The sequence below is a fragment of the Streptomyces sp. NPDC058086 genome, assembly GCF_042885015.1.
Classification (GTDB): Bacteria; Actinomycetota; Actinomycetes; order Streptomycetales; family Streptomycetaceae; genus Streptomyces.
In genome coordinates this window covers 1-57,671 of sequence record NZ_JBHVST010000063.1, presented here as the reverse complement: position 1 = coordinate 57,671, position 57,671 = coordinate 1, and the positions used below count along the sequence as shown (strand labels likewise).

Annotated in this window: 45 protein-coding genes and 1 riboswitch; of the genes, 31 read left to right on the top strand and 14 right to left on the bottom strand. The window is 70.1% G+C overall.

Going from position 1 to position 57,671, the window contains the following annotated elements; genetic code table 11:
- The first annotated feature begins 225 nt into the window (after positions 1 to 225).
- Together nrdR and ACFVWD_RS36730 are read left to right on the top strand one after the other, a co-directional pair.
- Positions 226 to 810, top strand: a complete 585-nt coding sequence (gene nrdR, locus ACFVWD_RS36735) for a transcriptional regulator NrdR (protein ID WP_101401065.1) — start codon at positions 226 to 228, stop codon at positions 808 to 810.
- 151 nt (positions 811 to 961) lie between these two features.
- A complete protein-coding gene (locus tag ACFVWD_RS36730) occupies positions 962 to 3,865 on the top strand; it encodes a vitamin B12-dependent ribonucleotide reductase (protein WP_389602382.1) in 2,904 nt (967 codons plus the stop codon).
- A 134-nt stretch (positions 3,866 to 3,999) separates the two neighbouring features.
- On the opposite strand, the gene ACFVWD_RS36725 is transcribed toward ACFVWD_RS36730, so the two are convergent.
- On the bottom strand, positions 4,000 to 4,533 hold the full coding sequence (locus tag ACFVWD_RS36725; RefSeq protein ID WP_168496400.1) for a TerD family protein: 534 nt from the start codon (positions 4,531 to 4,533) through the stop codon (positions 4,000 to 4,002).
- A 155-nt stretch (positions 4,534 to 4,688) separates the two neighbouring features.
- Between ACFVWD_RS36725 and ACFVWD_RS36720 the strand changes: the two genes are divergently transcribed.
- From ACFVWD_RS36720 to ACFVWD_RS36710, 3 genes are all read left to right on the top strand, one after another.
- Positions 4,689 to 5,294: a YdbC family protein gene (locus ACFVWD_RS36720; RefSeq protein ID WP_389602381.1), complete on the top strand. Its 606-nt coding sequence runs from the start codon at positions 4,689 to 4,691 to the stop codon at positions 5,292 to 5,294.
- Between the two features lie 106 nt (positions 5,295 to 5,400).
- Complete coding sequence (locus tag ACFVWD_RS36715) at positions 5,401 to 6,084, top strand: histidine phosphatase family protein (RefSeq protein WP_389602380.1); 684 nt, start codon at positions 5,401 to 5,403, stop codon at positions 6,082 to 6,084.
- Entirely contained in the window at positions 6,074 to 6,979 is a 906-nt protein-coding gene (locus ACFVWD_RS36710) for an ADP-ribosylglycohydrolase family protein (protein WP_389602379.1), read from the top strand. Before ACFVWD_RS36715 ends, ACFVWD_RS36710 begins: the two co-directional genes overlap by 11 nt.
- Before the next feature lie 387 nt (positions 6,980 to 7,366).
- Here the strand turns inward: ACFVWD_RS36710 and ACFVWD_RS36705 are convergent, their stop codons facing one another.
- A complete protein-coding gene (locus ACFVWD_RS36705) occupies positions 7,367 to 8,899 on the bottom strand; it encodes an MFS transporter (RefSeq protein ID WP_389602378.1) in 1,533 nt (510 codons plus the stop codon).
- A 196-nt stretch (positions 8,900 to 9,095) separates the two neighbouring features.
- On the opposite strand from ACFVWD_RS36705, the gene ACFVWD_RS36700 reads away from it, so the two are divergent.
- The 3 genes from ACFVWD_RS36700 (at position 9,096) to ACFVWD_RS36690 (ending at position 11,243) form a co-directional block, all read left to right on the top strand.
- Positions 9,096 to 9,740, top strand: coding sequence for a TetR/AcrR family transcriptional regulator (locus tag ACFVWD_RS36700; protein WP_389602377.1), 645 nt, complete (start codon positions 9,096 to 9,098; stop codon positions 9,738 to 9,740).
- 106 nt (positions 9,741 to 9,846) lie between these two features.
- Positions 9,847 to 10,548 carry a ribonuclease HII gene (locus ACFVWD_RS36695; RefSeq protein ID WP_351755138.1) on the top strand — a complete coding sequence of 234 codons (702 nt, stop codon included), beginning with the start codon at positions 9,847 to 9,849 and terminating at the stop codon, positions 10,546 to 10,548.
- Positions 10,549 to 10,616: 68 nt separating this feature from the next.
- Complete coding sequence (locus ACFVWD_RS36690) at positions 10,617 to 11,243, top strand: hypothetical protein (RefSeq protein ID WP_095852216.1); 627 nt, start codon at positions 10,617 to 10,619, stop codon at positions 11,241 to 11,243.
- 487 nt (positions 11,244 to 11,730) lie between these two features.
- Here the strand turns inward: ACFVWD_RS36690 and ACFVWD_RS36685 are convergent, their stop codons facing one another.
- Positions 11,731 to 12,366, bottom strand: coding sequence for a hypothetical protein (locus ACFVWD_RS36685; RefSeq protein WP_054229887.1), 636 nt, complete (start codon positions 12,364 to 12,366; stop codon positions 11,731 to 11,733).
- 223 nt (positions 12,367 to 12,589) lie between these two features.
- Positions 12,590 to 14,788 (bottom strand): RecQ family ATP-dependent DNA helicase, encoded by a 2,199-nt coding sequence (locus ACFVWD_RS36680; RefSeq protein WP_389602376.1) that lies wholly within the window; start codon positions 14,786 to 14,788, stop codon positions 12,590 to 12,592.
- Positions 14,789 to 14,921: 133 nt separating this feature from the next.
- Here ACFVWD_RS36680 and ACFVWD_RS36675 point away from each other — a divergent pair, with 133 nt between their 5' ends.
- The 7 genes from ACFVWD_RS36675 (at position 14,922) to ACFVWD_RS36645 (ending at position 25,895) form a co-directional block, all read left to right on the top strand.
- The gene (locus ACFVWD_RS36675) at positions 14,922 to 16,442 is read left to right on the top strand and encodes a DUF4192 domain-containing protein (protein ID WP_389602375.1); all 1,521 of its coding nucleotides are present in this window, start codon (positions 14,922 to 14,924) and stop codon (positions 16,440 to 16,442) included.
- Positions 16,443 to 16,819: 377 nt separating this feature from the next.
- Positions 16,820 to 18,955, top strand: a complete 2,136-nt coding sequence (locus ACFVWD_RS36670) for a glycogen debranching N-terminal domain-containing protein (protein ID WP_389602374.1) — start codon at positions 16,820 to 16,822, stop codon at positions 18,953 to 18,955.
- Between the two features lie 131 nt (positions 18,956 to 19,086).
- Positions 19,087 to 19,845, top strand: coding sequence for an NUDIX domain-containing protein (locus tag ACFVWD_RS36665; RefSeq protein ID WP_054229890.1), 759 nt, complete (start codon positions 19,087 to 19,089; stop codon positions 19,843 to 19,845).
- A gap of 112 nt (positions 19,846 to 19,957) precedes the next feature.
- Complete coding sequence (locus ACFVWD_RS36660; protein WP_389602373.1) at positions 19,958 to 21,904, top strand: ATP-binding cassette domain-containing protein; 1,947 nt, start codon at positions 19,958 to 19,960, stop codon at positions 21,902 to 21,904.
- 162 nt (positions 21,905 to 22,066) lie between these two features.
- Positions 22,067 to 22,954, top strand: coding sequence for a FadR/GntR family transcriptional regulator (locus tag ACFVWD_RS36655; RefSeq protein ID WP_388203672.1), 888 nt, complete (start codon positions 22,067 to 22,069; stop codon positions 22,952 to 22,954).
- Between the two features lie 453 nt (positions 22,955 to 23,407).
- Positions 23,408 to 24,943, top strand: coding sequence for an RNA polymerase sigma factor (locus ACFVWD_RS36650; protein ID WP_101403801.1), 1,536 nt, complete (start codon positions 23,408 to 23,410; stop codon positions 24,941 to 24,943).
- Between the two features lie 133 nt (positions 24,944 to 25,076).
- The gene (locus ACFVWD_RS36645) at positions 25,077 to 25,895 is read left to right on the top strand and encodes a S1 family serine peptidase (protein ID WP_389602372.1); all 819 of its coding nucleotides are present in this window, start codon (positions 25,077 to 25,079) and stop codon (positions 25,893 to 25,895) included.
- 370 nt (positions 25,896 to 26,265) lie between these two features.
- On the opposite strand, the gene ACFVWD_RS36640 is transcribed toward ACFVWD_RS36645, so the two are convergent.
- Positions 26,266 to 26,496, bottom strand: coding sequence for a hypothetical protein (locus tag ACFVWD_RS36640; RefSeq protein ID WP_075030622.1), 231 nt, complete (start codon positions 26,494 to 26,496; stop codon positions 26,266 to 26,268).
- Between the two features lie 440 nt (positions 26,497 to 26,936).
- On the opposite strand from ACFVWD_RS36640, the gene ACFVWD_RS36635 reads away from it, so the two are divergent.
- The 6 genes from ACFVWD_RS36635 (at position 26,937) to ACFVWD_RS36610 (ending at position 34,164) form a co-directional block, all read left to right on the top strand.
- A complete protein-coding gene (locus tag ACFVWD_RS36635) occupies positions 26,937 to 29,060 on the top strand; it encodes a type IIA DNA topoisomerase subunit B (RefSeq protein WP_389602371.1) in 2,124 nt (707 codons plus the stop codon).
- Positions 29,061 to 29,628: 568 nt separating this feature from the next.
- The gene (locus ACFVWD_RS36630) at positions 29,629 to 30,153 is read left to right on the top strand and encodes a DUF1453 domain-containing protein (RefSeq protein ID WP_389602370.1); all 525 of its coding nucleotides are present in this window, start codon (positions 29,629 to 29,631) and stop codon (positions 30,151 to 30,153) included.
- Positions 30,150 to 31,301, top strand: coding sequence for a sensor histidine kinase (locus ACFVWD_RS36625; protein WP_389602369.1), 1,152 nt, complete (start codon positions 30,150 to 30,152; stop codon positions 31,299 to 31,301). Before ACFVWD_RS36630 ends, ACFVWD_RS36625 begins: the two co-directional genes overlap by 4 nt.
- Positions 31,298 to 31,981, top strand: a complete 684-nt coding sequence (locus tag ACFVWD_RS36620) for a response regulator (protein WP_389602368.1) — start codon at positions 31,298 to 31,300, stop codon at positions 31,979 to 31,981. Before ACFVWD_RS36625 ends, ACFVWD_RS36620 begins: the two co-directional genes overlap by 4 nt.
- A 105-nt stretch (positions 31,982 to 32,086) precedes the next feature.
- On the top strand, positions 32,087 to 32,575 hold the full coding sequence (locus ACFVWD_RS36615) for a DUF485 domain-containing protein (RefSeq protein WP_389602367.1): 489 nt from the start codon (positions 32,087 to 32,089) through the stop codon (positions 32,573 to 32,575).
- A complete protein-coding gene (locus ACFVWD_RS36610; RefSeq protein WP_389602366.1) occupies positions 32,572 to 34,164 on the top strand; it encodes a cation acetate symporter in 1,593 nt (530 codons plus the stop codon). Before ACFVWD_RS36615 ends, ACFVWD_RS36610 begins: the two co-directional genes overlap by 4 nt.
- Positions 34,165 to 34,288: 124 nt before the next feature.
- Here ACFVWD_RS36610 and ACFVWD_RS36605 read toward each other — a convergent pair whose 3' ends face one another.
- Complete coding sequence (locus tag ACFVWD_RS36605) at positions 34,289 to 34,981, bottom strand: response regulator (RefSeq protein ID WP_054229901.1); 693 nt, start codon at positions 34,979 to 34,981, stop codon at positions 34,289 to 34,291.
- 161 nt (positions 34,982 to 35,142) lie between these two features.
- On the opposite strand from ACFVWD_RS36605, the gene ACFVWD_RS36600 reads away from it, so the two are divergent.
- The 3 genes from ACFVWD_RS36600 to ACFVWD_RS36590 all read left to right on the top strand — a co-directional run bounded on the left by ACFVWD_RS36600 (position 35,143) and on the right by ACFVWD_RS36590 (position 38,046).
- Positions 35,143 to 35,958, top strand: a complete 816-nt coding sequence (locus ACFVWD_RS36600) for an ABC transporter ATP-binding protein (protein ID WP_054229902.1) — start codon at positions 35,143 to 35,145, stop codon at positions 35,956 to 35,958.
- Complete coding sequence (locus ACFVWD_RS36595; protein ID WP_389602365.1) at positions 35,948 to 36,823, top strand: ABC transporter permease; 876 nt, start codon at positions 35,948 to 35,950, stop codon at positions 36,821 to 36,823. Before ACFVWD_RS36600 ends, ACFVWD_RS36595 begins: the two co-directional genes overlap by 11 nt.
- A gap of 158 nt (positions 36,824 to 36,981) precedes the next feature.
- Positions 36,982 to 38,046 (top strand): ABC transporter substrate-binding protein, encoded by a 1,065-nt coding sequence (locus ACFVWD_RS36590; RefSeq protein ID WP_389602364.1) that lies wholly within the window; start codon positions 36,982 to 36,984, stop codon positions 38,044 to 38,046.
- Between the two features lie 126 nt (positions 38,047 to 38,172).
- On the opposite strand, the gene ACFVWD_RS36585 is transcribed toward ACFVWD_RS36590, so the two are convergent.
- From ACFVWD_RS36585 to ACFVWD_RS36570, 4 genes are all read right to left on the bottom strand, one after another.
- A complete protein-coding gene (locus ACFVWD_RS36585; RefSeq protein WP_389602363.1) occupies positions 38,173 to 38,853 on the bottom strand; it encodes a response regulator in 681 nt (226 codons plus the stop codon).
- Entirely contained in the window at positions 38,850 to 40,601 is a 1,752-nt protein-coding gene (locus ACFVWD_RS36580) for an ATP-binding protein (RefSeq protein ID WP_389602362.1), read from the bottom strand. The genes ACFVWD_RS36585 and ACFVWD_RS36580 overlap by 4 nt, the downstream gene beginning before the upstream one ends.
- A gap of 118 nt (positions 40,602 to 40,719) precedes the next feature.
- Entirely contained in the window at positions 40,720 to 41,664 is a 945-nt protein-coding gene (locus tag ACFVWD_RS36575; RefSeq protein WP_389602361.1) for a sucrase ferredoxin, read from the bottom strand.
- A gap of 99 nt (positions 41,665 to 41,763) precedes the next feature.
- Positions 41,764 to 43,050: a citrate synthase gene (locus tag ACFVWD_RS36570; RefSeq protein ID WP_389602360.1), complete on the bottom strand. Its 1,287-nt coding sequence runs from the start codon at positions 43,048 to 43,050 to the stop codon at positions 41,764 to 41,766.
- A 98-nt stretch (positions 43,051 to 43,148) separates the two neighbouring features.
- On the opposite strand from ACFVWD_RS36570, the gene ACFVWD_RS36565 reads away from it, so the two are divergent.
- Positions 43,149 to 44,345, top strand: a complete 1,197-nt coding sequence (locus ACFVWD_RS36565) for a citrate synthase/methylcitrate synthase (protein WP_389602359.1) — start codon at positions 43,149 to 43,151, stop codon at positions 44,343 to 44,345.
- Between the two features lie 168 nt (positions 44,346 to 44,513).
- On the opposite strand, the gene ACFVWD_RS36560 is transcribed toward ACFVWD_RS36565, so the two are convergent.
- Entirely contained in the window at positions 44,514 to 44,750 is a 237-nt protein-coding gene (locus tag ACFVWD_RS36560) for a hypothetical protein (RefSeq protein ID WP_389602358.1), read from the bottom strand.
- A 523-nt stretch (positions 44,751 to 45,273) separates the two neighbouring features.
- Complete coding sequence (locus tag ACFVWD_RS36555) at positions 45,274 to 45,780, bottom strand: DUF6082 family protein (RefSeq protein WP_389602357.1); 507 nt, start codon at positions 45,778 to 45,780, stop codon at positions 45,274 to 45,276.
- Between the two features lie 410 nt (positions 45,781 to 46,190).
- Between ACFVWD_RS36555 and ACFVWD_RS36550 the strand changes: the two genes are divergently transcribed.
- On the top strand, positions 46,191 to 47,330 hold the full coding sequence (locus tag ACFVWD_RS36550; RefSeq protein WP_389602387.1) for a CobW family GTP-binding protein: 1,140 nt from the start codon (positions 46,191 to 46,193) through the stop codon (positions 47,328 to 47,330).
- A gap of 1 nt (position 47,331) precedes the next feature.
- On the opposite strand, the gene ACFVWD_RS36545 is transcribed toward ACFVWD_RS36550, so the two are convergent.
- Entirely contained in the window at positions 47,332 to 49,791 is a 2,460-nt protein-coding gene (locus ACFVWD_RS36545; protein WP_389602356.1) for a DNA topoisomerase (ATP-hydrolyzing) subunit A, read from the bottom strand.
- A 279-nt stretch (positions 49,792 to 50,070) separates the two neighbouring features.
- Here ACFVWD_RS36545 and ACFVWD_RS36540 point away from each other — a divergent pair, with 279 nt between their 5' ends.
- The 4 genes from ACFVWD_RS36540 to ACFVWD_RS36525 all read left to right on the top strand — a co-directional run bounded on the left by ACFVWD_RS36540 (position 50,071) and on the right by ACFVWD_RS36525 (position 54,988).
- Positions 50,071 to 51,411: a M16 family metallopeptidase gene (locus ACFVWD_RS36540; protein WP_384915797.1), complete on the top strand. Its 1,341-nt coding sequence runs from the start codon at positions 50,071 to 50,073 to the stop codon at positions 51,409 to 51,411.
- Positions 51,408 to 52,796, top strand: coding sequence for a M16 family metallopeptidase (locus ACFVWD_RS36535; protein ID WP_389602355.1), 1,389 nt, complete (start codon positions 51,408 to 51,410; stop codon positions 52,794 to 52,796). The genes ACFVWD_RS36540 and ACFVWD_RS36535 overlap by 4 nt, the downstream gene beginning before the upstream one ends.
- A gap of 298 nt (positions 52,797 to 53,094) precedes the next feature.
- Positions 53,095 to 53,255: riboswitch (cyclic di-AMP (ydaO/yuaA leader) on the top strand.
- Between the two features lie 12 nt (positions 53,256 to 53,267).
- Positions 53,268 to 54,032, top strand: coding sequence for a M23 family metallopeptidase (locus ACFVWD_RS36530; RefSeq protein ID WP_168496448.1), 765 nt, complete (start codon positions 53,268 to 53,270; stop codon positions 54,030 to 54,032).
- 260 nt (positions 54,033 to 54,292) lie between these two features.
- Complete coding sequence (locus ACFVWD_RS36525; RefSeq protein ID WP_389602354.1) at positions 54,293 to 54,988, top strand: GntR family transcriptional regulator; 696 nt, start codon at positions 54,293 to 54,295, stop codon at positions 54,986 to 54,988.
- Positions 54,989 to 55,172: 184 nt separating this feature from the next.
- On the opposite strand, the gene ACFVWD_RS36520 is transcribed toward ACFVWD_RS36525, so the two are convergent.
- Positions 55,173 to 55,454, bottom strand: a complete 282-nt coding sequence (locus ACFVWD_RS36520) for an HPr family phosphocarrier protein (protein ID WP_054229914.1) — start codon at positions 55,452 to 55,454, stop codon at positions 55,173 to 55,175.
- Between the two features lie 179 nt (positions 55,455 to 55,633).
- Between ACFVWD_RS36520 and ACFVWD_RS36515 the strand changes: the two genes are divergently transcribed.
- Positions 55,634 to 57,671 (top strand): GNAT family N-acetyltransferase (locus ACFVWD_RS36515; protein WP_389602353.1); only part of this gene is annotated, 2,038 nt, incomplete at its 3' end.

Below are 57,671 nucleotides of genomic sequence, written 5' to 3'. Positions count from 1 at the left end.
TCGGTATGACCGCGCGGCACATGCCATTACGTGTGCGACACGCGCGTCCTGGGTGAATTTAGGGGTCGATCCCCACATCTAGTGGTTGGATTGCTGTAGTAGCCCAGAAGTTGTGGTCCCCCGGGTCTTCGAGCCTCCGGTCATCGCCTATGCTTGGGGCTGCTTCGAGGGGCCCGAGAGGTCTCGCGAGGTCTATGAGTCGTGCTGTGAAGGAGGGTTGGAGCCATGCACTGCCCCTTCTGCAGGCACCCCGACAGCCGTGTCGTCGACAGCCGTACGACCGATGACGGCACGTCGATCCGCAGGCGCCGCCAGTGCCCCGACTGCTCCCGTCGTTTCACGACGGTGGAGACGTGCTCGCTGATGGTGGTCAAGCGGTCCGGCGTCACCGAACCCTTCAGTCGTACCAAGGTCATCAACGGCGTGCGCAAGGCGTGCCAGGGGCGGCCGGTCACCGAGGACGCGCTCGCCCAGCTCGGCCAGCGGGTCGAGGAGGCGGTGCGGGCCACCGGGAGCGCCGAGCTGACCACCCATGACGTGGGTCTGGCCATACTCGGCCCGTTGCAGGAACTCGACCTCGTCGCCTATCTGCGGTTCGCGTCCGTGTACCGGGCGTTCGACTCGCTCGAGGACTTCGAGGCCGCCATCGTGGAACTCAGGGAAGAGACGAGGCAGCGCCCCGCCGCGGACGAGGAAGACGCGGGCGAGGCGGATGCGGACGTGGCAGCCGCGGACGCGGAGCGTCCGGAAAGCGACCGTGGGTCCGGAGGGACCGTCCAGGTCCCCGTGCCCGCCAACGCCGCCGACTGACGGAAGGGCCGACTCGGTTCGGCCCCCATCGGTGGCGACCAAAGACCTGTTGCGGGCGGCCGCGTAGCGGCGCGCGCAGCACCAGACACACACCGTGCCATGGGAAGAACGTGGCACTTCAGGGCGTTTTAGCCCGATACAGGGAGGCGGCATGACAGAGACGGCGAGCGGTCCGGCACGAGGTTCCCGCGCCAAGGGCACCAAGGCCAGCAAGGGACTGCGCATCGAGCGCATCCACACCACCCCCGGCGTGCACCCGTACGACGAGGTGGAGTGGGAGCGCCGTGACGTCGTCATGACCAACTGGCGCGACGGCTCGATCAATTTCGAGCAGCGTGGCGTCGAGTTCCCCGGCTTCTGGTCGGTGAACGCGGTCAACATCGTCACCAGCAAGTACTTCCGTGGTGCCGTGGGCACCCCGCAGCGAGAGGTGAGCCTCAGGCAGCTCATCGACCGCATCGTGAAGACGTACCGGAAGGCCGGCGAGGACTACAAGTACTTCGCCTCGCCCGCCGACGCCGAGATCTTCGAGCACGAGCTGGCGTACGCCCTCCTGCACCAGATCTTCAGCTTCAACAGCCCGGTCTGGTTCAACGTCGGGACGCCTCAGCCCCAGCAGGTCTCGGCCTGCTTCATCCTGTCCGTCGACGACTCCATGGAGTCGATCCTCGACTGGTACAAGGAAGAGGGCATGATCTTCAAGGGCGGCTCCGGCGCCGGCCTGAACCTCTCCCGTATCCGCTCCTCCAAGGAACTCCTCTCCTCGGGTGGCAACGCCTCGGGTCCTGTCTCCTTCATGCGCGGTGCCGACGCCTCCGCAGGAACGATCAAGTCGGGCGGCGCCACGCGCCGCGCGGCCAAGATGGTCATCCTCGACGTCGACCACCCCGACATCGAGGACTTCATCGAGACCAAGGTCAAGGAGGAGGAGAAGATCCGCGCCCTCCGTGACGCGGGCTTCGACATGGACCTGGGCGGCGACGACATCACGTCCGTCCAGTACCAGAACGCCAACAACTCGGTCCGTGTGAACGACACGTTCATGAAGGCGGTCGAGGAGGGCGGCAAGTTCGGTCTCACCTCCCGTATGACCGGCGAGGTCATCGAGGAGGTCGACGCCAAGACGCTCTTCCGCAAGATGGCCGAGGCCGCCTGGGCCTGCGCCGACCCGGGCATCCAGTACGACGACACGATCAACCACTGGCACACGTGCCCGGAGTCCGGTCGTATCAACGGGTCGAACCCGTGCAGCGAGTACATGCACCTGGACAACACGTCCTGCAACCTCGCCTCGCTGAACCTGATGAAGTTCCTCAAGGACGACGGCAAGGGCCACCAGTCCTTCGAGGTCGAGCGCTTCGCCAAGGTCGTCGAGCTGGTCATCACCGCGATGGACATCTCGATCTGCTTCGCGGACTTCCCGACCCAGAAGATCGGCGAGAACACCCGCGCCTTCCGGCAGCTGGGCATCGGCTACGCCAACCTGGGCGCCCTCCTGATGGCGACCGGCCACGCGTACGACTCCGACGGCGGTCGCGCCCTCGCCGGTGCCATCACCTCGCTGATGACCGGCACCTCGTACCGGCGTTCCGCCGAGCTCGCCGCGGTCGTCGGCCCGTACGACGGCTACGCCCGCAACGCGCAGCCGCACCAGCGCGTCATGAAGCAGCACTCCGACGCCAACGCCGTGGCCGTCCGTGTGGACGACCTCGACACGCCGATCTGGGCCGCCGCCACGGAGGCCTGGCAGGACGTGCTGCACCTCGGTGAGAAGAACGGCTTCCGCAACGCGCAGGCCTCGGTCATCGCCCCGACCGGCACCATCGGTCTCGCGATGTCCTGCGACACCACCGGCCTCGAGCCCGACCTCGCGCTGGTCAAGTTCAAGAAGCTGGTCGGCGGCGGCTCGATGCAGATCGTCAACGGCACCGTTCCGCAGGCCCTGCGCCGCCTGGGCTACCAGGAGGAGCAGATCGAGGCGATCGTCGCCCACATCGCCGAGAACGGCAATGTCGTCGACGCCCCGAGCCTCAAGCACGAGCACTACGAGGTCTTCGACTGCGCCATGGGCGAGCGCTCCATCTCCGCGATGGGCCACGTCCGCATGATGGCCGCGATCCAGCCCTGGATCTCCGGCGCGCTTTCCAAGACGGTCAACCTGCCGGAGACGGCGACCGTCGAGGACGTCGAAGAGGTCTACTTCGAGGCGTGGAAGATGGGCGTCAAGGCGCTCGCGATCTACCGCGACAACTGCAAGGTCGGCCAGCCCCTCTCCGCCAAGACCAAGGAGAAGGAGAAGTCCGCGACCGACGCCGTCACCGCCAAGGCCGAGGCGACCATCCGCGAGACGGTCCAGAAGGTCGTCGAGTACCGCCCGGTCCGCAAGCGCCTCCCCAAGGGCCGTCCCGGCATCACCACCTCCTTCACGGTGGGCGGTGCCGAGGGCTACATGACCGCCAACTCCTACCCGGACGACGGTCTCGGCGAGGTCTTCCTGAAGATGTCGAAGCAGGGCTCCACCCTCGCGGGCATGATGGACGCCTTCTCGATCGCGGTCTCCGTGGGTCTGCAGTACGGCGTGCCCCTGGAGACGTACGTCTCGAAGTTCACGAACATGCGCTTCGAGCCGGCCGGCATGACGGACGACCCGGACGTGCGGATGGCGCAGTCGATCGTCGACTACATCTTCCGTCGCCTGGCGCTGGACTTCCTGCCCTTCGAGACGCGCTCCGCGCTCGGCATCCACTCCGCCGATGAGCGTCAGCGTCACCTGGAGACCGGTTCGTACGAGCCGTCCGACGACGAGGTGGACGTCGAGGGTCTGGCCCAGTCCGCGCCCCGTGCGCAGGAGCTGAAGGCCGTCGCCATCCCGAAGGCCGAGGTCGAGGCGGCGAAGCCCGCCCCGAAGCAGGCCCACACCAGTGCCGAACTGGTGGAGATGCAGTTGGGCATCCAGGCGGACGCCCCTCTGTGCTTCTCCTGCGGTACGAAGATGCAGCGGGCCGGTTCCTGCTACATCTGCGAGGGCTGCGGCTCGACCAGCGGTTGCAGCTGACCTGAAGCCCTGAAGGGCGGCACGACCACCGGTCGTGCCGCCCTTCGGCGTTTTCTCGCTCCTACGGAGAAGGCTGTTTCAGACGTCTCCCACGGAGAGGGCCGTTTCAGGCGTCTCCTCTGGAGAGGACTGTTTCAGGCGTCGTGGCGCGTGCCCATGACGCGCGGGAACTCCGCCGGGTCGGTGTCGTAGCCGTGGATCCCCGGATGGAAGGTCCACTCTCCGGAGGCGTCGCGTACGAACTCGCCGACGGTCGCGGCCGTCGCCCCCAGGACGCCGCCGAAGTTGTCCTCCGCCAGCACGGTGTAGCCCTCCCGCATGCGCAGGCCCGGGTTGAGGACGCCCACGAACGACTTGTGGCCGGAACGCTGCTGGATGAGTACGCCCACCACCACACGCGTGTAGCCGCTGTTGAGGCGGTCGAGTTCCAGCGTCATGACCTCGTCCCAGCCGAAGCCCTTGCCGTCCTTGCTGTCCCGGTTCAGGTAGATGGTGCCGTCCGGGGAGCGGCTGTCGAAGTGCACCACATAGGCGGGACTTCCGTACGGATCGGCGGCCACGTACGTCGCCGCGATGATGTCGAGGTCGGTCGCGGGCTCGCCGACGGGACTCGGGTCCCATTTCACCGCGAGCTCGACCTTGCGGATGCCCTTGTTGAGACCGGTCATTGGATCTCCCCCTCCCCGTCCCCATCTTCTTCAGCCCCCAACTGCTCTGTTGTCAAGGCCCGTTGTCCATCGTGCCACGCGCGCGGGGGCGCTCGCGCGGGTGCACTCTGCCGGAGCGTGACCGGCGCCACGCTCCGTGGCCTTACGATGGCGCGGTGCTGGTCAAGTGGATTCGCTGCACCGTGGTGGACCGCCGCGGTTTCGAGCGGGGGCAGCGAAAGTGGGCGGGGCTGCTGGGTGAGCCGGGATTCCGGGGGCAGGGCGGGGGCTGGAGCCGGGGGCGGCCCGGGGTGGCGCACATCTTCGCCTTCTGGGAGAGCCGTGCCTTCTACGACTCCTTCATGGCCCGTTCGCACGACCGGCTCGCGGCTGCCCAGTCGGGGACCTTCAAGGACTCGCAGGCCAAACTCTTCGATCACCGGTTCGATGTGAAGACCGGCTTCGAGCCGCGCTTCACGGACGCCGACCTGCTGCGGGTGGCCCACTGCCGCATCCATGAGGAACGGGCCGAACACTTCGCGCTGATGCAGGAGAAGGTCTGGAACCCCGCGATGGCGGGCTCGCCCGGCATGGTGCGGGGCCTGTTCGGTGAGGCGCCGGGCGATGAGTTCCTGATCCTGTCCATGTGGCAGTCGGCCGCCGAACACGGTAAATACCGGGCCGAGCGCGTGGAACGGCTCGCGCTGCGTGCTCAGACGGAGGCCGATGTCGCGGCCCTGACCGGCGACATAGTGGCGCTGGAGCCCTCGTGGACGGTCTGACCGGAGTGCCGTCGGCGGGTGTGATCTGCGCGGAGAACATGTGACCTACGCCGTATGGAGCCCGTACGAGTGCTCGATCGGCCGTCAGCCGTTTTAGGGTCTTGGCATGGTTCGACCACGGCGTATCGTCCTTGTCCGGCACGGCGAGTCAGCGGGCAACGCCGATGACACCGTTTATGAACGCGAGCCCGACCACGCTCTGGCGCTCACCGAGAAGGGGTGGCAGCAGGCGGAGGAGACGGGAAAACGGTTGCGGGAGGTTTTCGGACGAGAGCGCGTAAGCGTTTACGTGTCGCCGTACCGCCGTACGCACGAGACGCTCCGCGCCTTCCACCTGGACCCCGGGCTCATACGGGTGCGCGAGGAGCCGCGGCTGCGCGAGCAGGACTGGGGCAACTGGCAGGACCGCGACGACGTACGCCTCCAGAAGGCCTACCGGGACGCGTACGGGCACTTCTTCTACCGCTTCGCGCAGGGCGAGTCCGGCGCTGACGTCTACGACCGGGTCGGCGGCTTCCTGGAGAGCCTCTACCGGAGCTTCGAGGCCCCCGACCACCCGGCGAACGTGCTCCTGGTGACCCATGGTCTTGCCATGCGCCTGTTCTGTATGCGCTGGTTCCACTGGACGGTCGCGGAGTTCGAATCGCTGTCGAATCCGGGGAACGCCGAGATGCGGATGCTCGTCCTCGGTGACGACGGGAGGTACACGCTTGACCGTCCGTTCGAACGCTGGTGCGTACCCGAGTCGTACGGGGACCCCGGGATAGAGTGGCAGGGCGATGACCTCTGATTCCTCTCCCGGCGGACGCCTGGACCGCGCCCTGGCCAGCCTGCGTGGACTCGCGGTGGGGGACGCGCTGGGCTCGCGGTTCTTCGTGCCCGTGAATTACCCGCTGCTCAAGCGACGCGAGCTGCCGTCCGGCCCCTGGCGGTGGACGGACGACACCGAAATGGCCTCCTCCGTAGTGGCCGTTCTGGCCCGGCACCGCCGCATCGACCAGGACGCGCTGGCCGGCTCCTTCGCCGAGCACCACAATGTCGACCGGGGCTACGGTCCCGCGGTCAACCGGCTGCTGGGGCAGATCCGGGAGGGGGGCGACTGGCGGGCGCTGGCGTCCGCCCTCTTCAAGGGACAGGGCTCGTGGGGCAACGGCGCCGCGATGCGGATCGCCCCCCTGGGGGCCTGGTACGCGGACGACCCGGAGCAGGCGGTCCATCAGGCGGAGATCTCGGCATACACCACCCACCAGCACCGCGAGGCCGTCGTGGGCGCCATGGCCGTCGCCGCGGCCGCCGCCCTGGCGGCCGACCCGGCGGGCCTGCCGAGTGCGGAGGCGCTGCTCGACGGCGTCGTCGCGCTCGTCCCGCGCAGCGCAGTGGGAGCCGGTCTGCGGCGCGCTCGCGACATGCTCGACTACGGGGACACCGCGACGGTCGCCGCGGTACTGGGCTGTGGGCGGCGTACGACGGCGCACGACACGGTGCCGTTCGCACTCTGGTCCGCGGCCCGGGCCCTGGGTGACTACGAAGAGGGCTTCTGGTCGACCGCCCAGGTGGGCGGCGACATGGACACGACCTGCGCCATCGTCGGCGGTGTGATCGCCGCGGGCAAGGCGGGGGCGCCGCCGGGTGAGTGGGTGGAGCGGACGGAGAGCCTGCCGGGTTGGGTGCGGGCGGGGGCATAGGCCGCGGGGACGGTTCGGTGACGCCGGGGAGTCCCCGCGGGACACGGTGCTCCGGCAGGGGCCGGGTGGGCCTCGCGCGGCACGGGTACGGCTCCGGGCGTCCGGTGGCTCGTGGTGGCGCGTCGCATGGGGTTGGCCGTCGGCGCCGTACAGCAGTGGCCTGCCGGGCCGCCCGCGATGCCGTACCCCGGCCTGACGGTCCTTCCTCGCCGCCGTACAGCTGACCGCGAGGCCCGGACCCGGTGCCGTACGTCCTCAAGGCCCGCCCGGTGCCGTACAGCTGCCTGCCGGGCCGGGCCCCGGGGCGCCGTCCCGCTGCGCATGACCGGACCGCGGCCCGAGCTGTCTGTTGCTCGGACCGCGGCCCGGCCCCTCCGCAGCCCCGCCTCAGCCTCCGGCGGGTCCCGCCGTGCCCGCGAGGGCCTCCAGGTCGCTCTTGCGGACCCGGATCACGAGTGCGGCGGTGGCCAGGGCCAGTACCGCCATCGCGACGGCCGGGACGAAGGCGGTCGAGATGCCCTGGGCGAGCACGTCGTGGCCCCACGGAGCGGGCAGCTGGTGGGTCTTGGCGAACTCCGCCTTCTGCTCGGGCGAGGCGTTCGCCAGGAACTTCGGCAGCTGCTTCTCCGCCTCGTCCCGGCTGGCCGAGCCGAAGACCGTGGTCAGGATGGACAGACCGAGCGAACCGCCCACCTGCTGGGTGACGTTGAGGAGTCCGGACGCGGCGCCCGCTTCGTGCTGGGCGACGCCGGAGACCGCGGTCAGGGTCAGGGTCACGAAGTTCAGGCCCATACCGAAGGCGAAGAGCAGCATCGGGCCGAGCACCCCGCCGACGTACGTGCTGTCAGGGCTCATGAAGGTCAGCCAGCCGAGCCCGAGCGCGACGAGGGCGGAGCCGACGACCATGAACGGCTTGGGCCCGAGGACCGGCAGGAACCGCTGCGACAGCCCCGCTCCGATGCCGATCGCCGCCGTCACGGGCAGGAACGCCAGACCGGCCTGGATCGGGCTGTAGCCCAGTACGTTCTGCACGAACAGGACGATGAAGAAGAACATCCCGAACATCGCGGCGGCCAGACTGAGCATGATCACGTACGTGCCGGAGCGGTTGCGGTCGCCGAACATCTTCAGCGGGGTGATCGGTTCCTTCGCCCGGGTCTCGATGAACGCGAAGCCCAGCAACAGGACCAGCGCCGTGGCGAAGGACCCGATCGTGAGGCTGTCGCGCCAGCCCTCCTCCGAGGCGCGGATGAACCCGTACACCAGGGAGGCCATACCGGCCGTCGAGGTGAGCGCGCCCGCGACGTCGAAGCGCCCCGGATGGCGCTCGGACTCGTTGATGTACATCGGGGCGAGCACGGTGATCAGCACACCGATGGGCACGTTCACGAAGAGCACCCAGCGCCAGTCGAGCCACTCGGTGAGCATGCCGCCCGCCAGGAGCCCGATCGCGCCGCCGCCCGCGGAGACCGCGGCGAAGACGGCGAAGGCCCGGTTCCGTGCCGGGCCCTCGGGGAAGGTGGTGGTGATGAGCGCCAGCGCGGTGGGCGACGCTATCGCGCCACCCACGCCCTGGAGGGCCCGCGCGGCCAGCAACTGCCAGGGTTCCTGGGCGAGTCCACCGAGCAGCGAGGCGAGCGTGAACAGCATGATGCCGGTCATGAAGACCCGGCGCCGACCGAGGATGTCACCCGCGCGGCCGCCGAGCAGGAGCAGGCCGCCGAAGGTGAGGGTGTACGCGCTGATCACCCAGGTCAGGTCGGTCGTGCTGAATTTGAGCGCGTCTTGAATGTGCGGGAGGGCGATGTTCACAATCGTCGAGTCGAGTACCACCATGAGTTGGCAGGCCGCGATGACGGCGAGTGCGATGCCGGGATGCCCCTCCCGGCGGGCCGCTCCTGGCTTTGATTCCTGGATCAACTGAGAGGTTTGAGAGGTTGTCACTATGGGTCCCCCACAAGTGCGTTAGTGAACGCTCGCGTTCACTGTTGCGTCAACGGTAGTGAGTCCCCGACAGTGAACGCAAGCGTTCACTGAAGTCGCCGCCGCGTGTCGCCACTTGACCGCTCGCCCTCCCCGAACTCCCCGCTCCCCCATGCACAACGGAGACACTCAGATGGTTACTTCGCGTTGGACGGCCGCTCCCGCTCAGGCGGCCTCCCTGCGCCGACGCGGTGCCGTGCTCGAACGCGCGATCCTCGACGCCGCGCTCGAGCAGCTCAGCACGGTCGGCTGGAACGGCCTCACGATGGAGGGCGTCGCCGCCCGGGCCCAGACCGGCAAGGCCGCGGTCTACCGCCGCTGGCCGTCCAAGGAGGACCTCGTCGCGGACGCGCTGAAAGCCGGACTGCCGAGCCTGACGGAGGCCCCCGACCTCGGAAGCGTCCGGGACGACCTGCTGGAACTGTGCCGACAGGTACGTGAGGCGATGTACTCGCAGCCCGGATTCGCACTGCGCTCAGTGCTTCACGAATGCGATGTGGCGCAGGCGGAACGCTTTCAGGGTCTGATCATCGGAGGGGTCGTCGAGCCGACCAAGCATCTGCTGCGAGAGATCGTTCACCGCGGAATCGAGCGGGAAGAGGTCCGGCCGGACGCCGCGAACTCCTACGTCTTCGACGTCATTCCGGCGATGATGATGTATCGCTCAAAGGTGTGCGCGAGCGAATGGAGTGTGCGGGATCTGGAGGAGATGATCGATCAGCTGATGGTCCCGCTGCTGCGACGGGCGGGGGTTGATCCGCGGGCGGGCGGGGCCTGAATCCGTGGATCGCCGGGTGACTGGTTCGTGTCGGTGCCGGGGCTGTGGCCGCTCAGGGAAACCTGGGTGTCGCGAGGGGTTCGGGGCGGCGTAGGCTGAGGGCGCCATGCCGTACGAACCACCCACTCACACCGTCGAGCGCTCCCTCCGCGCCACGACCGGAGCGAAGATCATTGCCGGTGTCGACGAGGTGGGCCGTGGTGCGTGGGCCGGCCCGGTCACCGTCTGCGCCGCCGTCACGGGACTGCGCCGTCCGCCCGAGGGCCTCACCGACTCCAAACTGCTCACCGCCAAGCGCCGTACCGTGATGGCCGCGGAGCTGGAGAAATGGGTCACGTCGTACGCCCTGGGGCATGCCTCCCCCGAGGAGATCGACGACCTGGGGATGACGGCCGCACTGCGCCTGGCCGCGGTGCGGGCCCTGGAGGCCTTGCCCGTCCGCCCCGACGCGGTCATCCTCGATGGGAAGCACGACTACCTCGGGTCGCCGTGGCGGGTTCGCACGGTGATCAAGGGTGACCAGTCCTGCGTGGCCGTCGCGGCGGCCTCGGTGATCGCCAAGGTTCAGCGCGACAAAATGATGGCCGAACTGGGTGTCGACCATGCAGACTTCGGTTTTGCGGCCAACGCCGGGTATCCGTCTCCGGTACACAAGGCCGCACTGGAGGAACGGGGCCCCACTCCGTACCACCGGCTGTCATGGGCGTATCTTGATGCGCTGCCCCAGTGGCGGCACCTCAAGAAGGTCCGCAGCTGGGCGGACGGAAGCGGTCCGGAGATCGAAGGTCAGCTCGGCTTCGATTTCTGACGGTTCCGCTCGCACTCATGTGCCACCCGCCGACGCGAGTCGCAGCGGCGTTTGATAAATATCAGCTCATGCCTCTCATTCCCGAGGAGCCTCAGATTCACGAGAGTGCCCAGGGTCCCCGCGCGACTCCGGCCAGTGGCCGCACCGCGCCGACCCCCCGTCCCGTACCCGGTCCCCGTCCCGCGGCTCCGCCGCGTCCCGGACGTCCGGGACCTGTCCGGCCGATGCCGGCCCAACGCACCCCGCGTGAGCCGGTCGTGGCCACGCCGGGGTCATCCGCCCCGGCGGCCGCGCCCGCTGCCGCCACCCCACAGATCCAGCTGATCCCGGCCTCGGCCGAGGGTGCGCTGGACGCCGCCGAAGAAGCGGTCGACCTGCTGTTGGAGTCGGGCCGAGCCCCCGGTGAGGTGCTGGTGATCACCACCGGCGAGCCGCACCCGTGGGCCGCGCACGAACTCTCCTTCGGCGAAGCCGCCTACTGGGCGCAGCACGACGCGGGCGACGACGTCTTCTACGCCGACGCCTCCGTCGCGGGCCGGGCCGCGTCCCGTCCCGTGGTCGTGGTCGCCGTCAACGGCGGTCCCGACGCTGCCGCCGCCACCGCCCTGCCCCTGGCCCTCGGCCGGGCCGGCGCCCTGCTGATCGTCTGCGGCGACCCGCAGCAGATCAACTCGGTGCTGGGCGCCGGAGTCTGAACGAATCCCGGACACCGTCCGGGATTCGCTCGGGCAACGGTCGGGGTGATGTCTCGGGCGTGATGGTGGTGCCATCACGGCACCACCTGTACGGCGGTCGTTTTGTCATGCCTGGAGCTCGTGTGCCCGACGGACCGCGCGCGCATGTAGTGCGTGTGCACGGAGTCCGTGTGCCTGCAGTCCTGCGGACGGTCACCAGGCCGTCCGGCGATGGCGTACACCGAAGAGACACCCCGCCCACGGAGACGCCCACCGCCGCCCCCATGGCCTCGGCAGGCAAGCAGTCACTACGGGCGTTCCGGAGGGGCGCGTACGCCGCTGCATCGGGCGCAAGCGCTACGGGACTGCCCCCGCCCGGTCCCGCCCGCCGTGGGGGCCGCCACGGCGCGGGCGGACGCGCCCGGGCCGCGGGGACGAGTGCCCCTCAGGGGCCCTCAAGGCGGGCCGGCACCTGGGCGGGCGCCGACGCCGCACGGCCGCGACAGACTCAGCGGGCGGCCGCCCGGCGCAGCACCTCCGACGCGGCGCCCCCGGTGCGTGGGAGCGGCGGTGGAGCCTCGGTCAGGGCGAAGGACTCAGGTGGGGAGTCCGCGCTCGGACGGCGTCCGCCACGGCCCTCGCCCAGTACCTGCCAGCCGTCGTGCGTCAGTGTGATGTACGCCCCGCAGCGCAGCCCGTGGAGGGTGCAGGCGTCCCGCAGCCCCCACATCCACGCCCCGTCCTCCTCGGTCCAACGTGCGTCGCCCTCACGGCAGTAGAGCAGCACCGCCGTGCGTACCGGGGTGCGGCGCCGCAGGTCGTGCGGGATCACCCGGCGCAGCTGCGCCAGCAGGGAGTTGCGGAACATCCAGCCGTCTGCCGGAGCCGACCGCCGGGTGAACGAGGCGCTCGCCCGCAGCCGCTCGTCCGCGTCGAGGACGGCCACGATGGCGGTCGTGGGTCTCGGCCGGTGCCGTGCGTGCAATCCGCTGACGACCTCCCGGGGATTGCGCAGCAGCGGAATCCCCGCAGCGGCCCATTCGGCGGGTTCGAGCATACGGGTCAGTGGGTTGGCGGAAGCGGCGGACAGATCGGCAGACGTCGACATGGATGCCGCCGAGGACGGAGCGAATCCGAAGGTCACGGTCCTCCCTTCGGCTACGCGCCCACACAGCGGGCGGGGTCGGACTTGGGGGAGCGCACGCCGCAGCAGAGCCCTACCGGATCACGGGCGAGCCGTACGGGGAGCGGACCTCAATTCTTCCTGTCGAACTTGGTTGCGGCAACGAGCAATTGGGGCCACCGACCGTTTTCCGGCTATACGTCATGTATATCCCTGCCCGCTGTTCTTGATGGCGACACATGGGTCACGCCTGTACGGCCAGGACCAGCGGCAACACCCCCTGCGCCCCGGATCGTCGCAGCATGCGCGCGGCGACCGCGAGCGTCCAGCCCGTCTCGGTGGCGTCGTCCACGAGCAGCACGGGACCGCCTGCTTCCTTGAGGGCGGCCGCCAGCGCGGGCGGCACGGTCAGCGCCCCGTCGAGTGCCTTCAGCCGCTGGGCGCTGTTGCTCCGGTGGACCTGTGAGACGGCCTCGCCCACGTACTCCACGGACCCCAGCAGCGGCAGTCGGCCGACCTCCGCGATCCGCGCGCCCAGCGACTGGATCAACTGTGGACGCCTGCGCGAGGCCATGGTGACGACGCCGACCGGGCGCGGCTGCGCGTCGGGCCGCCCGGAGGCCCAGCCGCCGGGCCCCTTCGCCCAGTCGGTCAGGACGCCGACCACGGCCTTCGCCACATCGTCCGGCACGGGTCCGTCCGGTGCCTGGGGTGTGAGCATCGGCCGCAGCCGGTTGCCCCAGCCGATGTCCGAGAGCCGCCCCAAGGCGCGCCCCGGTGCGGCCTGTTCGCCCGCCGGGATTCGCCCCTTCAGGTCGACGCCGACGGCCGGCAGGCCCGTCGGCCACATCTTGCGGGGGTCGACGTCGACACCGGCGCGGCCCAGCTCGCCGTTGGCCGCGTCGAGCGCGGTGGGGGACACGGACGCCTCGAACCGGGCTCCCGCACAGGTGTCGCAGCGCCCGCACGGCTTCGCCAGCTCGTCGTCGAGCTGGCGCCGCAGAAACTCCATCCGGCAGCCGGTGGTCGACACGTAGTCGCGCATCGCCTGCTGCTCGGCGGCCCGCTGCTTGGCGACCCAGGCGTAGCGCTCGGTGTCGTACGTCCAGGGCACGCCCGTGGAGATCCAGCCGCCCTGGACGCGCCGCACCGCGCCGTCCACGTCGAGCACCTTGAGCATCGTCTCCAGACGGGACCTGCGCAGCTCCACCAGGGGTTCGAGGGCGGGCAGCGAGAGCGGCCTTTCAGCGCGGGCCAGGACGTCCAGGGTCCGGCGTACCTGCTCCTCCGGAGGGAAGGCGATCGACGCGAAGTACTCCCAGATCGCCTGGTCCTCCTTGCCCGGCAGGAGAAGCACCTCGGCATGCTTCACCCCGCGGCCCGCTCGTCCCACCTGCTGGTAGTACGCGATGGGGGAGGAGGGGGAGCCCAGGTGCACCACGAATCCGAGGTCGGGCTTGTCGAAGCCCATGCCCAGCGCGGATGTGGCGACCAGGGCCTTGACGCGGTTGGCGAGGAGGTCCTCCTCGGCCTGTTGGCGGTCCGCGTTCTCCGTCTTTCCGGTGTACGAGGCGACGGTGTGCCCGCTCTGGCGCAGGAACGCGGTGACCTCCTCGGCGGCGGCCACGGTGAGTGTGTAGATGATGCCCGAGCCTGGCAGGTCGCTCAGGTGCTCGGCGAGCCAGGCCATGCGGTGGGCGGCGTCCGGCAGCCGCAGCACGCCGAGACTCAGGCTCTCCCGGTCCAGCGGACCGCGCAGGACGAGCGCGTCGGTGCTGGCGCCGGTGCCCAGCTGCTCGGCCACATCGGCCGTCACGCGGGCGTTGGCGGTCGCGGTGGTGGCCAGGACGGGGACGCCCGGCGGGAGATCGGCGAGCATCGTGCGCAGCCTGCGGTAGTCCGGCCGGAAGTCGTGCCCCCAGTCGGAGATGCAGTGTGCCTCGTCGACCACGAGCAGGCCGGTCGCCGCGGCGAGCTTGGGCAGCACCTGATCGCGGAAGTCGGGATTGTTGAGCCGCTCAGGGCTCACCAGGAGCACGTCGACCTCGCCGGCGGCCACCTCGGCCTGGATCGTCTCCCACTCCTCCGTGTTCGACGAGTTGATGCTCCGAGCGTGGATACCGGCGCGGGCGGCCGCCTCCACCTGGTTGCGCATGAGGGCGAGGAGCGGCGAGACGATGACCGTGGGCCCGGCGCCCCGCTCGCGCAGCAGCGCGGTGGCGACGAAGTACACGGCGGACTTGCCCCAGCCCGTGCGCTGCACGACGAGGGCTCTGCGCTTGTCGGCCACCAGGGCCTCGATGGCGCGCCACTGGTCCCCGCGCAGCCGGGCCTCGCCCGCCGGGGCGCCGACGAGGCGGGCGAGTACGGCATCGGCCGCGCCGCGCAGGTCGGCGTTGGGTGGGTCCGTGTTGGTCGAGGGGCGTGGGTCGTCGTTGCTCATGGCCCCATGCAACCCGATGGGTCGGACATCGCGCGAACGAGGCCGCCGGGTTGTGGACAAGTTATGTCGTGGTCATGGCCAGGGTTATCCACAGGGCAAAGCGGAATTTCAAGATCCGCGGGATGGTCACGGCATGACGAATCACAGCGAAGCCGCCGGCACGTCCGGTGACAATGACATCAGCGGGCGCGGTCGGCACGGGGGAGACAGCGCGGGCCACGCGCCGGGCGGGCGCAGCGGTCGGGGCGAGCACGATGGGCACGACCTGCCCGGGCAGCACCAGGTGACCCTGCGCACACCGGCCGAACTGGCCGATGCCCTGCCCTACCTGCTCGGATACCGGCCCGAGGACAGCATCGTGCTGGTAGCCCTGCACGACGGAGAGAGGCGCGGCCGCTTCGGCGGGCGGGCACGGCTCGGCATCCCGGCCCACGCGGACGACTGGCCGTCCGTCGCCGATCAGCTCGCACAAGGACTGGTGACGGGAAGCGAGCGCAGAGGGGCCCGGCCCGAGGGCATGGTCGCCTACCTCTGTCAGGAGCCGGGGACCGGAGAGTCGGCACGGGACGTCATGGAACGTCTGCGGCCGCTCGCGCAGTTTCTGCGCACGGCCTGCGGTCGCCTCGACGTCCCCGTCGTCGAGGCCCTGTGCATCTCCGACGGCCGCTTCTGGTCGTACTGCTGCCCCGGCCAGGGGTGCTGTTCGTCCGAGGGGCATCCGATGGGACTGCCCGGCACCTCAGTCCTCGCCGCCGCAGCGACCTACGCCGGCCTCCAAGTGCGCGGATCGCTGCGGGAATTCATTGCCCGGTTCATTCCGTGGGAAGGCGCGGCCGCACGTGAGCAGCAGGCCGCGCTCGACACGGCGAGCATGGCCCTGGTTCCCAGGATCCTCGACGGCGAGGGCCGTGCGGAGGTGGCCGAGGAGACCCTCGGGCTGGCCCGGCAGGTCATGAAGAGGTTCGCCGATGCCCCACCCGTGTCCGGCACACGCCCGGCGGACCTCCGCGACGACGGTCTCCTGGAGCACGACGAGGCCGCCACCCTGATCCTCGGGCTTCAGGACCGCGCAACCCGCGACCGCGCCGCCGAGTGGATGGAGGGTGACGAGGCCGGCCCGGCCCTGCGCCTCTGGCGGGCGCTGGCCCGCCGCTGCGTCGGCCCCTATGGCGAGCACGCGGCGGCACCCCTCACCCTCGCCGGGTGGGTCGCCTGGTCGACCGGTGACGAACTGGAGGCTCGCGAGGCCCTGGCCATGGCACTCGGCGCCGATCCCGACTACCTCTTCGCCCGTCTCCTGCACCAGGCGTGCAACGAGGGCCTCAACCCGGAGTCGATCCGCCGCTGCCTGCGCGCGGAGCGCACCGGCCGGACAGGGGCGGAAGCGGAAAAGCCGGCGGGTCCCGATCGCTCGGCACCGCGCGACGTCGCCGAGCCGCCAGGCACCCCGAACCGACGGCGGCGCAGGGCACGCACGGCGGGGATCGCGGCACCGCGCGGAAGTGGGCGTCACCCCGGGGTGGGTAGCCGGCGTCGGCCCTCTGATAAGGCCGTGCCCGGCGGGGAGGGGCCGGGGCGCGCGCCTGAGTCGACGAGCGAAAGGGCACGTGCCCGCCGCAAGGGCGGTCGGCGGGTTGTGGGGGAGGAGACGTGAGCGTGTGGAGCGGGGCGGATCGGCGATTGTCGGTTCGGGTGACACATGAGGTGCCCCCGGAGCCGGATGACACTCCACTCGACGCGGCGGCACGCCCCGGCCCGCGCGGCACGGGCGGGCGGCGCGCGCCCGCGATCTCCAAGCCCGAACCCCTGGCCCCCACGGCCCCCATACCAGCCGTCCGCGGCATGCCCCACCGGCCGTCCCACCGCCATTCGGTCGGCTTGCCCTGCCCAGGGCGTGACCCCGGAGAGGGCCGTTCCGTTCGCCTGTGTGGCGGTACCCGTGGCCGGGCCGCGCCGCCGAACGCCCTCGCCCCTCCGGATCCCCCCACCCGGCGCCGAGCGCGCCCCAGGCGCACTGACCAAGGAACCCGCATGCCCCTGCCCATTCCACCCTCCGATCCCGACGGCGCCCTCCCGCCGGTGCGCGGGCCCGCTCAGCCCTTCCCGCGTCGCGCCGGTTCGCAGGCGCCCTTCGCGGGAGTCGAGAGCGCTTTGAGCCCCTTCGCGGGGCCGCGCGGTCCGACGGCTCGTCACACCCCGCTTCCTGGGCCGCGCCGGACCACGGACCTGCCGCCCGTGCACAACGCCCTGATCTGCGTCGCCCTGCCGGGACTGGCGATCTCCACGGACCAGGGGCAGCTGACCGGCCGCGGGCTGGAGGGGTTCTACCGCGCGGGCCGCCGGACGCTGTCCCGCTGCCAGGTTCGAGTGGCAGGGCGCGAACCACTCGCCGTACAGGCCCGGATGGTCGCCGCGGACCGAGCCCGCTTCGTCGGGACGGTGCGAGCCTCCGCCGACGGCAGCCCGGATCCCGACGTGGTCGTGGAGCGGACGCGCGACGCGGACGGCACGGAGAGGATCACCCTGCGCAGCGCCTCCCCCCGCGTCCTGCGCGTGCCCGTCGAGGTCGCCCTCGGTACGGATCTCGCGGAGCTCGGCTCCGTCGCCTCGGGCCGAGCCGGGCCCGAACTGCCCGCCAGCGTCCACGACTCGGGCCTGCGATGGTCCTGTGCCACCGGGAGCTCGATCGTCACGGCCGTCCCACCGCCCGCCGACGCCCTGGCCTCCGCGGGACTGCTCCGCTGGGAGCTCGAACTGCCACCCGGTGGCACCCGGAGTGTGGAGCTGCGGGTGCGACCGGGCGGTGCGGGATCGGCCAGAGCCGTCGGCCGCGGCGCCACGAGCCCGCTCTCCGCCGCCCGGGTCACCGGTGACGACCCCAGGGTCCAGGCGTTTATGGACACCTGCGTCGAGGACCTCCAGGCGCTACTGCTGCGCGATGCCGGCCACCCGTCGGACACGTACCTCGCGGCGGGGGCGCCGTGGCGATGCGGCCTGGCGCCGGCCGAGGCACTGGTCGCGGCCCGGATGACACTGCCACTCGGCACCCGGCTCGCCGCGGGCACGCTGCGGACCCTCGCCCGCACCCAAATCGCGGGCCCGGGAGCGCAGTCCGGCCTGATCCCCGGCCCGCGCCGGGACGCCGGCCCGCACCTGCCTCCGAGCTGCACGGCCACCGAGGCGACCCTGCTGTTCCCCGTACTGCTCGCGGAGGCCCGGCGCTGGGGACTTCCGGAGCAGGAGACCGAGGAACTGCTGCCCGCGGCCGAGCGGTGCCTCGCCTGGCTGCGGACCACCGTCGGTGACGGCGCCTACCTGCCCGACCCGCACCCCGGCGGGCCGTTCCGCTGCGAGACGCAGGCGCATGCCCACCGCGCGGCGCTGCTGGGCGCCGATCTGCTCGACGCGTACGGACGGCCGGGTGGAGAGGGACTGGTGCAGTGGGCCCAGGAGATGCGGACCGCGTTCCGCGGGGACTTCTGGGCCGAGGACCGGGGAGGCGGCAGACCGGCGGCCGCCCGGGCCCCGGACGGGCGCCTCCTACCCCACCTCGGCGCGAGCACCGCCCACCTCCTCGACACGGGACTGCTCGGCTCCGGCATGTTCGCCCCGGGCCTGCTCGACAAGGTGCAGACCGAGCAGCTCGCACGGCTGCTCGGCGGCCCGGCCATGGACTCCGGCTGGGGTCTGCGCAGCCTGGGTGCCAACGAGGCGGCGTACAACCCCTTCGGACACCGCGGCGGCGCCGTGCGCGTCCAGGAGACCGCGACCGCCGTCACCGGTCTGGTCACCGCGGGCTACGAGAAGGAGGCGAGCGCTCTGTTCCGGGGCCTGCTGGCGGCGGCCGAGACCTTCGGACACCGGCTGCCCGAGATGTACGCGGGAGAGCAGCGCACGGAAGGCGGCGCCCCGCTCCCGCACCCCGCCGCCTGTCGGCCTGCGGCCACGTCGGCGGCCGCCGGGGTGCTGCTCCTCACCTCCCTCGCGGGCATCCGCCCCGACGCCCCGGCCAGGACGGTGACGCTGCGCCCGGTCAGTAGTGCGCCGCTGGGCGAGATCGGACTGACGGGACTGCGGATCGCGGGCGCCCCGTTCTCCGTGCGTGTCAGCAGACTCGGTCTCGCGATGGTGGAGGAGGCGGCCGGCGGACTGCAGTTGGGAGTGTGACCTTGCGCGACGCGTCCTCGAACGGCGACCGGCAGCGGCCGGTGGGACCCGTACAGGACCGAAGTGGATCATCAGTGGAAGCGACTGGCGAAGGGCGTGTTTATCGTCAGGCAGACGACTATGATCGCGGCATGCCCTACGACCCGTCGGCCTTTCCGCCCTTTGCCGTGACCGTGGACCTGGTCGTGCTGACCGTGCGTCGCCATGCCCTGTGTGCGCTGGCGGTACGGAGGGGGGAACAGCCTTTCCAGGGACGATGGGCGCTTCCGGGCGGCTTCGTACGGCCCGACGAGGACCTGGCACAGGCGGCCGCGCGAGAGCTGGTCGAGGAGACCGGGCTGCGCGCCCACGACCCGTCAGCCCCGGCACAGGACAACGGCGCGCACCTGGAACAGCTGGCGACCTACGGTGACCCCAAGCGCGACCCGCGGATGAGGGTGGTCAGCGTCGCCCATCTCGCGCTGGCCCCCGATCTGCCCGCGCCCAGGGCCGGAGGCGACGCCAACAGCGCGCGCTGGGCGCCCGTGGAGGAGTTGCTGCAGCAGGGCGGTTACGGCCGCGACGGAGAGCAGGCGGCACCCCTCGCCTTCGACCACGCCCAGATCCTCTCGGACGGGGTGGAACGCGCCCGGTCCAAGATCGAGTACTCGTCGTTGGCCACCGCCTTCTGCCCGTCCGAGTTCACCGTCGGAGAGCTGCGCCGCGTGTACGAGGCTGTGTGGGGGGTGGCACTCGACCCGCGCAATTTCCACCGCAAGGTGACGGGCACTCCGGGGTTCCTCGTGCCCACGGGCGGTACGACCACGCGACAGGGCGGCCGACCCGCGCAGCTGTTCCGCGCCGGCGGCGCCACGTTGCTCAATCCGCCGATGCTGCGCCCCGAGGTCTGACGAGGGCGGATCGACTCACAGGGGCGTGTCGCCGCGAAAGAGTGGGAAGAGCTGCCGCGGATGAGCCGCAAGGTGCCCGAAAAACCGGAAATGTCACGCTATCTTGCTGTGAGTGATCCAGGCCATCGGATTGACCAGCAACCCCCGCAAGGAGCTTCCCCCCGCCGTCGACGACGTGTCCTTCGAGGCGCGCTCGGGCCGCGTCACAGCGCTCCTCGGAGCCCCGGGCGCGGGCAAGACGACGGCGCTGAGGCTCATGCTCGAACTCCAGCGGGGCCGTGGAACCACCTACTTCAGAGGCCGTCCACTGCACCGGATCGCCCATCCCTCGCGTGAGGTCGGTGTGCTCCTGGGCGAGGTGGCGGGCCATCCCGCGCGTACGGTCCGCGGGCAGCTCGGCATGGTGTGCGCGGCCGTCGGTGTCCCGATTCGGCGCGTCGACGAAGTGATCGAAGTCGTCGGGCTCGTGAGCCTGCGCGACGAGCGCCTGGGCACCTTGTCGCACGGCATGGACCGCCGTCTGGGCCTGGCCTGTGCGCTGCTGTCCGATCCGCACACCCTCGTCCTCGACGATCCCGCCGGCGGTCTCTCCATCACCGAAGGTCGCTGGCTGCACGGGATTCTGCGGGCGCACGCGGCCCAGGGAGGCACCGTTCTGTTCAGCACGGACGACCCCAAGGAAGCCGCTCGGACGGCCGACCAGGTCATCACGCTGGAGGGAGGCCGGCTCATCGCCGACCAGGAAGCCGCGGACTTCGCCCGCACCCGGCTCCGCCCCCGGGTCGCCGTCCGCAGTCCGCACGCCGTGCGCCTCGGCGCCCTGCTCACCAAGGAGGCCCGCGCCGCGCAGCGTTCCGTGGAGGTCGTACGCGAGGACGGCAACCGGCTCTCGGTGTACGGCAGCACCTGCGCCGACATCGGCGAGACCGCCTTCCGGCACGGCATCCTCGTACACCAACTCGCCGACGAGACCGGCGACATGGGGCCACATGCCACGCTCCCTGCCGAGGATCTCGCCCCCGCCACCGTCGGCACCATGACCTCTGCCCTCATGACCTCTGCCTCCGAGAGCCCCACCTCCACGGTCGATGCCTCCGTGACCGACGAACCCGCCACCGACGAATCCGCCACCGACGAATCCGCGACCGACGAATCCGCCACCGACGAATCCGCGCCCGGTGCGGATTCGGTCGACGAGCCGGGGCCGGCCGAGTCGCGGACCCGTCCGGCTGCTTTGCTGGGCGCGCGGGACCTGCCCCAGCTCCCGCCCCTCATCGCCGTACGCCAGGCCCCGAACCCATTGCGTCCGCTGCGCTACGAACTGCGGCGCGCCACCGGAGTGGGCACCGGCTACCTCACCGCGATCGCCGTGCTGGTCACCTCCGCCCTGCTGTCCGTAATCCTGGCCAGAATCGGTCACACACCCCAACCGCGGCTCCTGGCCGCCTGGCCGCGGGAATGCCCTTTGCCGCCCGCGGCGCTCGGTGCGGGGCTGCTCGGGGCGCTCGCCTTCGGCGAGGAGTTCCGCCACCCCGCCCTGGCCGCGGACCGCGGCACCGTCCCCCGCCGCCTGGGACTGCTCGCCGCCAAACTCCTCGTCGCCTCGGTCACCGCGCTGGCGCTGGCTGTCCTCACGGTGGGCTGCGACCTCGAAATGCTCTATCTCGTCTACGGACGAGAGCTCGTCGGAGTTCCCGCGGACTGGCTTTCGCTGAGCGCGAGTTGGATCGGCCTCACGGTGGGCTGCGCCTGGGCGGGAGTGCTGGCGGCGGGCATCTTCCGGTCCACCACCGCTGGGCTTGCGGCGGTGCTCGCCGTCCCGGTCGTGGTCGTACCACTCGTACAAAAAACCTTGGCGGGACCGTCCGTGCGGAAGGCGGCCGGGTTTTCCGAGCGACTGCGCGAGCTCGTGCTGATGCAGTGGCCGTTCGGGGGAGAGCGCTATATCGCGGCCGGGGCGCGCCTTGTCGCCGAACCCGTGGGCGGTGCCCTGATGTTGTCGCTGACCGCTCTGCTCTGCGCGTATCTGCTCACGACCCTGCGAAGCAGGGTGCGATGACGACCGTCCTTACCCTTCCGTTCCCGCCGTGCGCACAACTCCCCGGAGAACGCCCATTTCTTTCCGATAAGGCGTCAATTGCGACGCGGTGAGCGATCACCCTTTCGTGTGCTTTTCACCAAAGACCTCAAGGGAGTTGGAGACAGCGCCGACAAATGATCCGTGAGTACCCTTGCGCACACCATGATGACCGCCGCCCGCTCCTCAGACTCCGGCCTGGCCGGCCCGGGCGGACTAGACCGCTACCCCTACGCCGAGGGCCCTGGTGCCGAACGCGTCGGCGCCTCCGCGTGGGAGGGCGCGGACCCGGAACTGGGCCGCGTCGGCCGGCGCGCCGCGGGCAGCCGCGGACGCGGACTGCACGGCCAACTCGTCCAGCAGTTGGGTCAGATGATCGTCTCCGGCGACCTGGGCGCGGACCGCCCGCTCGTCCCCGAGGAGATCGGACAGCGGTTCGAGGTCTCCCGTACCGTCGTCCGTGAATCGCTCCGCGTCCTGGAGGCGAAGGGGCTGGTCAGCGCCCGCCCCAACGTCGGTACGCGCGTGCGCCCCGTCAGTGACTGGAATCTTCTCGACCCGGACATCATCGAATGGCGGGCCTTCGGGCCGCAGCGCGACGACCAGCGGCGCGAGCTGAGCGAGCTGCGCTGGACGATCGAGCCGCTCGCCGCGCGTCTGGCCGCCGGGCACGGGCGCGAGGAGGTCCAGCAGCGCCTCGGAGACATGGTCGAGATCATGGGCCATGCCATGGCGCAGGGTGACTCGCTCACCTTCTCGCGGGCCGACGCGGAGTTCCATTCGCTGCTCATCCAGGTATCGGGCAATCGCATGCTGGAGCACCTTTCCGGGATCGTCTCGGCCGCGCTCCAGGTCTCCGGCGGCCCCGTCACCGGCTGCGACCGACCGAACGAGACCTCCTTGACGCACCATGGCCGGATCGTCGAAGCCCTCGCCGAGGCCGACGGCGCGGCGGCCGAGGCGGCCATGCGGCAGTTGCTCGCCGTTCACCCCGAGGTGGAGCGCGTGGTGCCCGCGCCGCGCGAGCACTGATCGCGCCCCGAGTGCGGCGCGGTCGGGGGGCGTGTGCCCTCTCGTGGCATCGCTTGGTCGGCGGAACATCCCCCGCCGGACCCCGGCGGATCCTTCCGGGATCCGGCGGGATCCGGCGATGTGATGAAGGTGATCAAGCCATCGGTTGAGGTGATGAACCCATCGGTTTGAGGTGATGAGTCCATCGGCTGACCTCCTCTGACCGTATCTGGCCGCTTTTGGGCACTTACGGGGTGTGACTCGGGCCACGCAGATTGGGCGTAACGCTCTTCGGAACTGCGCGATGACCTAAGAGGTGACAGCCGAGGAGGGAATACGGACGCCGTTTACGGCGCTGTGCATCCTCCCGGCTCCCGCCCGCGCCGTCGACCCATCCCCAAGTCGGCGGTCGTCGGCTCCTGTCCGCAGTGGACGGGGCCGGAAGCCGTTTTCCAACGTTCCGAGAGGTTGTTCGTGTCGGCCAGCACATCCCGTACGCTCCCGCCGGAGATCGCCGAGTCCGTCTCTGTCATGGCGCTCATTGAGCGGGGAAAGGCTGAGGGGCAGATCGCCGGCGATGACGTGCGTCGGGCCTTCGAAGCTGACCAGATTCCGGCCACTCAGTGGAAGAACGTACTGCGCAGCCTCAACCAGATCCTCGAGGAAGAGGGTGTGACGCTGATGGTCAGTGCCGCGGAGCCCAAGCGCACCCGAAAGAGCGTCGCAGCGAAGAGTCCGGCCAAGCGCACCGCCACCAAGACGGTCGCGGCGAAGACGGTGACCACCAAGAAGGTCGCCGCCACCGCCGCCCCGGCAGTGCCCGTGGCCGACGATCCGGCTGAGGACGCGTCCGCCAAGAAGGTCGCCGCCAAGAAGACGGTCGCCAAGAAGGCCGTCGCGAAGAAGACGGTCGCCAAGAAGGCCGTCGCGAAGAAGACCACCGCCAAGAAGGACGACGCCGAGCTCATCGACGACGAGGCGGTCGAGGAGACCCCGGGCAAGCCCGGTGCCGAGGAGCCCGCCGAGGACGGCGCCCAGGGCTTCGTCCTGTCCGACGAGGACGAGGACGACGCGCCCGCGCAGCAGGTCGCCGCGGCCGGCGCCACCGCCGACCCGGTCAAGGACTACCTCAAGCAGATCGGCAAGGTCCCCCTGCTCAACGCCGAGCAGGAGGTCGAGCTCGCCAAGCGCATCGAGGCCGGTCTGTTCGCAGAGGACAAGCTGGCCAACGCGGACAAGCTCGCCCCCAAGCTCAAGCGCGAGCTGGAGATCATCGCCGAGGACGGCCGTCGCGCCAAGAACCACCTCCTGGAGGCCAACCTCCGTCTGGTGGTCTCCCTGGCCAAGCGCTACACCGGCCGCGGCATGCTCTTCCTGGACCTCATCCAGGAGGGCAACCTCGGTCTGATCCGCGCGGTCGAGAAGTTCGACTACACCAAGGGCTACAAGTTCTCCACGTACGCCACCTGGTGGATCCGTCAGGCGATCACCCGCGCCATGGCCGACCAGGCCCGCACCATCCGTATCCCGGTGCACATGGTCGAGGTCATCAACAAGCTCGCGCGCGTGCAGCGTCAGATGCTCCAGGACCTGGGCCGCGAGCCCACCCCGGAGGAGCTGGCGAAGGAGCTCGACATGACCCCTGAGAAGGTCATCGAGGTCCAGAAGTACGGCCGCGAGCCCATCTCGCTGCACACCCCGCTGGGCGAGGACGGCGACAGCGAGTTCGGTGACCTCATCGAGGACTCCGAGGCCGTCGTCCCGGCCGACGCGGTCAGCTTCACGCTCCTCCAGGAGCAGCTGCACTCCGTCCTCGACACCCTGTCCGAGCGCGAGGCGGGCGTCGTCTCCATGCGTTTCGGTCTCACCGATGGTCAGCCGAAGACCCTCGACGAGATCGGCAAGGTGTACGGCGTCACGCGTGAGCGGATCCGTCAGATCGAGTCCAAGACGATGTCGAAGCTGCGTCACCCGTCGCGTTCGCAGGTGCTGCGCGACTACCTCGACTAGGTCTCGACCGTACTGTCGCCGAGGGCCCGGCTCCCGATGGGGAGCCGGGCCCTCGGCGCATGCACGGAGTGCGCGCCGCCGCCCGCTGGACCACTCTGGGTGTTCCATGACCATCCCAGAGTGAGGAACGCGCATGCGCCGTCCTTTCGTACCAGTACTGGCCCTTGCGGCCGCCGCGGCCCTCATACCGCTGGCATCCCCCGCCCCGGCCGTGACCGACGGCGTCGTCATCGGGGGCCATCCGGTCGACATCGCTCAGAGTCCGTGGACGGTGGCACTGTCCAGCCGTGACCGGTTCGGGGGTACGCGAGCCGGGCAATTCTGCGGCGGCGTGGTGATCGGCCCGTCGCTCGTGCTGACCGCGGCCCACTGCCTGAGTCCGCTCGTGCTCGGGGCGCCACCGCAGCAGATCCACGACTTGAAGATCATCGCGGACCGTACCGACCTGCTGTCCGGCAAGGGCAAGGAGATCCCGGTGCGCGACACCCGGGTCAATCCGCAGTACGACGCCGTCACGAACGCCGGGGACTTCGCCGTGATCACCCTCGCCTCCCCGCTGCCCCAGAGCTCGGTCATCCGTATGGCCCCCTCGGGGGATCCCGCGTACACGCCCGGCACGGCCGCCGCGGTCTACGGCTGGGGCGATACGACAGGCATCGGCAGTTACCCGCTGAGTCTGCGGTCCGCGAGCGTGAACGTATTGTCCGACTCGGTCTGTGAGCGGGCTTATCCGGGGAGTGAGGAAGGCGCTTATCAAGCCGCTTCCATGGTGTGCGCCGGGGAGGCCGCGGGTGGGCGGGATGCCTGTCAGGGGGACAGCGGTGGCCCGCTCGTCGCCCAGGGGCGGCTGATCGGCCTCGTGTCCTGGGGCAGCGGCTGTGGGCAGGCGGGAAGCCCCGGGGTCTACACGCGGGTCTCAGACGTCGTCAGGGCGCTCGACACGAGCCGCTGAGGCCACGCAGGCGGAAGCGGTACGGAACGTGGCGGATCGCGGGACGAGGGACACGGGGCGCCGGGGTGGGATGAATCGGGGGCACCTGGAGGGTGCGTAGGAGCGATTCCGGCCAGTGTGGAGGCGCGCCGCAGCAATACGGGCCGGTGGCGCGTAGAGGTGCCCGGCAAGGGCGCGCACTGGTGGCGCATCGAAGTGCGTGAGCGCGGTGCGCGTCGCGGCCGCACGGCACCGTGCAGCTGCTCAGGGCGGTGGCGCACTGCACCGCCGGGAGGCGGTACGCATACGGGCGGTCACCCCGAGTAGCAAGGGTGACCGCCCGTACACCGGCCTATTGCCAGAGTTGGCTCGTCGTCGTTGACGCGAAGTGTCAGCGCTCTTCGTCGTTGGACGTTGCCGGGACCGACGTCAGTCGCTCCGTCTCGTCCTGTATCTCAGCGGCGATCTTCTTGAGTTCCGGCTCAAACTTGCGTCCGTGGTGGGCGCAGAAGAGCAGTTCACCGCCGCTGAGGAGGACGACGCGCAGATATGCCTGGGCGCCGCAACGGTCGCAGCGGTCAGCGGCCGTCAGCGGGCTCGCGGGGGTCAGAACAGTAGTCACGTCGCCTCTTCTCTAGCTCGACGAGCTGTCGTACCAGGGTCAACATCCAACCAGGCCGAAAACGTTCCCGCTCGTGGCTTTTCCTCGAAAAATTCTTCCGGGGCGGCTGTCTGCTGCCGGGTGGCGGCGAATGAGCCGTATTACGTGTCTTTGTGTCTTACGGGTTCGCGCTGTCTGTCAGGGTCAGTCCTCCCCGGCTGGCTTGCCGGTTGTTCATGAGGACGTGCCCGGAGCCTAAATGGTTCATGCCTGGAAGGGAACGTGATATGTACTTCACTCCATCGAGGGATCGAACACTCATGCGAGCCTGGACTAGTCTGAGTTCATGCGAGGGTGGCGTTACAACGGCTCTACCAGGCCTCGGTACCCTCTGAGCGGAGACCGAAGCCGGCCCCTTACCCAAAAGGGTCCCATCTGAAATTCAGCGAGGAGCGAACCGCGTGACCGCCGACACGTCCGTGCCGTCCACAGCGTTGCTGACCGGAGCAGACCGGGACGGTTCCAACTACACCGCGCGGCACCTGCTCGTCCTCGAGGGGCTCGAGGCCGTACGCAAGCGCCCCGGCATGTACATCGGCTCGACCGACAGCCGCGGTCTTATGCACTGCCTGTGGGAGATCATCGACAACTCCGTGGACGAGGCCCTCGGGGGCTACTGTGACCACATCGAGGTGATCCTGCACGACGACGCCTCGGTGGAGGTGCGGGACAACGGCCGCGGCATCCCGGTCGACGTGGAGCCCAAGACCGGTATGTCGGGCGTCGAGGTCGTGATGACCAAGCTGCACGCGGGCGGCAAGTTCGGAGGCGGCTCGTACGCGGCCTCCGGCGGTCTGCACGGCGTGGGCGCCTCCGTGGTGAACGCGCTCTCCGCCCGTCTGGACATCGAGGTGGACCGCAGTGGCCACACCCATGCGGTGAGCTTCCGTCGCGGCACTCCGGGAGCGTTCAGGGCGGACGGTCCCGAGGCCGCCTTCGACGCGGCCAGCGGGCTGCGCAAGCTGAAGAGGATCCCCAAGACACGCACCGGCACGCGCGTGCGCTATTGGGCCGACCGCCAGATCTTCCTCAAGGACGCCAAGCTCTCCCTGGAGAACCTGCACCAGCGCGCCCGCCAGACCGCGTTCCTGGTGCCCGGCCTGACCATCGTCGTCCGTGACGAATACGGGCTCGGCGAGGGCGGCAGCAAGGGCGAGGAGTCCTTCCGCTTCGACGGCGGCATCAGCGAGTTCTGCGAGTACCTGGCCACCGACAAGCCCGTCTGTGACGTCCTCCGCTTCTCCGGGCAGGGCACCTTCAAGGAGACCGTCCCGGTCCTCGACGACCACGGGCAGATGACGCCCACCGAGGTCACTCGTGAGCTCGGCGTCGATGTGGCGTTGCGCTGGGGCACCGGCTACGACACGAACCTCAAGTCGTTCGTGAACATCATCGCCACGCCCAAGGGCGGTACCCACGTCGCCGGCTTCGAACAGGCCGTCGTCAAGACGATGAACGAGGTGCTGCGGTCCAAGAAGCTGCTGCGGGTCGCCGAGGACGACATCGTCAAGGACGATGCCCTGGAGGGCCTGACCGCCGTCGTCACCGTGCGCCTCGCGGAGCCGCAGTTCGAGGGCCAGACCAAGGAGGTCCTCGGCACCTCGGCGGCCCGCCGGATCGTGACGAACGTGGTCTCCAACGAACTCAAGGCCTTCCTGACCACCACGAAGCGGGACGCGGCAGCGCAGGCCCGGGTCGTGATGGAGAAGGCCGTCGCCGCCGCGCGTACGCGGATCGCGGCCCGCCAGCACAAGGACGCGCAGCGTCGGAAGACCGCCCTCGAGTCCTCCTCGCTGCCCGCCAAGCTCGCGGACTGCCGCAGCGACGACGTCGAGCGCAGCGAGCTGTTCATCGTCGAGGGAGACTCCGCGCTCGGCACCGCCAAGCTGGCCCGGAACTCCGAGTTCCAGGCGCTGCTGCCGATTCGTGGCAAGATCCTCAACGTCCAGAAGGCGTCCGTCACGGACATGCTCAAGAACGCCGAGTGCGGCGCGATCATCCAGGTCATAGGGGCCGGGTCCGGGCGGACGTTCGACATCGACGCGGCGCGGTACGGGAAGATCATTCTGCTCGTCGACGCCGACGTCGACGGGGCGCACATCCGGATTCTGCTGCTGACGCTGTTCCAGCGGTACATGCGGCCGATGGTCGAGGCGGGGCGGGTGTTCGCGGCGGTGCCTCCGCTGCACCGCATCGAGCTGAGCCAGCCCAAGAAGGGCCAGGACAAGTACGTCTACACGTACTCGGACCGTGAGCTGCGCGAGACGCTGCTGGAGCTGCAGCGCAAGAACGTGCGCTACAAGGACTCGATCCAGCGTTACAAGGGCCTTGGTGAGATGGACGCCGATCAGCTGGCGGAGACGACGATGGACCCGCGCCACCGGACGCTGCGGCGGATCAACATCTCCGACCTGGAGGCGTCCGAGCAGGTGTTTGACCTGCTGATGGGGAACGATGTCGCTCCTCGTAAGGAGTTCATCTCCAGCTCTGCGGCGACGCTGGACAGGTCGCGTATCGACGCGTAGGCGCTGCGCTGGCGGGGGCCGGGGCCGGGGCCGGGTGTTTGTGGTGGGTCGGGGCCGTGGCGGTGCGTCGAGCCCGCCGCCGCTGGATCAGGCGTGGGCCGGGCATGGGAGCCGCTGCTCGATCCGGGCGTGAGCGACGGGCTTGCGACGCACCGCCACGGCCCCTTCCGTGGGAGGGCCGGCTGCGGGTGGGTGGGGGCTGGTCGCGCAGTTCCCCGCGCCCCTCAAGGGGCGCTGCGCGCATCTTCAGCCGTCCGGCGTTTGAGGACGAGGCCATTCAGGCCGATCGGGGGTTTGGGGGCGGAGCCCCTGAGTGGGGATGACGGGGGTCCCCCTGCTCGAACGAAGCCGAGAGCTTGGGGGAGGGCAGGGGCGGCGGAGGCGAGAACCGCGGTTGGTGGGTGCGGGCCGTGGGGGGCTCCACCCGTGGGTGGAGGGGTGAGGTGGGTGTGGATCCACCCACGATCCACCCCGGCTCCGATCTGCTGAGCTGCCGATTTCCGTAGCGTCGAAGGCGTCGACAGCGCTCGCTGTCGGCACCCGCTCTTCCTCGCCCACGGAGGTCGTGATGTCCGGGCTCGTCAATGCCTTGGTGATCCTCGCCGTTGTTGTGCTGGTCGTCGCGCGCCAGTTCCGTACGCGCAGGATCAGCACGGACAGGCGGTGGTGGATCGTGCCCGCGGTCCTGGCCGTGATCGCTCTGCGGGAGCCGGGCCTGATCGACATCCACCATCGGACCGAGGCGATTCTGCTGCTGGGGGCAGAGCTGTTCATCGGGCTGGCCACCGGAGCCGCGTGGGGGTGGACGACACGGATATGGGCGGAGCCGGACGGCTCGGTGTGGAGCAAGAGCACCAAGGCCAGCGCGGCCGTCTGGGGTGTGGGCATAGCCCTGCGGCTGGGACTGTTCGGCATCGGCACCTTGTCGGGCGTCCATCAGGACAGCTCCGCCCTGCTGCTCGCCCTCGCGGCCACTCTGCTGGTCCGCTCCGGGATCCTGGCCTGGCGCTCTCAGTCTCTGCACCCGACCGTCGCGCAGGCGACGGCGTACGGTGACGACGTGCCCCAGGGCTCGTGGAAGGAGCGCGTGTGACGGAGAACGCTTTGAAGCGCTGGCCCTCCCGCGAGGCGCTGTCCCGAGCCGGAGTGGCCAAGCCCAGGCGCGCGCTCGCCTGGGCCGCGCGCCTCTTCGCCCTCGGCCTGCTCCTGTGGACGACCTTCACGAGCGGTCATTTGGGCGCCTGGAAGATCGCGGCGGGCGTTTTGGGGGTCCTCGTCTGCGGGCTGGCGGCGTGGGCCTTCTGGCGGACCACGCTCGAACACCGTCTGCTGCCGTCTCTGGCGCTGCTCGCCCTGCTGCTCGTGATCGCGACGGTGGGAGTGAGCACGGGCTTCCGAGTGCCGGCCATCGTCCTGTGGTGCGGGTGCGCCATCAGCGCCATAGAGAGGCTGCCTCTCGCGGCGGCACTGCCTGCCACCTCCTTGGCACTGAGCGCGTTCGCGGCGGTCAACAACGACGTCTGGCTGACCACGGCGGCCACCGCCGGGGGTCTCGCCCTGGCCGGATACGTGCTGCGCCTCGACGCGGAGGCCCGCGGCAGTGCCCAGCGGTTGCTCGCTCAGGAGCGGGCGGCTCGTGTGGCCGAGGCGGAGTCCGCGGCGCTCGCGGAGCGGGCCAGGATCGCGCGGGAGATCCATGACGTCCTGGCGCACAGTCTCTCGGCGCAGATGGTGCATCTGGAGGCGGCCCGGCTGCTGATCGAGCGGGGCGCCGACCGGGAGCAGATCCTCGAGCGGGTGGTGGCGGCACGTGGGATGGCCCGTGAGGGGCTTGCCGAGACCCGGCAGGCGCTCTCCGCCCTTCGGGGGGAGATGTCCCCGGTGGAGGACTTCCTGAGCGAACTGGTCGCCACGGCGGACGGTGCCGACATCACCGTCGCGGGTGAACGGCAGCCGCTGCCCGCCGAGGCCTCGCAGGCGGTGCGCAGGGTGGCGCAGGAAGCCCTGACGAACGTCCGTAAGCATGCGCCGGGCGCCAAGGTGCACATGCGGCTCGAGTACGGCGAGCACGAAGTGACCCTGGGCGTACGGGACTCGGGAGGACCGCCGGGCGAACTCAGCGGTGCGGGGGCCGGGTACGGTCTGCTGGGCATGCGGGAGCGTGCCGAGCTGCTGGGTGGCTCGTTGGAGGCCGGGCCGGACGAGGAGGGGTTCGTGGTGACGCTGAGGGTGCCCGTATGACGGAGGAGGAGACCAGGAAGCCGGCTCGGGTCGTGGTGGCGGACGACCAGACCGTGGTGCGCGAAGGCATCGTGATGCTGCTGGGCCTGCTGCCGGGGATCGAGGTCGTGGGTGCGGCCGGGGACGGCCACGAGGCCGTGGCACTTGTGGCCGAACTCGCCCCGGACGTTGTGCTGATGGACCTGCGCATGCCGCGCTGCGACGGCGTCGAGGCGACCCGGCGCATTCGCGCCGAGCATCCGGGGACGCAGGTCGTCGTGCTCACCACGTACGCGGACGACGAGTCGCTGTTCCCCGCGCTCAGAGCGGGAGCCCGTGGCTATCTCACCAAGGACGCGGGCGGCGACGAGATCGTGCGCGCGGTGGAGAGCGTGCTGTCGGGGGACGCGGGACTCTCGCCGAGCATTCAGCGGCGATTGTTGGAGCGGCTGTCGGAACCGGCGCCCGCGGCCGATGTGCCCGTGGAGCCGCCCGATGGGCTCACCACGCGGGAGACCGAGGTGCTGCTGCTGATCGCCGACGGCCTCACCAATCAGGACATCGCCCGCAGGCTGCACGTCTCCACGGCCACTGTGAAGACCCACATCAACAACCTCTTCGCCAAGACGGGCCTCAAGGATCGTGCTCAGGCTGTGCGATATGCCTTTGGGAAGGGTCTCGTACGGCCACCGACGGGATGAGTCACCTGATGGGGTGAAGAGCGCGGAGAGAAGAGTCCGGGATCTTCCCGATCTGTCCATCCTTGGGCACGCGGCCGAAAAAGGGTCGCGGACAAGGAGAGTTCGGTGGAGAAGCACGACGGTCGCGATACCGGGGAGGTCCGGTTCGATGACCCCTGGTACGACGCGCTCGCCTCCGGCTGGGGTGAGTTGGACGGCACGGGAGCGCCCGCTCCCGCCGTGCCGTCCGCGCGCCTGGAGCACGAAGGTCGCACGGGCGGGACGGCCGACGTCTATCTGGAGGTGCAGCGCAGTGCGGCCTTCCAGGAGGTGCGCAGGCGATACCGGAGGTTCGTGGTGCCGGGCGTCGCCGTGTTCTTCACCTGGTACGTGGGCTATGTGGTGACGGCGACGACGGCGCCCGGGTTCATGGCCCGGCCCGTCGCCGGCGCGGTGAACGTGGCGATGGTGGCGGGGCTCGGGCAGTTCCTCAGCACGTTTCTGTTCACGTGGGCGTACGCGCGGCATGCGCGGCTGCGCAGGGACCGGGCCGCGCTCGATCTGCGCTGGGACACCCAGGAGCTGACCCGGAGCGTCAGAGGTGGTGAGCGGTGACCGGCAACCATCAGACGCTGGCGCTGCTGCTGTTCAGCGCGTTCGTGGCGGTGACGCTGGGGATCACGACGTGGGTGAGTCGCAACCGGCACGGGTCGGCCGAGGAGTTCTATGCCGGCGGCCGGTTGTTCTCGCCGATGGAGAATGGTTTTGCCATTTCGGGTGACTACATGTCGGCGGCGTCGTTCCTGGGGGTCACGGGGCTGATCTCGCTCTACGGCTACGACGGGCTGCTGTACGTCGTCGGGTTTCTCGTCGCCTGGCTGGTCGTTCTGTTCCTGGTCGCCGAACTGGTGCGCAACTGCGGGCGGTTCACTCTCGCCGACGTCGTCGCGGCCCGGATGAACGAGCGGCCGGTGCGGATCGCGGCGGGAACCTCTTCGGTGACCGTGTCCGTTCTGTATCTGGTGGCGCAGATGGTGGGGGCGGGCAGCCTGGTCGCGCTACTGCTGGGAGGCTCGAGCGAGGCGGCGCGGAACTGGACGGTGATCGGCGTCGGCGCGCTCATGGTGATCTATGTGTCGCTGGGAGGGATGCGGGCCACCACGTGGATCCAGATCGTCAAGGCGGTCCTGTTGCTGTGCGGTTCCATCGCCCTGACCGTGCTCGTCCTGGTGCGGTTCCACGGGGACGTGAATGAGTTGCTGCGTTCGGCGGCGGAGCGCAGCGGGCATGGTGACGCGTTTCTCGCACCCGGGTTGAAGTACGGCGGGGACTGGACGGCGCGCTTCGACTTCATCAGCCTGGGGCTCGCGCTGGTGCTCGGTACAGCTGGGCTGCCGCACATCCTGGCGCGTTTCTACACCGTGCCCACGGCACGGGCCGCGCGGCGCTCGGTGGTCTGGTCGATCGGGCTCATAGGGGGTTTCTACCTGATGATGATCGTGCTGGGCTTCGGCGCGGCGGCGATCGTCGGCCCGGAGGCGGTGCGGGGAGCGAACGCGGCAGGCAACACGGCGGTTCCGCTGCTCGCGCTTGATCTGGGCGGCGGTGCGAACTCTGCGGGAGGAACGGTTCTCTTTGCTGTCGTCGCGGCCATTGCCTTCGCAACGATCCTCGCGGTCGTCGCCGGGATCACCCTGGCGTCTTCGGCGTCTGTGGCCCACGACCTCTATGCCTCGGTGCGCCGCCGGCATGCGAAGCCCCGCAGCGAGGTCACCGTGGCGCGTACGGCGGCGGTGGGCATCGGGATGGTCGCGATCGCGCTCGGGCTGCTGGCCCGCGACCTGAACGTGGCCTTCCTGGTGGGCCTCGCCTTCGCGGTCGCCGCCTCCGCGAACCTGCCGGTGCTGTTGTACTCGCTGTTCTGGCGGAGTTTCACGACCCGCGGTGCCGTGTGGGCCGTATACGGCGGATTGGTGCCCGCGCTGCTGCTCGTCCTGCTGTCGCCGGTGGTGTCGGGGAGTCCCGATTCGCTGTTCCCGAGCGTGGACTTCCAGTACTTCCCGTTGCAGAACCCCGGCCTGGTGTCGATTCCGCTCGGCTTCCTGTCGGGCTGGCTGGGCACGGTCACGTCCGCGGAGCCGCCGGACGAGGCCAAGCACGCGGAGACCGAGGTGCGGTCGCTGACAGGTGCTGGGGCAGTCTGAGGCGGCCTCAGGTGAGTGCCCGGGGGCGCCTCCAGCCAGCGGGGGCGCCACCAGCGACGTACGGCCCAGCGACGTACGGCCCAACGGCGTACGTCGTGCGCCGGGGTGATCCAAACGGCAAGCCCTAGGGCGCCACCCAGGCGTACCGGTGTTCCGGGCGGCCCGTGTCGCCGTACTTGAGCGAGAGGCGCAGCCGTCCGGCCTGTTCGAGGTGGCGCAGATAGCGCTGGGCGGTGGAGCGGCTGAGCCCGGTCTCGGCCGCGACCTCGTGGGCCGACAGCGGCTGGTTCGCACGGTGGAGGACACCGCAGATCAGGTCCGTGGTGGGTTCCGAGTGACCGCTGGGCAGCCCCGGCGACGACGGGACGGGCGTGGTGCGCAGGGCGCTGAAGATCCGGTCGACCTGCTCCTGACCCGCCACGCCGCGCCCGCCGACCCGGTCGACGGTGCGCCGCAGGGCCGCGTACGAGTCGAGGCGGGTGCGCAGCGCGGCGAAGGTGAACGGTTTGACCAGATAGTGCAGGGCGCCCAGGCGCATCGCGGCCTGCACGGTCGTCACATCGCTGGCCGCGGTGATCATGATGACGTCGGTGCCGTGGCCGCGTTCGCGCATGCGGTGCACCAGTTCGAGGCCCGTCTGGTCGGGCAGATAGTGGTCGAGCAGTACCAGGTCGACGGGCGCGCGCTCCACGGCGGCCAGGGCCTGGGCAGCGCTGTGCGCGCGGGCGGCCACCCGGAATCCGGGAACCTTCCCCACGTACTTCGCGTTGATCTCAGCGACGCGGAAGTCGTCGTCCACGACCAGGACGTCAATCATCGGGCCTCTTTCTCTCAAGGCCTGGCGAGCGTTAAGCCCGTGTTTCGGCTCCGCTGTTGTAGCGCGAGCAAAACGAGCACAACAGACTCTTGCAAGCATAAGAAGGCCTTGCGCCCAGAAGACTGATGCTGTGGCCCGCGCCACATCTACGGTCCCGGGCCATGAGCGCAGACACCAGCCCCGCCATTGAGCTGCGGGGCGCGAGCAAGATCTTCAAGACCCCGTCAGGGGGTCTGCACACGGCGGTCAGAGAGCTCGATCTGACGATCGGCCGTGGCGAATTCGTGGCTGTCGTCGGCCCCACCGGCTGCGGGAAGTCCACCACCCTGACCCTGGTGAGCGGTCTGGAGGAGCCCACCGAGGGCGAGGTCCTGGTGGCCGGTGAGCCGGTCGCGGGCGTCGGTGACAAGGTCGGCTTCGTCTTCCAGCAGGACGCCACCTTCCCCTGGCGCACGGTCCTGTCCAACGTCATGGCCGGCCCGCGTTTTCGCGGTGTTCCCAAGACGGAGGCCAAGCAACGGGCCCGCGAATGGCTGGCCAGGGTCGGACTGTCGGCCTTCGAGGACCGCTACCCGCACCAGCTCTCCGGCGGTCAGCGCAAGCGCGTCGCCCTCGCCGCGACCTTCGTCAACGACCCCGAGATCCTGCTGATGGACGAGCCGTTCTCGGCGCTCGACGTGCAGACCAGGGCCCTGATGTCGGACGAGCTGCTGGAGCTGTGGGAGGGCACGGGAGCCTCGGTCGTCTTCGTCACCCACGACCTGGAGGAGTCCATCGCGCTCGCCGACAAGGTCGTCGTGATGACCGCGGGCCCCGCCACCGTGAAGCAGGTCTTCGACATCGATCTGCCGAGGCCGCGCAAGGTCGAATCGGTGCGCTTGGAGCCGCGGTTCATCGAGATCTACCGCGAGATCTGGGAGTCCCTCGGTGAAGAGGTCCGCATCACCCGAGAGAGGGGCGCCGCGAATGTCGCCTGACGTCATGCCCGAGACCGTCGTCGCGGTGACCGCCACCGAGCCCGCCAAGCCGGGACGCGCCCACTCCCGTGCCCGTGCCGCCCGCAGACGCAGGATCATCGTCGCCGCCGTCCGCGCGGTGCTCCTGGTCGCCGTGCTCGGCCTGTGGGAGGTGTTCGCACGCGCCAAGATCATCGATCCGTTCAACTTCTCCATGCCGTCGAAGATCTGGGACCAGGTCTACACCTGGGTGGCCCACGGGACGGCGCTCGGCTCACTCGGCGAGCAGATCTGGTACACGCTCCACGAGGCACTCCTCGGCTGGGTCATCGGAGTCGTGGCCGGTGTGGTCTTCGGTATCGCGCTGGGACGCATCGCCTTCCTCGCCGATGTCCTTGGTCCATACATCAAGGTGCTCAACTCCATACCCAGGATCGTCCTCGCGCCGATCTTCGTGATCTGGTTCGGGCTCGGACCGGCCTCCAAGGTCGCCTCGGCCGTGGTCCTGGTCTTCTTCCCGGTCTTCTTCAACGCGTTCCAGGGCGCCCGTGAGGTCGACCGCAACCTCGTCGCCAACGCCCGGATCCTGGGGGCGAGCGACCGCCGGGTGACGCTTCAGGTCGTCATCCCCTCCGCCACCTCGTGGATCTTCACCAGCCTCCATGTCAGCTTCGGCTTCGCCCTCATCGGTGCGATCGTCGGCGAGTACATCGGCGCCACCAAGGGCATCGGTCTGCTCGTCGCCCAGTCCCAGGGCACCTTCAACGCGGCCGGTGTGTACGCCGCGATGGTCATCCTCGCCGTCGTCGCCCTGCTGGCCGAAGGGCTTCTCACCTTCGCCGAGCGCCGCATCTTCCGCTGGAAGCCGTCGGACTCCGAGAGCTGATCGGCGGACAACACCCGCCCAGGGAGCCGGATTTCCTCGCAGAGCTCTCCAAGGTGCCCGATTTCCTTTCGGCGCTCTCCAGGGTGCCCCTTTTCCGCTCAACGCTCCCCAAGGCACCCCCTTTCCCGCATTGCATTCTCACAAGGACGTGACCCATCATGCGCAAGACCGCCAGATACTCCGCGCTGGCAGCCGCCGGTCTGCTCGCCCTCTCCTCGCTCACCGCCTGCGCCAACGACGCGGCCTCCACCACCGCCGACTCCGGCAGCAACGGGGGCGGCGGCAAGGGGGAGCATGTCAAGATCATGGTCGGTGGCCTGGACAAGGTCATCTACATGCCGGCGATGCTCACGCAGCGGCTCGGCTACTTCAACGACGAGGGTTTGGATGTCGAACTCCTGAGTGAGCCGGCCGGTGTGCAGGCGGAGACCGCACTCGTGTCCGGGCAGGTCCAGGGAGCCGTCGGCTTCTACGACCACACCCTCGACCTGCAGACCAAGGGCAAGGCCGTGGAGTCCGTCGTGCAGTTCTCGCACGCACCCGGTGAGGTGGAGATCGTCTCCAACAAGCGCGCGGACGACATCACCTCGCCCAAGGACTTCAAGGGCAAGAAGCTCGGCGTCACCGGGCTCGGTTCCTCCACCGACTTCCTCACCAAGTACCTCGCGGTCAAGAACGGTGTGAAGGTCAGCGAGTTCGCGCCCGTCGCCGTGGGTGCGGGTCCGACCTTCGTCTCGGCACTCCAGAAGGGGGCCATCGACGGGGGCATGACGACGGACCCGACCGTCGCCACGGTCCTGCAGAAGGGCCTCGGCAAGGTGCTCATCGACATGCGTACGCCGAGCGGATCGCAGGAGGCGCTCGGCGGTCCGTATCCCTCGTCCAGCCTCTACATGCAGACGGACTGGGTGAACGGCCACAAGGAGACGGTCCAGAAGCTGGCCAACGCCTTCGTGAAGACCCTCAAGTGGATGTCCACGCACAGCGCCTCCGAGATCGCCGCCAAGATGCCCGCCGACTACTCCCAGGGCAACAAGACGCTCTACGCGACCGCCATCCAGAGCACCCTGCCGATGTTCACCAAGGACGGCGTGATGCCCGTGGACGGCCCCGAGACCGTCGAGAAGGTGCTCAAGGCGTTCAACCCCAACATCAAGAACACCAAGGTGGACCTGAGCAAGACGTACACCACGGAGTTCGTGAAGAAGGCCGTCACCGGCTGAGGAAGAAGGCCACCAAGGCCACCACTGGCGGAGAAGCGAAGGCCGCCACTGGCTCAGAGCGGGGCGCGGCCCCTTCCCCCGCCCCGTGGCCGCGTCTTCAGGATCTTCCCCTCTTCGGTCGTGCCCTCAGGCGCGGGTCGCCCAGACGTAGCGATGCTCCGGGCGGCCCGCGTCGCCGTATTTGAGGGTCAGCCTGGCCCGTCCCGTGCGCTCCAGGAGCTTCAGATAGCGCTGGGCGGTCTGCCGGCTCAGTCCGGTCTCCTCGGCGATCTCCTGGGCCGACAGCGGCCCCTCGGCGGTCACCAGGGCCCGCCGGACGAGCTCCGCGGTCGGGGGAGAGTGCCCCTTGGGCAGGTCCGGCGCCGCACTCGCCGACAGGGCGCCGAAAATCCGGTCCACCTGGGCCTGCTCGGCCTCGCCGCCGCCGTCGAGCGTGCGGCGCAGATTCGCGTACGCCTCCAGCTTGGCGCGCAGGCCCGCGAAGGCGAACGGCTTGACCAGGTACTGAAGGGCGCCCTGCCGCATGGCCGCCTGGACGGTCGAGATGTCCCGGGCCGCGGTCACCATGATGACGTCGGTCTGGTGGCCGCGCCGCCGCATCTCCTGGACGACCGCGAGGCCCGTCTCGTCGGGCAGGTAGTGGTCCATCAGGACCAGGTCCAGGTGGGGCAGCGTCTCCATCCGGTGTAGTGCCTCGGCGGCGCTGTGCGCCTCACCGGCGACACGGAAACCGGGCACCTTGCCGACGTACGCGGCGTTGACCCGCGCGACCCGCGTGTCGTCGTCCACGACCAGGACCTCGATCATCGCGACTCCTCCTCGGCGGTCGTGCTGCCCATGCTGTCCTGGGAGAACGCGTCCGGCTGTCGTACGAGTTCCGGTGCGGGCCCGCGGCCGGGTTCGCCCTCCGGGCCCGGCACGAGGCCTTCCGCCGGCCCGAGACCGGCCTCCGTGAGCGCTTCCGGCAGTACGACCGTGAACTCCGCGCCCCCTCCGTCGGCCTCCGCCGCCTCCGCGCTGCCTCCTTGCCGCTCGGCGAGTCGGCGCACCAGGGAGAGCCCGAGTCCGCGTTTGCCGTGCGCGGGCGGCTTCTTGGTGGACCACCCGTCCGTGAAGATCAGCTCCCGCCGCTCCGCCGGAATTCCGGGCCCGGTGTCCCGTACGCGCAGCACGGCCGTGCGTCCCTCGGCGCGCAATTCGACCTCCACGCGCGCGTGCGGGGTGCCCGCGACGGCGTCGAGTGCGTTGTCGACCAGATTGCCCACGACGGTGACCAGCCCCCGCGGGTCGACCAGCCGGTCGGGCAGCCGGGTCCCGTCCGCGACCCAGAGAGCCACCCCGCGCTCGGCCGCCACCGTGGCCTTGCCGACCAGCAGGGCGGCCAGCAACGGATCGTGGATCTTCTCGGTGACCTGTTCCGCGGTGACCCTGTGGTCGCCGACCACCTCGCCGACGAACTCCACGGCGTCGTCGTACATCTCCAGTTCGAGCAGCCCCAGCACCGTGTGCATCCGGTTGGCGTGCTCGTGGTCCTGCGCGCGCAGGGCGTCGATCAGACCGCGGGTCGAGTCGAGTTCACGGCCCAGCTGCTCCAGTTCCGTGCGGTCGCGCAGGGTGGCCACGGCGCCGCCGTCGTCGGTCGGCATGCGGTTGGCGACCAGGACGCGCTGACCGCGCACCGTCAGGAGATCCGTGCCGGTGACTCGTCCGGCCAGCACATCGGTCGTGCGGCCTGGCCCGAGCGCGTCGTCGAGCGGCTGCCCGATGGCCTTCGCGTCCAGCCCGAGCAGGCGCTGCGCCTCGTCGTTGAGGAGCCGTACGCGGCCGACACGGTCCAGGGCGATGACGCCCTCCCGAATGCCGTGCAGCATCGCCTCGCGCTCCGCGAGCAACGCCGAGATGTCGGAGAAGGCCAGGTCACGGGTCTGCCGCTGGACCCGCCGGGAGAGCAGGTACGCGGCGAACGCACCGACGGCCAGAGCCCCGCCCGCGTACGCGAGGAGTCCGGGGATCGCGTGGATCAGCCGGGCGCGCACACTGTCGTACTTGATGCCCACCGAGACCGCGCCGATGATGTGCCCGTCGGCGTCGCGCAGCGGTACCTTGCCGCGGGCCGAGCGTCCCAGCGTGCCGGTGTCGATCTCCATGACGTCCTCGCCGGCCAGGGCCTGTCTGGGACTGGTGGAGACGATCCCGCCGATCTGTGAGGTGTCCTTGTGCGACCAGCGCACCCAGTGCGTGTTCATCACCACGACGTAGTCGGCCCCGCTGGCCTTGCGGATCCGTTCCGCGGCGACCTGTACGGGGCCCTTCACGGACGGCAGGGTCGTCTGCAGGTCCCTGGCGATCTGCGGCTGGGCCGCCGTGGTCTGCGCGATCGCGAGCGCTCGGTGCATGGCCTCGTCGTCGAGCTGGGCGCTGAGCGGGGCGAGGAACAGCCCCGTCGCGAGCACGGCGACCCCGGCGGCTATCGCCACCTGCATCAGTAGCACCTGCGAGAACGCCCGCCGAGGCAGACCGAGGCGCAGTCGTCGTGCGGGGGGAGTGGGGCTCATACCCATGACGGTACGGGGGAGCGCGCGCCGGTCCGAAGGGGTGTGGCGTGGATCTCCCGAGTGGCGTGTGGGGAAGCCGTGGTCGGCGGGTACGGGCCGGCCCGCTCAGGAGTCCTGGTCAGCAGGCTACGGGGATCACGGCCCGGGGCATCTCCCGTACGGCCACCACGTCCATCCGGGCCGGGGAGCCCAGGGCCGAGCCGCAGCTCTCCGGGCGGGGCGGCAGTGACGCGCCCTGCGCGACGATGACGCGCCACAGGCGCCCGTCGGTGTGGGCGACGGTCACCTCCCAGCGCGGCGCCGCGCCGCCCGTGCGGACGACGCCGAGGGCTTCCGCGGCGTGCTCTCCGCAGGCCCTGCGCACGGCCAGCTCCGCCGCCTGCCCGGGCCGCTCCCACGCCGAGTTGCCACGGCAGCCCTCCGTGACGACGCGGCCCTCCCGCACGCCCTGGAGGATCTCCTTGACCGCATGGGCCTCGGACCGCCCATAGGCGTATCCGAACGGCAGGACGAGCAGGGTGGGCGAGAAGCGGTGACCGCCGAGGTGGGTGACCTCCCAGGCGCCCGCCACGCCCGAGGCTGCGAGTTCCGCCGCGAGGGGCCGGCCCAGGAGCGCGCAGCAGCGGTCGCGCTTGCCGTTGGTGCAGACGAGCGCGAGCGGGTCGCCCGTGTGGCGCCGACCCTGGAGAGCCGCGTCGAAGGTGTGTGGGTCTCCCTTGCCGAGCGCGGTGAAGTCCAGGTCGAGCAACCGCTCAGGAGCGCACGTCGTGGCGCTGTGCAGCCATACGTTGCCCGGGGTGGTGTGAGCCGCGTACACCTGGCGCTCGGCGGGCGTACCGCAGTCGGCGTGTCGCCCGGGGCGGCGGATGAGCGCGATCCGCACCCCGGTGCCCTCGGCTGCGGCTTCGAGCGCGCGGCCGAGCGCCGGGTCCAGGTGGCTCGACGTGAGCGCCTTGGCGCCCCAGGGGCCCGGCTGTTCGAGGAGCAGCCATGTCCTCGCGGTCGCCGCGGTCCCCGCGAGGGGCTCGTCGAGGTCCCGGGACGCGGTCGTGCACGTACTCACAGAGGTGAGCCTAACCTGACTTCGCCCAGGGCGACTTCCGACCGTGCGTATGGGGGCGCACTTTGGGCGCATTCGGAGCGCTGTGGGGCGCTCCGGGGCTCACTCGGGGAGTGGCTGCGGCGGCCGCGCTCCTACGTAGTGGCCGCTCGGGCGCATGCGCAGCGGGCGTTCCTCGTACTCCTCCAGGGTGTGGGCGATCCATCCCGCTGTTCGGGCGACGGCGAAAACCGTCTCCCCGGCGGAGGCGGACATGCCGGAGGAGACCGTCAGGACGGCCAGCGCCAGGTCGACGTTGGCGTGCAGGGGAGTGTGCCGGGCGGTGGTGGTCACGATGTCCTGGGCCGCCGCCAGGGCGGGCGCCGCGCCCGGGACCTCCTCCAGGAGGGCGAACAGGGCACGCGCGCGTGGGTCCTCGCCGGGGTAGAGCCGGTGGCCGAGCCCGGGGACGCGGCGTCCGGCGCGCAGCTCGTCGGCGACCACGGGGGCCGCGGTGCCCTGGTCGAGGACGTCGAGGAGCAGCCGGTGGGCGAGGCCGCTGGCCGCGCCGTGCAGAGGGCCTTCGAGCACGCCGAGGCCCGCCGAGACTGCGGCGTACGGGTGTGCCCGTGCCGAGGCGGCGACCCGCACCGCGAGCGTCGAGGCGGCCAGGTCGTGGTCGACGAGCAGGCCGAGTGCCGTGTCCAGCACACGAAGTGACGCCTCGTCGGGAGTCCGGCCGGTGAGGCGTCCCCACAGCCGGTGGGCCAGCGGGCCTTCGTCGCGGTGGTCGTGACGCAGGGGCGGGAGGGCGGCGACGAGGGTGGGGATGAGGGTGCGCGCGGTGCCGAGGACGGCGCTCTCCGAGAGGTCGAAGCGCAGTGGATCGGCGGCCGAGGCGGCGATCGCGGCGACCCGGAGCCGGTCCGTGGGGCCGCTGTGCTCGGGCAGCGCGTCCACGGCGCGGCGGGCGGCGGTGACGGACGGCTCCGGGGCGGTGAACGTGACGCCGGGGCGCAGCTCTCCGGTCCACAGCCACTCGGCGATCTCTTCGTAGGAGTGACGCGCGGCCAGTTCGGTCGCGTCGACGCCTCGGTAGTAGTACCGGTCCTTGCCGATGAGAGTGATGCGGGTACGGACGGACAGCTCGCCGCCGGTGCTCGAACTCCCGCTGGAATCGCGCCTGTTGCGCCGAGCGAGCGCCTCCACGTCCTTGGCGTCGAAGGTGCTGCCGCGACCTCCGGGGTCGCGTCGGCTGCTGAGCTGACCGCGGCTCACATATGCGTACACGGTCTCGGGCTTCACGCCGAGCAGCTCGGCGGCCTCCCTGGTGCTGAGCCGCCGGCCTTCGTGGCCTCCGCGGCCTCCAGGTCCTTCGTGTGTCGACCCTGCCGGTTCTTGATCCCTCATGGGCGCCACCGTATCCGTGTATCTGCATATTGATTCAATCAATATTGACACGGATCGAGTCAAGCATGGACAGTCGAATCAAGTTCAGGGAGGAAAGCATGCCGATCAACCGGGCCGCTACCGCACCGTCCATCACCCCTGTCGACGTACCGAGAGGACTCTCGGGTGTCGTCGTCACCGACACCGCGCTGGGTGACGTCAGGGGGCGGGAGGGCTTCTACCACTATCGCCAGTACTCGGCCGTCGAACTCGCGCAGACCCGCGGGTTCGAGGACGTCTGGCATCTACTGGTCCACGGTGAACTGCCGGACGCGGCGCGCGGTGCCGCCTTCGCCGCGCGGACCGCGGCACTGCGTGGGCTGCCGGACGAGGTCCGCGCGGCGCTGCCGGCGATCGCCGCGGCGACCGGACCGTCCGGACCGCTCGCGGGACTGCGGACCGCGTTGTCGCTGCTCGGCGCGTCGTTGGGGTTCCGGCCGGTGTACGACATCGGCGTCGACCGGCGTCGCGCGGACACGCTCGCGGCGTGCGCGGCCGTGCCGACGCTGCTCACCGCGCTGTATCGGCTCGGGCGGGGGCTGGAGCCGGTGGAACCGCGTGACGACCTGCCGTACGCCGCGAACTACCTCTACATGCTGACGGGCTCGGAGCCGGACCCTGCGCGGGCCCGGGCGGTCGAGCAGTACTTGATATCAACCATTGATCACGGATTCAATGCGTCAACCTTCACCGCGCGGGTGGTGGCGTCAACGGGGGCGGACGTGGCCGCGTGTCTGGTGGGTGCGGTCGGGGCGCTGTCGGGCCCGCTGCACGGCGGTGCGCCGAGCCGGGCCCTGGACACCCTCGACGCGATCGGCACTTCCGACCGCATCGACCCCTGGATCCGTGAACGAGTCCTCGCGGGCGATCGCATCATGGGCTTCGGACACGCGGTGTACCGCACCGAGGACCCCCGCTCCCGCATGCTCCGCGGCATCGCCCAGCAGTTCGGCGGTTCTCTGGTCGATTTCGCCGTCGAGGTCGAACACCGGGTGGAGGCGATCCTGGCAGAGCTGAAGCCCGGCCGCGAACTCCACACCAACGTGGAGTTCTACGCGGGCGTGGTCATGGAACTGTGCGGGCTCCCGCGGGAGATGTTCACCCCCACCTTCGCGGCGGCCCGCGTCGTCGGCTGGAGCGCCAACATCCTGGAACAGGCGGAGGACCCGAAGATCATCCGTCCGGCGGCACGGTATGTGGGGCCGGTTCCGCCGGTGCCGGTGCCGGTGCCGATGGCGGAACCGGTGGCCGGCTGACGCGATCCAGTGTCGTGACACGTGAAGGGCCCGGCATCACGTCGATGCCGGGCCTGGACGTCGTGGCTCAAGGGGTACCGGGCGGAACTCCGACCTTCAGATGCCCGCGATCGGTTCCTGGAGCTGTGCCTGGATCAATCCCTGGATCGATTCCTGGCGGCGGTGACGTCAAGCATCAGGGATGTCCTGCTTCGCGCGGAGCAGGGTCTCGCGCGTGATGATGACGATCCGCTCATAGTCGGCTCGTGCGGCGTCGGGCGGAAGCTCGGGGTCGAGTTCCTTGGTGGCCTCGCGCCCAATGACAGCGAAGCTGCCGTCACTGAGTTCGAAGATGTCGGGGCACGACTGACCAGTGGCGCTGCCGCGCTCGCGTGGTGTAGCCCCGAGACGTCGCACGATTTTCACGGAGTGGTACCAACCTTATGGCTCGGACTGATGGGTGCCTCCGAGCTGTGGGGTCCTCGGAGCGTGCCTGTCTCCGAGCGGAGATGTTCGTCGGAGGCAGCAAGGTGTCTCCGAGCGCAGGGGTGTTCGTCGGAGTGGAGTGGCCGGAAATCTGGCCAGGCGACAACATAGCGGCTTCTGTTGCCCATGGTGCGCAAAGCAACAACAAGCAGTCGGCGATTTCTGCATCTTCCCTTGACGACACCTGGCATTGGGGTGATACGTGCCCATCGAGGTCACTGACGGCGCGCTCCCGGCGCGCTGGGAGTCGGCGGTGGGGCTCAGGCAGGCGACCGATACGGCTCCGAGCGCAGAGATGTTCGTCGGAGTGGCCGGATGTCTGGCCAGGCGACAATATGGCGGCTTCTGTTGCCCATGGTGCGCAAAGCAACAGCAAGCAGTCGAGTGCAGGTCGGCGCCTCCCTTGAATGGGGGTGCGAGGGTCGTGTGCGGGGCGCGCGAGGGTGGCGGACGGCGCCAGGGGTCACGGCGATTCTTCGTCGGGCTCTCCCACGACCCACCATTCGTCGGTGTCGGAATCAGTCTGATCCTGTATCAGGCTGTCCATCATCCGACCCAGTTCGGCCTCTTCGGAGGAGTCGGGCAGGCTCTTGCGGTGGTGCTCCGTCGCCACCCAGTACGCCCGGAAGATCTGGTTCTGGCACATGATGCGGAAGTGGCCGTGCAGCTCCGCACGCGTCAGGGCCCCGATCCGATGGAAGTACAGGGCGTTGATGTAGAGCGCGTTGGCGAAGAGGTACTGCCGCTGCTCCTCGGAGGTGATCTCCGTCTCGTACGTGTTCAGGACCGCGGCGAGGGCGGGATCGTCCATGGCCTTGCACAGCAGATCGAAATGGAGCCGGTGCTGCTCGGTGAGCACGGCGCGCCTGCGCTGCCGTGAGCTGCGTTCCGCGACGACGTTGGCCGCGAGGGCGAGCTTGGCCCAGGCACCTGAGCCAAGCCTCCGTATCGCGGAATTCTGTGTGGCCATGTCAACCCCCGAATCAGGCGACCGTTCCGCCGGTCGTCGGTTGTGGGGCGACAGGGAGCGGACCGGCGAGCGGTGGGCGGCGCGCTTGCCGTCTCCCAGTTTTGCCGAGCGGCTCTGATCGGCGGGGAGGCGGAGAGGAGGCGCACGGAGGGAAGTGCGGGTCGCGTTTACCGGCGCCATGCCCAACGTGTGCCCCGCGAGCGCCGCTAACAATCGTTCACTTCGCGGGGATTCCTCCCACTCGTATCCTTGGTCGGCAGCCATTCCCCGTACGAGCGCCGGTCCACGAGCCGTCCTCGTCCAAGAGCCGGTGCATGAGCCGGTGCACGCGTCGGTGTGAAAGAGGTCGCCCGTTGAGCCAGCCCAGCCCGCAGCAGGTCCCGATCGACCAGACCCCAGGTCAGGTCCCGATCGACCAGACCTCCGGTGACCAGGTCCACGTCGACGGAGCTTCCGCCCGGCAGATCCCGGTCGTCGTTCTCGCCGGCTTTCTCGGCTCGGGCAAGACCACCCTGCTTAACCACCTCCTGCACCGCAGCGGAGGCAGCCGCATCGGCGCCGTCGTCAACGACTTCGGGGCGATCGAGATCGACGCGCTGGCCGTGGCCGGGGCGCTGGGGGACTCCACCGTCTCGCTGGGGAACGGATGCCTGTGCTGTGCCGTCGACGCCAGTGAGCTCGACGAGTATCTCGAGCGGCTGACCCGGCCATCGGCCCGTGTCGACGTCATCGTCATCGAGGCGAGCGGCCTCGCCGAGCCCCAGGAGCTCGTGCGGATGGTGCTGGCCAGTGAGCATCCGCGGATCGTCTACGGCGGGCTCGTCGAGATGGTCGACGCGGCCGAGTTCGACGGTACGCGTGAGAAGCATCCCGAGATCGACCGGCATCTCGCCCTCGCCGATCTTGTCGTCGTCAACAAGATCGACCGCGCCGACGACGGCGAGCGTGTGCTGCGCACCGTGCGCGAGCTCGTCGACCGGGCCGCCGTCGTGCCCGCCAACTACGGCCGCGTCGACCCCGAGTTCCTGTTCGACTGCAGGCCGAGCGAAGAGCGCATCGGGCAGCTGTCCTTCGACGACCTCCACCGGCACGACGAGAGCGGTCCCCAGGGGCACCACGACCACCTGCACTCCGCCTACGAATCCCTCTCCTTCAGTTCCGAAGTGCCGCTCGGTCCCCGGGAGTTGATGGACTTCCTCGACAGCAGGCCCGAGGGGCTCTACCGCATCAAGGGCTACGTCGATTTCGGCGTCCAGGACAGGGACAACCGGTACGCCGTGCATGCCGTCGGGCGGTTTCTGCGCTTCTACCCGGAGCCCTGGGCTTCTGCCGAGCCGCGCTTCACCCAGCTCGTGCTGATCGGCTCCGGCATCGACACCTCGGCTCTGACCAAGGAGTTGGAGGCGTGCGAAAAGGACGCCCCACACGCCGACGAACGCAGCATGTGGGGCGTCCTCCGCTACGTGCAGGACAGCCACGTACAGGACCGCTACGCGCAGGACGGCCACGTACAGGACGAGGAGCCCGACGGTCTCGAAGAGACCGGTTGATCTACACCGGGCCCGCCACCACCGACACCGTCTTCGCCAGCGACACTCCCGAGCCGTCACGGCGCGGGTCGATCTCCGGCAGCTCGGCCGGTGTGCCGTTCTTCTGCGCGGCCCGTGCCGGAACCGCGCCCGCCCAGGCCAGCGAGAGGCAGTCCTCGCCCTTCAGGAACCGCTGGCAGCGCACGCCACCCGTGGCGCGGCCCTTGCGCGGGTACTGGTCGAAGGGCGTCAGCTTGGCCGTGGTCTGGACGGAGTCGTCCAGCGTGCCGCGCGAGCCCGCCACCGTGAAGACCACCGCGTCCACCGCCGGGTCGACCGCGGTGAAGGAGATCACCTTCGCGCCCTCGGTGAGCTTGATGCCCGTCATGCCGCCCGCCGCCCGGCCCTGCGGGCGGACCTGCGAGGCCTGGTAGCGCAGCAGCTGGGCGTCGTCGGTGATGAAGACCAGGTCCTCCTCGCCGGTGCGCAGCTCGACCGCGCCGACGATTTTGTCGCCGTCCTTGAGGGTGATGACCTCCAACTCCTCCTTGTTCGAGGGGTAGTCGGGGACCACACGCTTCACGACGCCCTGTTCGGTGCCGATCGCCAGGCCGGGCGAGGACTCGTCGAGCGTCGTCAGACAGACCACCGTCTCGTCCGGCTCCAGGGAGGACAGGAACTCCGCGATCGGCGCGCCTCCGGAGAGGTTGGGCGCCGAGGCCGTCTCCGGCAGCTGCGGCAGGTCGATCACGTTCAGCCGGAGCAGGCGGCCCGAGGACGTGACCGCCCCGATCTCGCCGCGGGCCGTCGCCGGCACCGCGGAGACGATCAGATCGTGCTTGGTGCGCTTGGCGTCCTCGGCCTCCCCGAAGGGTTCGCCATTGGCCGTACGTGCCAGCAGACCCGTCGAGGACAGCAGCACCCGGCACGGGTCGTCGGCCACCTGGAGCGAGACCGTCGCGGTGGGGGTGCCCGCGGACTCCAGAAGCACCGTGCGCCGGTCGGTGCCGAACTTCTTGGCGACCGCGGCCAGTTCTCCGGAGACCAGTTTGCGCAGCTCGGCGTCCGAGTCCAGGATGCCGGTCAGCTCGTCGATCTCGCCGTTGAGCCGGTCGCGCTCCGACTCCAGCTCGATGCGGTCGAACCTGGTCAGGCGGCGCAGCGGCGTGTCCAGGATGTACTGCGTCTGGATCTCGGAGAGGGAGAAGCGCTCGATCAGGCGCTCCTTCGCCTGCGCCGAGTTGTCGCTGGAGCGGATGAGGCGGATGACCTCGTCGATGTCCAGGAGGGCGACGAGGAGGCCCTCGACCAGGTGGAGACGGTCGCGCTTCTTGCTGCGGCGGAACTCACTGCGGCGGCGCACGACGTTGAAACGGTGGTCGAGATAGACCTCGAGGAGCTCCTTGAGGCCCAGGGTGAGCGGCTGACCGTCCACCAGCGCCACGTTGTTGATGCCGAAGGACTCCTCCATCGGCGTCAGCTTGTAGAGCTGCTCCAGGACCGCTTCCGGCACGAAGCCGTTCTTGATCTCGATGACCAGGCGCAGTCCGTGCGAACGGTCGGTGAGGTCCTTCACATCGGCGATGCCCTGGAGCTTCTTGGCGTTGACCAGGTCCTTGATCTTGGTGATCACCTTCTCCGGGCCGACGGTGAAGGGCAGTTCGGTGACGACGAGGCCCTTACGGCGCGCCGTGACGTCCTCCACCGACACCGTGGCGCGGATCTTGAAGGTGCCGCGCCCCGACTCGTAGGCGTCCCTGATCCCGGTCAGGCCGACGATCCGGCCGCCCGTGGGCAGGTCGGGACCCGGCACGTACTTCATCAGCGTGTCCAGGTCGGCGCCCGGATAGCGGATCAGGTGACGGGCGGCCGCGATGACCTCGCCGAGGTTGTGCGGCGGCATGTTCGTCGCCATACCGACGGCGATCCCGGACGAGCCGTTGACCAGCAGGTTCGGGTACGCCGCCGGGAGGACGTCGGGCTCCTGCTCCTGGCCGTCGTAGTTCGGCGCGAAATCGACCGTGTCCTCGTCGATGGACTCGGTCATCAGTGACGTGGCGTCGGCCATCCGGCACTCGGTGTAACGCATGGCGGCCGGCGGGTCGTCGTTGCCGAGCGAGCCGAAGTTGCCGTGGCCGTCGACCAGCGGCAGGCGCATGGAGAAGGGCTGGGCCAGCCGCACCAGGGCGTCGTAGATCGACGCGTCGCCGTGCGGGTGGAGCTTACCCATGACCTCGCCGACGACGCGGGCGCACTTCACATAGCCGCGGTCGGGGCGCAGCCCCATCTCGTTCATCTGGTACACGATGCGGCGGTGCACGGGCTTGAGGCCGTCACGGGCATCCGGCAGGGCTCGCGAATAGATGACCGAGTACGCGTATTCGAGGAAGGAGCCCTGCATCTCGTCCACGACGTCGATGTCGAGGATCTTCTCCTCGTACGAGTCGTCGGGCGGCGGGGTCTTCGTGCTGCGGCGGGCCATCGCTGCTGCGACTCCTTCACAGTCTCTGCCGGGGCATGAACGGGTTCTGACGCGCACCATTGTGGACCGCCGCACTGACAACGCGGACCGCGACCCGTCCATAGAGGCTCCACGGCGCCCCGTTCCGATCGCTCACGGTGAACGGAAGTCCGGCCTCCCACCTCAGGAATTCTCGCTCTCGGCGTACGAGGTGCGGGAACTTCGCCACCTGTCGGCGCGCTTGCATACAGTGGCAGGACCGGCAGGAATTCTGCAGTTTCCGCGATCGAAGGGACGTACATGCCCATGGGTCACACGGCCACAGCTGAGGCAGGCTCCGGCGGCCTGACAGCGACCGAGCACCGCCTGGCCAACGGCCTGCGCGTGGTGCTCTCCAAGGACCACCTGACCCCGGTCGCGGCGGTGTGCCTCTGGTACGACGTCGGCTCACGGCACGAGGTCAAGGGCCGTACCGGCCTTGCTCACCTTTTCGAGCACCTGATGTTCCAGGGCTCCGGTCAGGTGAAGGGCAACGGCCACTTCGAACTGGTGCAGGGCGCGGGCGGCTCCCTCAACGGAACGACCAGCTTCGAGCGCACCAACTACTTCGAGACGATGCCCGCCCACCAGCTGGAGCTCGCCCTCTGGCTGGAGGCCGACCGCATGGGCTCGCTGCTGGCCGCGCTCGACGACGAGTCCATGGAGAACCAGCGGGACGTCGTCAAGAACGAGCGCCGCCAGCGGTACGACAACGTGCCCTACGGCACCGCCTTCGAGAAGCTGACCGGGCTCGCCTACCCCGAGGGCCACCCGTACCACCACACCCCGATCGGGTCGATGGCGGACCTGGACGCGGCGACCCTGGAGGACGCCCGCGCCTTCTTCCGCACCTACTACGCGCCGAACAACGCGGTGCTCTCCGTGGTCGGGGACATCGACCCGGAGCAGACGCTCGCCTGGATCGAGAAGTACTTCGGTTCCATCCCCGGACACGACGGCAAGCCCGCCCCGCGCGACGGCTCGCTGCCCGAGGTCATCGGCGAGCAGCTGCGCGAGGTCGTCGAGGAGGAGGTCCCGGCGCGCGCCCTGATGGCCGCCTACCGGCTCCCGGAGGACGGCACACGCGCGGCCGACGCGGCCGACGTGGCGCTCACCATCCTCGGCGGCGGCGAGTCGTCCCGGCTCTACAACCGGCTCGTACGCCGCGACCGCACCGCCGTCGCGGCAGGCTTCGGCCTGCTGCGGCTCGCCGGAGCGCCCTCCCTGGGCTGGCTGGACGTGAAGACGTCCGGTGACGTCGAGGTCCCGGTGATCGAGTCCGCCGTCGACGAGGAGCTCGCCCGGTTCGCCGAGGAGGGCCCCACGGACGAGGAGATGGAGCGCGCCCAGGCCCAGTTGGAGCGCGAGTGGCTGGACCGGCTCGGTACGGTCGCGGGCCGCGCCGACGAACTGTGCCGGTACGCCGTCCTGTTCGGCGACCCGCAGCTCGCCCTGACGGCCGTACAGCGCGTCCTGGACATCACGGCCGTGGAGGTCCAGGAGGTCGCCAAGTCCCGCCTGCGCCCCGACAACCGCGCGGTGCTCGTGTACGAGCCGGTCGCTGCCGACACCACCGAAGAGGACGAGGAGGCGGCGAAGTGACCGAGCTCGCCACCATGGACTTCCACCCGCAGCCCCAGGCGGGTCAGCCCAAGCCCTGGGCCTTCCCGGCGCCCGAGCGCGGCACGCTGGACAACGGCCTGACCGTGCTGCGCTGCCACCGCCCCGGCCAGCAGGTCGTCGCCGTCGAGGTGCTGCTCGCAGCGCCGCTGGAGGCCGAGCCCGCGGGCCTCGACGGCGTCGCCACGATCATGGCGCGCGCCTTCTCCGAGGGCACCGACAAGCTCTCCGCCGAGGAGTTCGCCTCCGAGCTGGAGCGCTGCGGCGCCACCCTGGACGCGCACGCCGACCACCCCGGCGTACGCCTGTCGCTCGAAGTGCCCGTCTCTCGCCTGCCCAAGGCGCTCGGGCTGCTCGCCGACGCCCTGAGGGCACCGGCGTTCTCGGACAGCGAGGTCGAGCGGCTGGTGCGCAACCGGCTCGACGAGATCCCGCACGAGACGGCCAACCCGGCCAGGCGTGCCGCCAAGGAGCTCTCCAAGGAGCTGTTCCCGGCGACCTCGCGCATGTCGCGCCCGCGCCAGGGCACCGAGGAGACCGTCCAGAAGATCGACTCGGCGGCCGTACGCGCCTTCTTCGACAAGCACGTACGTCCCGCCACGGCCGCCGCCGTGATCGTCGGCGACCTGACGGGCGTCGACCTCGACGCGCTGCTCGCCGAGACGCTCGGCGACTGGACCGGCTCGTCCGCCGAGCCGCGCCCCGTGCCGCCGGTGACCGCCGACGACACCGGCCGTGTGATCATCGTGGACCGCCCCGGCGCGGTCCAGACGCAGCTGCTCATCGGCCGCGTCGGCGCCGACCGGCACGACCGTGTGTGGCCCGCCCAGGTGCTCGGTACGTACTGCCTCGGGGGCACCCTCACCTCGCGCCTGGACCGTGTCCTGCGCGAGGAGAAGGGCTACACCTACGGTGTGCGGGCGTTCGGCCAGGTCCTGCGTGCCGCCCCGGACGGAACCGGTATCGCGATGCTCGCCATCAGCGGCTCCGTGGACACCCCGAACACCGGCCCGGCGCTCGACGACCTCTGGAAGGTGCTGCGCACCCTCGCCGCCGAGGGCCTGACGGACGCCGAGCGCGACATCGCCGTACAGAACCTGGTGGGGGTGGCGCCCCTCAAGTTCGAGACCGCGGCGGCCGTCGCGGGCACGCTCGCGGACCAGGTCGAGCAGTACCTGCCGGACGACTACCAGGCGACGCTGTACCAGCAGCTCGCCGCGACCGGCACCGTGGAGGCCACCGCGGCCGCCGTGAGCGCCTTCCCGGTGGACCGTCTGGTGACCGTCCTCGTCGGCGACGCCGCGCACATCCAGGAGCCCGTCAAGGCCCTCGGAATCGGTGAAGTGACCGTCGTTTCGGCGGAGTAGAGGTTCGGCGGAGCAGCGGCTCAGTGGAAGCCGGCTGGAAGCCGAGCCGCACGCGGAGCGGAAGAGCGTGACTCCGTGGGGCCCGGGTGACTGAAGAGTCGCCCGGGCCCCTTTTTGCTCGGATTTCCGCTCGGATTTAGCTTGGACTTCATCCCCAAGATGTCCGTATTGGTAGGGAGGTTGCCCGTCTGCCCTGTGGCATGCACTACAAAAACCGTGATCCGTTTGTTGATTGAAAGACGCCCCGTCTAGCGTCGGGGCGGCTGTTCGTCAGGCAGTGCGCCGCGCCCGCGGCACCGGACAGTCATCGCCGAGTCCCCGTACGGCGCGAGCCAGGGGAGCCGGGGACCCACACGTAGTCCCTGGGGTGAATCGGACGCCCTCCCTGGAGGGGGTCCGTAGGAGACCTTCCTGCTCCGAACCCGTCAGCTAACCCGGTAGGCGAGAGGGAAGGAAAGGATCAGCCCCTACATGGCGTTCACCTGTGGCCCCGGGAAACACCGCCGTCCGAGCCGCGTGAAGCGCTCCACCACGAACGCCGTCGGCGTCGCCGCGCTCACCACCACCGGTGTCATCGGAACCCTGGCCGCCCCGGCCCTCGCCGCGGACGCCTCCGTCGAGCAGACCGGGCTGACCCAGGCCGTCACCCTCGGCGACAGGGTCGCCGCCCAGATCGACGCGCAGGCCGCCGCCCAGCAGCGCGCCGCCGACGAGGCCGCCGCGCGCAAGAAGGCCGAAGAAGCCGCGCGCAAGAAGGCCGCCGAGGAGGCGAAGAAGGAGCGCGAGGCCAAGGAGCGTGCCGCCCGCGCCGCCGAGCGCAAGCGGCTCAACACCTTCGTCCTGCCGATCACCGGCTCGTACATCTCCACCGGCTACAAGACCGGCGGCAGCCTCTGGTCCTCCGGCAGCCACACCGGCGTCGACTTCCACGCCGCCTCGGGGACCTCGGTCCACGCGGTCGGCTCCGGCACGGTCGTCACGGCCGGCTGGGGCGGTGCCTACGGCAACCAGATCGTCCTGAAGATGCACGACGGTACCTACACGATGTACGGCCACCTGTCGTCCATCGGCGTCTCCGTGGGGCAGACGGTCACCCCGGGCCAGCAGATCGGCCTCTCCGGCTCCACCGGGAACACCACCGGGCCGCACCTCCACTTCGAGGCCCGTACGACGGCGGAGTACGGCTCCGACATGGACCCGGTCGCCTACCTTCGCTCGCACGGCGTGAACGTCTGACGCTCGCACGGCGTGGACGTCTGCCGCTCGCACGGCGTGATCCTCTGCCGCTCGCGCACCGTGAACGTCCGACGACCGGCGTCAACACTTCCGAAGCCCCGGCTCCCCTCGGCCGGGGCTTCGTCGTTTCGAACGACTGTCTGTCCAAAAAATATCCATGGATTCCGGCCCGCCATCGGAAATTCCGGCTCTCTGCAATAGAGTCGCTGAACAAGCGTCAATCGACCGCGTTTCGCGGGGATTAAGGCGGAGGTCCGGTCATGCGCATTCCCGCGCACTCGGTATGCACGGCGATCCGTGACGACATCGTCGCGGGTGTCTACGAGCGCGGCAGCCGGCTCACCGAGGAACTGCTCGCGCGCCGCTACGGCGTCTCGCGGGTCCCCGTGCGCGAGGCCCTGCGCACGCTGGAGGCCGAGGGCTTCGTCGTCACCCGTCGGCACGCGGGCGCGTGTGTCGCGGAGCCCACCGAGCAGGAGGCCGCGGACCTGCTGGAGATGCGCATGCTCCTGGAGCCGCTGGGCGCCGCGAGGGCCGCGCAGCGGCGCACCGAGGCCCACCTCAAGGTGCTTCGAGGCCTGGTCAGGCTGGGGCAGGAGCGGGCCAGGAGGGGGAACAGCGAGGATCTGCGCTCGCTCGGCGGCTGGTTCCACGAGACCCTCGCGCAGGCCTCCGGGAGCCCCGCGCTGACCTCCACGCTGGCCCAGCTGCGGCACAAGATCGCCTGGATGTACGCGGTCGAGGCGCCGGCCAGTCCGGCGGAGTCCTGGGCGGAGCACGGCGGGATCGTGGACGCGGTGGCGCGCGGCGACAGTGAGCGGGCGCGGGCCGTCACGGCGCTGCACACCGAGCGCGCGACGGTCGCGCACCGGCTGCGCTTTCCCGGCGGGGGAGATCGGCCGGAGCGTGTGAGGACTTCGCAACATCCCGTAAACATGACGGGCGTGCGTCATTAACACCGGCGCCGTATACAAAGAGGGGTAATTCGCGGGAGATTATTTCTGCTGCCCGCAATTGAGAAAAGCGAAGGGCCCGCCCGATGTTTTCAGGCGAGCCCTTCGAATGTGTGCGGGGCGGGGTCTTTTGGTGCGAAGACCACTCCCGCCGTCAATTGAGGAACCCCGCTCGGGGGGCTCTTTCTCAGACGGTCTCGGGGAGCTCCTCGAGACCCTCCGCCACCAGCTTCGCCAGCCGGTCGAGCGCGGCGTCCGCACCCTCGGCGTCCGAGGCGAGGACGATCTCCTCGCCGCCCTGGGCGCCCAGGCCGAGGACCGCCAGCATGGAGGCCGCGTTGACGGGGTTGCCCTCCGCCTTGGCGATCGTCACGGGGATACCGGAGGCCGTGGCCGCCCGGACGAAGATGGAGGCGGGACGGGCGTGGAGGCCCTCGGCCCAGCCGACGTTGACGCGGCGCTCAGCCATGTGATGCTGCCCTTCAGGTGTTCAGGGTTGTCTAGACCAGTCTTCCACAACGTGAAGCGAGCCCGGGGCAGGGTGCTGTTCCCGTCCCGGACTCCGCGTCGGATCCCGGCCTGGATCCGACTTCGGTGCCCCTAGCCTGCCTCGCGCCGTTGTCGGACGCGAGCCGTACTCTGGGGCCCATGCAGACCTCGTCGGACCGGCACGAGTACCCCTCCCACTGGGAGGCCGACGTGGTGCTGCGCGACGGCGGCACCGCCCGCATCAGGCCCATCACCGTCGACGACGCCGAGCGGCTGGTGAGCTTCTACGAGCAGGTATCGGACGAGTCGAAGTACTACCGCTTCTTCGCGCCCTACCCGCGCCTGTCCGCCAAGGATGTCCACCGCTTCACGCACCACGACTTTGTGGACAGGGTGGGGCTCGCGGCCACGGTCGGCGGCGAGTTCATCGCCACCGTACGCTATGACCGTATTAATGCCGATGGTCGGGCCGCCTCCGCGCCCGCCGACGAGGCCGAGGTCGCGTTCCTCGTGCAGGACGCCCACCAGGGCCGCGGCGTCGCCTCGGCCCTCCTGGAGCACATCGCGGCCGTCGCCAGGGAGCGGGACATCCGCCGTTTCGCCGCCGAGGTACTGCCCGCCAATACCAAGATGATCAAGGTGTTCACGGACGCCGGGTACCAGCAGAAGCGGCACTTCGAGGACGGCGTCGTACGCCTGGAGTTCGACCTCGAACCCACCGACCGCTCGCTCGCCGTGCAGCGCGCGCGGGAGCAGCGCGCCGAGGCGCGGTCCGTGCAGCGACTGCTCGCGCCCGGCTCGGTCGCCGTCGTCGGAGCGGGCCGCACCCCCGGCGGCGTGGGACGCAGCGTCCTCGACAACCTGCGCGAGGCCGGGTTCACCGGGCGCCTGTACGCCGTGAACAAGGCACTCCAGGAGAAGGAGCTCGACGGCGTCCCGGCCCACAGCTCCGTCCGTGACATCGCCGAGCCCGTCGACCTCGCGGTCGTCGCCGTGCCCGCGCCGTACGTCCCCGAAGTCGTCGCGGAGTGCGGCGAGCACGGGGTGCAGGGCCTCGTGGTCGTCTCCGCCGGGTACGCCGAGAGCGGCCCCGCCGGACGTGAGCGCCAGCGTGCACTCGTCCGCCAGGCCCGTACGTACGGGATGCGCATCATCGGACCGAACGCCTTCGGGGTCATCAACACCTCCCCCGAGGTGCGCCTCAACGCCTCGCTCGCGCCCGAGATGCCACGCCCCGGGCGGATAGGCCTGTTCGCCCAGTCCGGCGCGATCGGGATCGCCCTGCTCTCCCGGCTGCACCGGCGCGGCGGCGGCGTCACCGGCGTGACCGGAGTATCCACCTTCGTCTCCTCCGGGAACCGGGCGGACGTGTCCGGCAACGACGTACTCCAGTACTGGTACGACGACCCGGACACCGACGTCGCCCTGATGTACCTCGAATCCATCGGCAACCCGCGCAAGTTCACCCGGCTCGCCCGAAGGACTGCGGCGGCCAAGCCGCTGGTCGTGGTCCAGGGCGCGCGGCACGCCGCCGCTCCCCAGGGGCATGCCGTACGGGCCACCCGGCTGCCGCACGCCACCGTGTCCGCGCTGCTGCGGCAGGCCGGGGTGATCCGGGTCGACACGATCACCGAGCTGGTCGACGCGGGGCTGCTACTGGCCCGCCAGCCGCTCCCCGCAGGACCCCGGGTGGCGATCCTCGGCAACTCGGAGTCCCTGGGGCTGCTGACGTTCGACGCGTGCCTCGCCGAGGGACTGCGACCGCTTCCTCCGCTGGATCTGACCACGGCGGCTTCGGCGGAGGACTTCCACAGGGCGCTGACGAAAGCCCTCGCCGATGACAGGTGCGACGCCGTGGTGGTGACCGCCATACCGGCGGTGGGAGAGACGTCGGCCCAGGACGCGGCCCTGGCAAACGCCCTGCGATCGGCCTCGGCCTCGGCCCCGGCGAAGCCGGTGCTCGTGGTGCACGTCGAGCTCGGCGGGCTCGCGGAGGCCCTGTCGGCGGCGGCCAGCACCGCACCACAGGCGACGTCCACGGCGCCCGGTGCTCAGGCACCCCGCCCCGCCGAACGCCCGGCCACCGTGGTGAGCGGCCCCCCGGAGGCGAGCCCCCGGCTCATCCCGGCCTACCCGGCCGACGACGCAGGAGTCCCCGGGGAAGTAACAGCCCTGAAGGACGCGCCCTGGCGGGCAG

Coding starts and splice junctions, on each gene's coding strand:
- ACFVWD_RS36675 (WP_389602375.1), top strand. CDS start 14,922: ATGACGAATCACAGCGAAGCCGCCGGCACGTCCGGTGACAATGACATC.
- ACFVWD_RS36520 (WP_054229914.1), bottom strand. CDS start 55,454: ATGGCTGAGCGCCGCGTCAACGTCGGCTGGGCCGAGGGCCTCCACGCC.
- ACFVWD_RS36715 (WP_389602380.1), top strand. CDS start 5,401: ATGGTTCGACCACGGCGTATCGTCCTTGTCCGGCACGGCGAGTCAGCG.
- ACFVWD_RS36530 (WP_168496448.1), top strand. CDS start 53,268: ATGGCGTTCACCTGTGGCCCCGGGAAACACCGCCGTCCGAGCCGCGTG.
- ACFVWD_RS36670 (WP_389602374.1), top strand. CDS start 16,820: ATGCCCCTGCCCATTCCACCCTCCGATCCCGACGGCGCCCTCCCGCCG.
- ACFVWD_RS36695 (WP_351755138.1), top strand. CDS start 9,847: ATGCCGTACGAACCACCCACTCACACCGTCGAGCGCTCCCTCCGCGCC.
- ACFVWD_RS36555 (WP_389602357.1), bottom strand. CDS start 45,780: ATGGCCACACAGAATTCCGCGATACGGAGGCTTGGCTCAGGTGCCTGG.
- ACFVWD_RS36630 (WP_389602370.1), top strand. CDS start 29,629: ATGTCCGGGCTCGTCAATGCCTTGGTGATCCTCGCCGTTGTTGTGCTG.
- ACFVWD_RS36600 (WP_054229902.1), top strand. CDS start 35,143: ATGAGCGCAGACACCAGCCCCGCCATTGAGCTGCGGGGCGCGAGCAAG.
- ACFVWD_RS36605 (WP_054229901.1), bottom strand. CDS start 34,981: ATGATTGACGTCCTGGTCGTGGACGACGACTTCCGCGTCGCTGAGATC.
- ACFVWD_RS36525 (WP_389602354.1), top strand. CDS start 54,293: ATGCGCATTCCCGCGCACTCGGTATGCACGGCGATCCGTGACGACATC.
- ACFVWD_RS36665 (WP_054229890.1), top strand. CDS start 19,087: ATGCCCTACGACCCGTCGGCCTTTCCGCCCTTTGCCGTGACCGTGGAC.
- ACFVWD_RS36565 (WP_389602359.1), top strand. CDS start 43,149: ATGCCGATCAACCGGGCCGCTACCGCACCGTCCATCACCCCTGTCGAC.
- ACFVWD_RS36725 (WP_168496400.1), bottom strand. CDS start 4,533: ATGACCGGTCTCAACAAGGGCATCCGCAAGGTCGAGCTCGCGGTGAAA.
- ACFVWD_RS36545 (WP_389602356.1), bottom strand. CDS start 49,791: ATGGCCCGCCGCAGCACGAAGACCCCGCCGCCCGACGACTCGTACGAG.
- ACFVWD_RS36710 (WP_389602379.1), top strand. CDS start 6,074: ATGACCTCTGATTCCTCTCCCGGCGGACGCCTGGACCGCGCCCTGGCC.
- ACFVWD_RS36645 (WP_389602372.1), top strand. CDS start 25,077: ATGCGCCGTCCTTTCGTACCAGTACTGGCCCTTGCGGCCGCCGCGGCC.
- ACFVWD_RS36690 (WP_095852216.1), top strand. CDS start 10,617: ATGCCTCTCATTCCCGAGGAGCCTCAGATTCACGAGAGTGCCCAGGGT.
- nrdR (WP_101401065.1), top strand. CDS start 226: ATGCACTGCCCCTTCTGCAGGCACCCCGACAGCCGTGTCGTCGACAGC.
- ACFVWD_RS36730 (WP_389602382.1), top strand. CDS start 962: ATGACAGAGACGGCGAGCGGTCCGGCACGAGGTTCCCGCGCCAAGGGC.
- ACFVWD_RS36680 (WP_389602376.1), bottom strand. CDS start 14,788: ATGAGCAACGACGACCCACGCCCCTCGACCAACACGGACCCACCCAAC.
- ACFVWD_RS36570 (WP_389602360.1), bottom strand. CDS start 43,050: ATGAGGGATCAAGAACCGGCAGGGTCGACACACGAAGGACCTGGAGGC.
- ACFVWD_RS36590 (WP_389602364.1), top strand. CDS start 36,982: ATGCGCAAGACCGCCAGATACTCCGCGCTGGCAGCCGCCGGTCTGCTC.
- ACFVWD_RS36585 (WP_389602363.1), bottom strand. CDS start 38,853: ATGATCGAGGTCCTGGTCGTGGACGACGACACGCGGGTCGCGCGGGTC.
- ACFVWD_RS36540 (WP_384915797.1), top strand. CDS start 50,071: ATGCCCATGGGTCACACGGCCACAGCTGAGGCAGGCTCCGGCGGCCTG.
- ACFVWD_RS36595 (WP_389602365.1), top strand. CDS start 35,948: ATGTCGCCTGACGTCATGCCCGAGACCGTCGTCGCGGTGACCGCCACC.
- ACFVWD_RS36620 (WP_389602368.1), top strand. CDS start 31,298: ATGACGGAGGAGGAGACCAGGAAGCCGGCTCGGGTCGTGGTGGCGGAC.
- ACFVWD_RS36700 (WP_389602377.1), top strand. CDS start 9,096: ATGGTTACTTCGCGTTGGACGGCCGCTCCCGCTCAGGCGGCCTCCCTG.
- ACFVWD_RS36580 (WP_389602362.1), bottom strand. CDS start 40,601: ATGAGCCCCACTCCCCCCGCACGACGACTGCGCCTCGGTCTGCCTCGG.